Source organism: uncultured Clostridium sp., assembly GCF_963527835.1.
Classification (GTDB): Bacteria; Bacillota; Clostridia; order Clostridiales; family Clostridiaceae; genus Clostridium.
In genome coordinates, this window is record NZ_CAURTC010000002.1 from 173,015 (window position 1) to 230,685 (window position 57,671).

63 protein-coding genes and 1 other annotated feature (2 of these 64 running past the window's edge) are annotated in these 57,671 nt (G+C 28.0%); of the genes, 7 read left to right on the forward strand and 56 right to left on the reverse strand.

Going from position 1 to position 57,671, the window contains the following annotated elements; all coding sequences use genetic code 11:
* The 29 genes from alaS to RYM86_RS02245 form a co-directional block, all read right to left on the reverse strand.
* Positions 1 to 1,217, reverse strand: the 5' portion of a protein-coding gene (alaS, locus tag RYM86_RS02105; RefSeq protein WP_315077277.1) for an alanine--tRNA ligase. Its footprint begins 1,423 nt before the window's first position; 1,217 of the gene's 2,640 nt are visible here — the first part of the coding sequence; its start codon is at positions 1,215 to 1,217; its stop codon lies beyond the left edge, outside the window.
* A 105-nt stretch (positions 1,218 to 1,322) separates the two neighbouring features.
* Positions 1,323 to 1,504, reverse strand: a binding site (T-box leader).
* An 84-nt stretch (positions 1,505 to 1,588) separates the two neighbouring features.
* Positions 1,589 to 2,620, reverse strand: coding sequence for an AI-2E family transporter (locus RYM86_RS02110; RefSeq protein WP_315077279.1), 1,032 nt, complete (start codon positions 2,618 to 2,620; stop codon positions 1,589 to 1,591).
* On the reverse strand, positions 2,598 to 3,098 hold the full coding sequence (locus RYM86_RS02115) for a PRC-barrel domain-containing protein (RefSeq protein ID WP_315077281.1): 501 nt from the start codon (positions 3,096 to 3,098) through the stop codon (positions 2,598 to 2,600). The genes RYM86_RS02110 and RYM86_RS02115 overlap by 23 nt, the downstream gene beginning before the upstream one ends.
* 442 nt (positions 3,099 to 3,540) lie before the next feature.
* Positions 3,541 to 4,626 carry a tRNA 2-thiouridine(34) synthase MnmA gene (mnmA, locus tag RYM86_RS02120; protein ID WP_315077283.1) on the reverse strand — a complete coding sequence of 362 codons (1,086 nt, stop codon included), beginning with the start codon at positions 4,624 to 4,626 and terminating at the stop codon, positions 3,541 to 3,543.
* Positions 4,627 to 5,064, reverse strand: a complete 438-nt coding sequence (gene nifU, locus RYM86_RS02125) for a Fe-S cluster assembly scaffold protein NifU (protein WP_315077286.1) — start codon at positions 5,062 to 5,064, stop codon at positions 4,627 to 4,629.
* Between the two features lies 1 nt (position 5,065).
* A complete protein-coding gene (gene nifS / locus RYM86_RS02130; RefSeq protein ID WP_315077289.1) occupies positions 5,066 to 6,247 on the reverse strand; it encodes a cysteine desulfurase NifS in 1,182 nt (393 codons plus the stop codon).
* Between the two features lie 3 nt (positions 6,248 to 6,250).
* On the reverse strand, positions 6,251 to 6,694 hold the full coding sequence (locus RYM86_RS02135) for an Rrf2 family transcriptional regulator (protein ID WP_315077292.1): 444 nt from the start codon (positions 6,692 to 6,694) through the stop codon (positions 6,251 to 6,253).
* Between the two features lie 36 nt (positions 6,695 to 6,730).
* Positions 6,731 to 8,017: a replication-associated recombination protein A gene (locus RYM86_RS02140; RefSeq protein WP_315077295.1), complete on the reverse strand. Its 1,287-nt coding sequence runs from the start codon at positions 8,015 to 8,017 to the stop codon at positions 6,731 to 6,733.
* 341 nt (positions 8,018 to 8,358) lie between these two features.
* A complete protein-coding gene (locus RYM86_RS02145; protein ID WP_315077299.1) occupies positions 8,359 to 8,808 on the reverse strand; it encodes an MOSC domain-containing protein in 450 nt (149 codons plus the stop codon).
* Positions 8,809 to 8,810: 2 nt separating this feature from the next.
* Positions 8,811 to 9,791, reverse strand: coding sequence for a GTP 3',8-cyclase MoaA (gene moaA, locus RYM86_RS02150; protein ID WP_315077301.1), 981 nt, complete (start codon positions 9,789 to 9,791; stop codon positions 8,811 to 8,813).
* 60 nt (positions 9,792 to 9,851) lie between these two features.
* Positions 9,852 to 10,331 (reverse strand): cyclic pyranopterin monophosphate synthase MoaC, encoded by a 480-nt coding sequence (gene moaC / locus RYM86_RS02155; RefSeq protein ID WP_315077303.1) that lies wholly within the window; start codon positions 10,329 to 10,331, stop codon positions 9,852 to 9,854.
* A gap of 13 nt (positions 10,332 to 10,344) precedes the next feature.
* Positions 10,345 to 11,367, reverse strand: coding sequence for a molybdopterin-binding protein (locus RYM86_RS02160; RefSeq protein ID WP_315077306.1), 1,023 nt, complete (start codon positions 11,365 to 11,367; stop codon positions 10,345 to 10,347).
* Positions 11,368 to 11,399: 32 nt separating this feature from the next.
* The gene (locus RYM86_RS02165; protein ID WP_315077309.1) at positions 11,400 to 11,933 is read right to left on the reverse strand and encodes an NTP transferase domain-containing protein; all 534 of its coding nucleotides are present in this window, start codon (positions 11,931 to 11,933) and stop codon (positions 11,400 to 11,402) included.
* Positions 11,934 to 11,972: 39 nt separating this feature from the next.
* The gene (xdh, locus tag RYM86_RS02170; RefSeq protein ID WP_315077311.1) at positions 11,973 to 14,528 is read right to left on the reverse strand and encodes a selenium-dependent xanthine dehydrogenase; all 2,556 of its coding nucleotides are present in this window, start codon (positions 14,526 to 14,528) and stop codon (positions 11,973 to 11,975) included.
* 413 nt (positions 14,529 to 14,941) lie between these two features.
* A complete protein-coding gene (locus RYM86_RS02175) occupies positions 14,942 to 15,742 on the reverse strand; it encodes an SDR family oxidoreductase (protein ID WP_315077314.1) in 801 nt (266 codons plus the stop codon).
* A gap of 428 nt (positions 15,743 to 16,170) precedes the next feature.
* Complete coding sequence (locus RYM86_RS02180) at positions 16,171 to 16,584, reverse strand: HutP family protein (protein WP_315077317.1); 414 nt, start codon at positions 16,582 to 16,584, stop codon at positions 16,171 to 16,173.
* A 33-nt stretch (positions 16,585 to 16,617) separates the two neighbouring features.
* Complete coding sequence (locus RYM86_RS02185) at positions 16,618 to 17,559, reverse strand: DUF4003 family protein (RefSeq protein WP_315077320.1); 942 nt, start codon at positions 17,557 to 17,559, stop codon at positions 16,618 to 16,620.
* A gap of 181 nt (positions 17,560 to 17,740) precedes the next feature.
* A complete protein-coding gene (locus RYM86_RS02190) occupies positions 17,741 to 18,565 on the reverse strand; it encodes an acetyl-CoA carboxylase carboxyltransferase subunit alpha (protein WP_315077323.1) in 825 nt (274 codons plus the stop codon).
* Complete coding sequence (gene accD / locus RYM86_RS02195; protein ID WP_315077324.1) at positions 18,558 to 19,433, reverse strand: acetyl-CoA carboxylase, carboxyltransferase subunit beta; 876 nt, start codon at positions 19,431 to 19,433, stop codon at positions 18,558 to 18,560. Before accD ends, RYM86_RS02190 begins: the two co-directional genes overlap by 8 nt.
* Positions 19,426 to 20,778 carry an acetyl-CoA carboxylase biotin carboxylase subunit gene (locus tag RYM86_RS02200; protein ID WP_315077326.1) on the reverse strand — a complete coding sequence of 451 codons (1,353 nt, stop codon included), beginning with the start codon at positions 20,776 to 20,778 and terminating at the stop codon, positions 19,426 to 19,428. The genes accD and RYM86_RS02200 overlap by 8 nt, the downstream gene beginning before the upstream one ends.
* 9 nt (positions 20,779 to 20,787) lie before the next feature.
* Positions 20,788 to 21,216, reverse strand: coding sequence for a 3-hydroxyacyl-ACP dehydratase FabZ (gene fabZ / locus RYM86_RS02205; RefSeq protein ID WP_315077328.1), 429 nt, complete (start codon positions 21,214 to 21,216; stop codon positions 20,788 to 20,790).
* Between the two features lie 5 nt (positions 21,217 to 21,221).
* Complete coding sequence (gene accB / locus RYM86_RS02210; RefSeq protein WP_315077331.1) at positions 21,222 to 21,716, reverse strand: acetyl-CoA carboxylase biotin carboxyl carrier protein; 495 nt, start codon at positions 21,714 to 21,716, stop codon at positions 21,222 to 21,224.
* Positions 21,717 to 21,727: 11 nt separating this feature from the next.
* On the reverse strand, positions 21,728 to 22,969 hold the full coding sequence (gene fabF, locus RYM86_RS02215; RefSeq protein ID WP_315077334.1) for a beta-ketoacyl-ACP synthase II: 1,242 nt from the start codon (positions 22,967 to 22,969) through the stop codon (positions 21,728 to 21,730).
* 17 nt (positions 22,970 to 22,986) lie between these two features.
* Entirely contained in the window at positions 22,987 to 23,727 is a 741-nt protein-coding gene (gene fabG / locus RYM86_RS02220) for a 3-oxoacyl-[acyl-carrier-protein] reductase (protein WP_012425010.1), read from the reverse strand.
* Between the two features lie 20 nt (positions 23,728 to 23,747).
* Positions 23,748 to 24,689 carry an ACP S-malonyltransferase gene (gene fabD / locus RYM86_RS02225; RefSeq protein ID WP_315077340.1) on the reverse strand — a complete coding sequence of 314 codons (942 nt, stop codon included), beginning with the start codon at positions 24,687 to 24,689 and terminating at the stop codon, positions 23,748 to 23,750.
* Positions 24,682 to 25,623, reverse strand: coding sequence for an enoyl-[acyl-carrier-protein] reductase FabK (gene fabK, locus RYM86_RS02230; protein WP_315077342.1), 942 nt, complete (start codon positions 25,621 to 25,623; stop codon positions 24,682 to 24,684). Before fabK ends, fabD begins: the two co-directional genes overlap by 8 nt.
* Positions 25,624 to 25,732: 109 nt before the next feature.
* Complete coding sequence (locus RYM86_RS02235) at positions 25,733 to 25,957, reverse strand: acyl carrier protein (RefSeq protein WP_315077345.1); 225 nt, start codon at positions 25,955 to 25,957, stop codon at positions 25,733 to 25,735.
* A gap of 184 nt (positions 25,958 to 26,141) precedes the next feature.
* Entirely contained in the window at positions 26,142 to 27,110 is a 969-nt protein-coding gene (locus RYM86_RS02240) for a beta-ketoacyl-ACP synthase III (protein ID WP_315077348.1), read from the reverse strand.
* A gap of 14 nt (positions 27,111 to 27,124) precedes the next feature.
* Positions 27,125 to 27,574, reverse strand: coding sequence for a MarR family transcriptional regulator (locus RYM86_RS02245; protein WP_315077351.1), 450 nt, complete (start codon positions 27,572 to 27,574; stop codon positions 27,125 to 27,127).
* Between the two features lie 251 nt (positions 27,575 to 27,825).
* On the opposite strand from RYM86_RS02245, the gene RYM86_RS02250 reads away from it, so the two are divergent.
* Positions 27,826 to 28,470, forward strand: coding sequence for a hypothetical protein (locus RYM86_RS02250; protein WP_315077354.1), 645 nt, complete (start codon positions 27,826 to 27,828; stop codon positions 28,468 to 28,470).
* Between the two features lie 373 nt (positions 28,471 to 28,843).
* Here the strand turns inward: RYM86_RS02250 and RYM86_RS02255 are convergent, their stop codons facing one another.
* The 4 genes from RYM86_RS02255 to RYM86_RS02270 all read right to left on the reverse strand — a co-directional run bounded on the left by RYM86_RS02255 (position 28,844) and on the right by RYM86_RS02270 (position 31,465).
* Positions 28,844 to 29,347 carry a flavin reductase gene (locus RYM86_RS02255; RefSeq protein WP_315077357.1) on the reverse strand — a complete coding sequence of 168 codons (504 nt, stop codon included), beginning with the start codon at positions 29,345 to 29,347 and terminating at the stop codon, positions 28,844 to 28,846.
* A 104-nt stretch (positions 29,348 to 29,451) separates the two neighbouring features.
* The gene (locus RYM86_RS02260) at positions 29,452 to 30,375 is read right to left on the reverse strand and encodes a tetratricopeptide repeat protein (protein ID WP_315077360.1); all 924 of its coding nucleotides are present in this window, start codon (positions 30,373 to 30,375) and stop codon (positions 29,452 to 29,454) included.
* A gap of 200 nt (positions 30,376 to 30,575) precedes the next feature.
* The gene (locus RYM86_RS02265; RefSeq protein ID WP_315077362.1) at positions 30,576 to 31,142 is read right to left on the reverse strand and encodes a VTT domain-containing protein; all 567 of its coding nucleotides are present in this window, start codon (positions 31,140 to 31,142) and stop codon (positions 30,576 to 30,578) included.
* Between the two features lie 152 nt (positions 31,143 to 31,294).
* Positions 31,295 to 31,465, reverse strand: coding sequence for a hypothetical protein (locus RYM86_RS02270; protein WP_315077365.1), 171 nt, complete (start codon positions 31,463 to 31,465; stop codon positions 31,295 to 31,297).
* A gap of 136 nt (positions 31,466 to 31,601) precedes the next feature.
* Between RYM86_RS02270 and RYM86_RS02275 the strand changes: the two genes are divergently transcribed.
* Both RYM86_RS02275 and RYM86_RS02280 read left to right on the forward strand, forming a co-directional pair.
* The gene (locus tag RYM86_RS02275) at positions 31,602 to 32,060 is read left to right on the forward strand and encodes a transcriptional regulator (protein WP_315077367.1); all 459 of its coding nucleotides are present in this window, start codon (positions 31,602 to 31,604) and stop codon (positions 32,058 to 32,060) included.
* Positions 32,041 to 34,293, forward strand: coding sequence for an excinuclease ABC subunit UvrA (locus tag RYM86_RS02280; RefSeq protein ID WP_315077370.1), 2,253 nt, complete (start codon positions 32,041 to 32,043; stop codon positions 34,291 to 34,293). The genes RYM86_RS02275 and RYM86_RS02280 overlap by 20 nt, the downstream gene beginning before the upstream one ends.
* A 255-nt stretch (positions 34,294 to 34,548) precedes the next feature.
* On the opposite strand, the gene RYM86_RS02285 is transcribed toward RYM86_RS02280, so the two are convergent.
* Positions 34,549 to 35,238, reverse strand: coding sequence for a cyclic nucleotide-binding domain-containing protein (locus RYM86_RS02285; protein WP_315077372.1), 690 nt, complete (start codon positions 35,236 to 35,238; stop codon positions 34,549 to 34,551).
* Between the two features lie 216 nt (positions 35,239 to 35,454).
* Between RYM86_RS02285 and RYM86_RS02290 the strand changes: the two genes are divergently transcribed.
* The gene (locus RYM86_RS02290; protein WP_315077374.1) at positions 35,455 to 36,165 is read left to right on the forward strand and encodes a YjjG family noncanonical pyrimidine nucleotidase; all 711 of its coding nucleotides are present in this window, start codon (positions 35,455 to 35,457) and stop codon (positions 36,163 to 36,165) included.
* A 173-nt stretch (positions 36,166 to 36,338) separates the two neighbouring features.
* Here RYM86_RS02290 and RYM86_RS02295 read toward each other — a convergent pair whose 3' ends face one another.
* From RYM86_RS02295 to RYM86_RS02315, 5 genes are all read right to left on the reverse strand, one after another.
* The gene (locus RYM86_RS02295; RefSeq protein WP_315077377.1) at positions 36,339 to 36,485 is read right to left on the reverse strand and encodes a hypothetical protein; all 147 of its coding nucleotides are present in this window, start codon (positions 36,483 to 36,485) and stop codon (positions 36,339 to 36,341) included.
* Between the two features lie 2 nt (positions 36,486 to 36,487).
* Complete coding sequence (locus RYM86_RS02300) at positions 36,488 to 36,805, reverse strand: heavy metal-binding domain-containing protein (RefSeq protein ID WP_315077379.1); 318 nt, start codon at positions 36,803 to 36,805, stop codon at positions 36,488 to 36,490.
* A 321-nt stretch (positions 36,806 to 37,126) separates the two neighbouring features.
* Entirely contained in the window at positions 37,127 to 37,549 is a 423-nt protein-coding gene (locus RYM86_RS02305) for a MarR family transcriptional regulator (RefSeq protein ID WP_315077381.1), read from the reverse strand.
* Between the two features lie 215 nt (positions 37,550 to 37,764).
* Positions 37,765 to 38,694 carry a 2-dehydropantoate 2-reductase gene (locus tag RYM86_RS02310; protein ID WP_315077384.1) on the reverse strand — a complete coding sequence of 310 codons (930 nt, stop codon included), beginning with the start codon at positions 38,692 to 38,694 and terminating at the stop codon, positions 37,765 to 37,767.
* A gap of 35 nt (positions 38,695 to 38,729) precedes the next feature.
* Positions 38,730 to 39,779, reverse strand: coding sequence for a PTS sugar transporter subunit IIC (locus RYM86_RS02315; RefSeq protein WP_315077387.1), 1,050 nt, complete (start codon positions 39,777 to 39,779; stop codon positions 38,730 to 38,732).
* Between the two features lie 545 nt (positions 39,780 to 40,324).
* Here RYM86_RS02315 and RYM86_RS02320 point away from each other — a divergent pair.
* Positions 40,325 to 40,483: a hypothetical protein gene (locus RYM86_RS02320; protein WP_315077389.1), complete on the forward strand. Its 159-nt coding sequence runs from the start codon at positions 40,325 to 40,327 to the stop codon at positions 40,481 to 40,483.
* Between the two features lie 257 nt (positions 40,484 to 40,740).
* Here the strand turns inward: RYM86_RS02320 and uhpT are convergent, their stop codons facing one another.
* The 5 genes from uhpT to RYM86_RS02345 all read right to left on the reverse strand — a co-directional run bounded on the left by uhpT (position 40,741) and on the right by RYM86_RS02345 (position 46,543).
* Positions 40,741 to 42,159: a hexose-6-phosphate:phosphate antiporter gene (gene uhpT / locus RYM86_RS02325; protein ID WP_315077391.1), complete on the reverse strand. Its 1,419-nt coding sequence runs from the start codon at positions 42,157 to 42,159 to the stop codon at positions 40,741 to 40,743.
* Between the two features lie 228 nt (positions 42,160 to 42,387).
* Positions 42,388 to 43,437, reverse strand: a complete 1,050-nt coding sequence (locus RYM86_RS02330; protein ID WP_315077393.1) for an ABC transporter substrate-binding protein — start codon at positions 43,435 to 43,437, stop codon at positions 42,388 to 42,390.
* Between the two features lie 15 nt (positions 43,438 to 43,452).
* On the reverse strand, positions 43,453 to 44,304 hold the full coding sequence (locus tag RYM86_RS02335) for a DUF3919 family protein (protein ID WP_315077396.1): 852 nt from the start codon (positions 44,302 to 44,304) through the stop codon (positions 43,453 to 43,455).
* A gap of 91 nt (positions 44,305 to 44,395) precedes the next feature.
* Positions 44,396 to 45,817, reverse strand: coding sequence for a HAMP domain-containing sensor histidine kinase (locus tag RYM86_RS02340; RefSeq protein ID WP_315077400.1), 1,422 nt, complete (start codon positions 45,815 to 45,817; stop codon positions 44,396 to 44,398).
* A gap of 45 nt (positions 45,818 to 45,862) precedes the next feature.
* Positions 45,863 to 46,543 carry a response regulator transcription factor gene (locus RYM86_RS02345; RefSeq protein ID WP_315077403.1) on the reverse strand — a complete coding sequence of 227 codons (681 nt, stop codon included), beginning with the start codon at positions 46,541 to 46,543 and terminating at the stop codon, positions 45,863 to 45,865.
* Between the two features lie 340 nt (positions 46,544 to 46,883).
* Between RYM86_RS02345 and RYM86_RS02350 the strand changes: the two genes are divergently transcribed.
* A complete protein-coding gene (locus RYM86_RS02350; protein WP_315077404.1) occupies positions 46,884 to 48,233 on the forward strand; it encodes a DUF4317 domain-containing protein in 1,350 nt (449 codons plus the stop codon).
* 450 nt (positions 48,234 to 48,683) lie between these two features.
* Here RYM86_RS02350 and RYM86_RS02355 read toward each other — a convergent pair whose 3' ends face one another.
* From RYM86_RS02355 to RYM86_RS02365, 3 genes are all read right to left on the reverse strand, one after another.
* Positions 48,684 to 49,226 (reverse strand): hypothetical protein, encoded by a 543-nt coding sequence (locus RYM86_RS02355; RefSeq protein ID WP_315077407.1) that lies wholly within the window; start codon positions 49,224 to 49,226, stop codon positions 48,684 to 48,686.
* 75 nt (positions 49,227 to 49,301) lie between these two features.
* The gene (locus tag RYM86_RS02360; RefSeq protein WP_315077409.1) at positions 49,302 to 49,598 is read right to left on the reverse strand and encodes an AEC family transporter; all 297 of its coding nucleotides are present in this window, start codon (positions 49,596 to 49,598) and stop codon (positions 49,302 to 49,304) included.
* Positions 49,599 to 50,078: 480 nt separating this feature from the next.
* Positions 50,079 to 50,654 carry a TetR/AcrR family transcriptional regulator gene (locus tag RYM86_RS02365; protein ID WP_315077412.1) on the reverse strand — a complete coding sequence of 192 codons (576 nt, stop codon included), beginning with the start codon at positions 50,652 to 50,654 and terminating at the stop codon, positions 50,079 to 50,081.
* A 135-nt stretch (positions 50,655 to 50,789) separates the two neighbouring features.
* On the opposite strand from RYM86_RS02365, the gene RYM86_RS02370 reads away from it, so the two are divergent.
* Positions 50,790 to 51,632 carry a DegV family protein gene (locus RYM86_RS02370; protein ID WP_315077415.1) on the forward strand — a complete coding sequence of 281 codons (843 nt, stop codon included), beginning with the start codon at positions 50,790 to 50,792 and terminating at the stop codon, positions 51,630 to 51,632.
* A gap of 104 nt (positions 51,633 to 51,736) precedes the next feature.
* Here RYM86_RS02370 and RYM86_RS02375 read toward each other — a convergent pair whose 3' ends face one another.
* From RYM86_RS02375 to RYM86_RS02415, 9 genes are all read right to left on the reverse strand, one after another.
* Complete coding sequence (locus tag RYM86_RS02375) at positions 51,737 to 52,435, reverse strand: LiaF transmembrane domain-containing protein (protein ID WP_315077418.1); 699 nt, start codon at positions 52,433 to 52,435, stop codon at positions 51,737 to 51,739.
* 1 nt (position 52,436) lies between these two features.
* Positions 52,437 to 52,892, reverse strand: a complete 456-nt coding sequence (locus RYM86_RS02380; RefSeq protein ID WP_315077420.1) for a LytTR family DNA-binding domain-containing protein — start codon at positions 52,890 to 52,892, stop codon at positions 52,437 to 52,439.
* Between the two features lie 530 nt (positions 52,893 to 53,422).
* Positions 53,423 to 53,968, reverse strand: a complete 546-nt coding sequence (locus RYM86_RS02385) for a cyclase family protein (protein ID WP_315077422.1) — start codon at positions 53,966 to 53,968, stop codon at positions 53,423 to 53,425.
* A 1-nt stretch (position 53,969) separates the two neighbouring features.
* Positions 53,970 to 54,440, reverse strand: coding sequence for a MarR family transcriptional regulator (locus tag RYM86_RS02390; protein WP_315077425.1), 471 nt, complete (start codon positions 54,438 to 54,440; stop codon positions 53,970 to 53,972).
* 137 nt (positions 54,441 to 54,577) lie between these two features.
* A complete protein-coding gene (locus RYM86_RS02395; RefSeq protein ID WP_315077428.1) occupies positions 54,578 to 54,706 on the reverse strand; it encodes a hypothetical protein in 129 nt (42 codons plus the stop codon).
* A gap of 422 nt (positions 54,707 to 55,128) precedes the next feature.
* On the reverse strand, positions 55,129 to 55,905 hold the full coding sequence (gene ygiD, locus RYM86_RS02400; protein ID WP_315077430.1) for a 4,5-DOPA dioxygenase extradiol: 777 nt from the start codon (positions 55,903 to 55,905) through the stop codon (positions 55,129 to 55,131).
* Between the two features lie 360 nt (positions 55,906 to 56,265).
* Positions 56,266 to 56,703, reverse strand: a complete 438-nt coding sequence (locus RYM86_RS02405) for a Csac_0668 family 2Fe-2S cluster-binding (seleno)protein (protein WP_315077434.1) — start codon at positions 56,701 to 56,703, stop codon at positions 56,266 to 56,268.
* Positions 56,704 to 56,939: 236 nt separating this feature from the next.
* Entirely contained in the window at positions 56,940 to 57,083 is a 144-nt protein-coding gene (locus RYM86_RS02410; protein ID WP_315077437.1) for a hypothetical protein, read from the reverse strand.
* A gap of 65 nt (positions 57,084 to 57,148) precedes the next feature.
* Positions 57,149 to 57,671: part of an FAD-dependent oxidoreductase coding region (locus tag RYM86_RS02415; protein ID WP_315077438.1), annotated on the reverse strand (this coding region is incomplete at its 5' end). The annotated region continues 273 nt past the right edge of the window; the window shows 523 of its 796 annotated nt.

The following is a 57,671-nucleotide window of genomic DNA, read 5'->3' on the forward strand; positions in this document are numbered from 1 at the left end:
TCTTTAGTAAGTTCCATTGGGAATCCAAATGTATCATATAATTTAAATCCATCTGCACCTTTTAAAACTTTTTCATTATTTTCTTTTAATTCATTTATAAGATTATTTAGTATTTCCATACCTAAATCTAAAGTTTCTCTAAATTTATCTTCTTCTATTTTTATAACCTTTTTGATATACTCTTTTTTTGCTTCTAAATCTGAATATGCACTGCCACAATCTCTAATAACTACATCACATAAATTACAAAGGAATGCATCTTTAATACCAAGAGTTTTTCCATGTCTTGCAGCTCTTCTAAGTAATCTTCTTAAAACATATCCTCTTCCTTCATTTGATGGCATAATGTCATCTGAAATCATGAAAGTGATTGATCTAATATGATCAGTTATAATTCTTAAAGACACATCAATTTTATTGTCTTCTCCATATTTAACACTTGCAAGATTTCCAACTTCCTTTAATATATTTTCTAATGTATCAATTTCAAATATACTATTTTTATTTTGCATTACAACTGCAAGTCTTTCAAGACCCATTCCAGTATCTATATTAGTACTAGATAATTTTTCATAGTTACCTTTTCCATCACCATCAAATTGAGTAAATACAAGATTCCAGACTTCTATAATCTTATCTGCATCACTAAGCTCTACAAACTCTTCTGAATTTGTTGGTACTTCATCAGTTCTGCTAAAATGAATTTCTGTACAAGGACCACAAGGACCTGCACCATGTTCCCAGAAATTATCCTCTTTACCTAATCTAAATATATGAGATTTGTCTACATCAGTAAGAGTAGTCCAATATTCATATGCTTCATCATCATCTAAATATATAGTTACATATAATTTTTCTTTAGGTAATTCTAAAACACCAGTTAAGAATTCCCAAGCCCATGGAATAATTTCTTTCTTAAAGTAATCTCCAAACGAAAAATTTCCAAGCATTTCAAAGAATGTACCATGTCTGCTTGTTATACCTACATTATCAATATCACCAGTTCTAACACATTTTTGACAAGTAGTAATTCTTTTCTTAGGTGGTTCTTGTAAACCAGTAAAATACGGCTTTAACGGAGCCATACCAGCATTTATTAACAATAAGCTTTTATCATTTTGTGGAACTAAAGAAAAACTTTCTAATTTTAAATGATCCTTACTTTCAAAGAATTTTAAATAAGCATCTCGTAAATCATTTGTTTTTGTAAATTTCATAACTATTCCTCCATAAATATGTATTTGTTTTTTTGATTTTATTAGACTTTCAAACTTAAAACACATGTATAATTTCATATACAAAAAAAGCCCTCTCCCTTATAAAAAAGGGACGAAAGCTATTATTTCCGCGGTACCACCCTAATTATGCATTAATAAATATCAATACATCACTTAGTAATTTATAGCTCCTAGGCAGCTTCGAAGTATATAATAAGAAGTTTGCACCATCCACTTCCTCTCTTAATATCTATATAAAATCTACTAATCCTAATCATCGCTTAATATTTTATTATTTCATCAAAAATTATATTTCATATATATAATTATGTCAATATATAACTAAACTTCATTACTTAATGTGATAAAAATTAAAATAAATAATAATTTATATCATCATATAAAACTTTTATTATTACTCCTATTGGCACGGCTAAAAGCATTCCTACAAAACCACCAAACTTATCTCCTATTAATAACAATATAATAATTATTACAGGATGCATATCAGTACTGTCAGCAGTTATCTTAGGCGATAATATATTTCCTTCTATTTGTTGAATAACAAATACACCAATAGCTACCCATAAAGCCTTAATAGGTGAATCCAAGAGCGCCACTAATACAGCAGGCACGCCACCAAAAATAGGACCAAAATAAGGTATTATATTTAATATTGCATTTAATATTGAAATCCATATAGGAAATTTAACTTTAAATACCATAAGTAATATAAATGTTAAAAAGCCAATTATAAGAGAAAGAAAAACTTGCCCTGTAATATACCTTCCTAAAACTTTGTCTATATCATTTAAAATTTTTTTAGTTACTTCCCTTTTTTCTGTTGGTAATATAAATAATAATTTATTGTATATTTTATCTCCATCACATAAAAAATAATATACTACCACAGGTATAACTGCACACGAAACCATATTCTCTACAATTAACACAATATTATTAAATAAAGATTTAGACAAATTTAAAAACAAGGCATTTCCTTTTTCAATTAATTCATTGTAAATAGATTTTAATATAGGAAAACTATCTACTCTAAACTTAACATATATATCTTCTAAAAAATTTGCAATATTATCAAATATAACTCCTACATTAGATATCTCTTTAAAAAGTTCAGGTATTATAAGTGTAATACAAGTAATAAACATTCCAAGTATAATCAATATAATTAATATTGATGCAACTTTCTTTTTCATCTTAAATTTATTTTGAAATAAGTCTCTAATAGGAGCTATAATGTATGCTAATACAAAAGAAATCATAAGTATATTTACGATGCTCTTTATAGAATTGTTGAATACGTAGCTTAATATAAAAATTATTAATAATACGGTAAGTAATAGAACTACTAACTTACTTTTATACTTTTTTATCAAATTCATATTTAGTCATATTGTGTGGAATGGATTTAAATGAAATATTCTCTTTTCCTGTATACAGTATATAATCATCTCCTAGTATACATTGATTTAATAAAAGTACTTCTTTACCCTTTAAAACTTTATCAATAAATCCAGAAGTTATTATCATAGCTTTAATCATATAATTATTCCTATCTATTAATAAATCTTCAACAGCACCCTTTAATTTGCTATGTGTATCCATAACATCTAAGTCTTTTATATCTTTAAATTTCAATCCATTTCCACTCTTCAAATCTTTAGCTACTATATCATCACCAACGTCTATAACATCATCAATAGATATATAATTTTTTTTAGAAAAAAATGTTGTATTAGAAACCTCAAATCCTTCTAATTTTTTTTCATAAAAATTTATATAGATATCCTTTACAATTCCTATTTTTTTACCATCTAAATTATATATTTTCTTTAAATAAAAATCTTTAGTTCTAATCATTTTTCACTTTTACTACTCCTTAAATATGTTAGGTTCTGTTTTAGCAGAGTGTTGATATATGCATAAGCAAAATGAACAAGTAATTAAACTTTATCTATTGCATATATCAACACACATTTAAGACAAATCCATATATTAAAATTTCTGCATCATAATTCCTATTATATCCATAAGCAATAATTTAATTCTTCCATTTGTTTCATATAAGAACAAAATCGCTAAGGCAACTTTAGAGCCGTCGATTTTTTTAGCCATGCACCCTTTCCAAACGCAGTGCAGGAATAATGGTGCGGCATATGATTATTTTTTAGTTGAATTTCATATATTTATACGTAAATCTTAATTAAGTAATTTCGTATATCATCACACATTTAAATCATAGTAAATAAAAAAGCAATGATACTACAAAAAATTCTAGTATCATTGCTTAAAAATCATATTTTTAAATAATCGCTTCTATTATTCCACCACCAACAACTATATTTCCGTTATAGAAAACAACTGATTGGCCCTTTGTTATAGCTCTTTGTTTTTCTTTAAATACAACTTTAACTCTACCATCTTTCAATGGTACTATAGTAGCTTTAGCTGGTCTTGCAGAATATCTTATCTTAGCTTCAACTTCTATTTCTTTTTCTATTTTATCAAAAGTAATAAAATTCAAATCTCCAGCTATTAATTCTGTTTTAAAGATATCTTCTTCGGCTCCTATTACTACTTCATTTGTTCTAGGATTTATATCAGTAACAAATACAGGTCTACCCACTGAAAGACCTAGACCTTTTCTCTGACCAATTGTATAGTATACAATACCTTTGTGCTTTCCAAGTACATTTCCACTTTTATCAACAAAGTTTCCAATTTTTACAGCACCAGGTTTAGCATTTAATATATATTTACCATGATCATTATCTGAAATAAAGCATATTTCTTCACTGTCTTTTTTATTATGAACAGCCAATCCTATTTCTTTTGCTATTTCTCTTATTCTATCTTTAGTATACTCACCACAAGGCATAAGTGTATGTGCTAGCTGATCTTGAGTAAAGTTATATAAAGCATATGTTTGATCTTTTCTATCATCATCAGATCTTATCAACATATATCTATCATCTTTTTTCTCAATTTTAGCATAATGACCTGTTGCTATATAGTCTACCCCTATTCCTTGCGCTTTTCTTAAAAGTTCATCAAACTTTAAATGCTTATTACATTCAATGCATGGATTAGGAGTTCTTCCATCTATGTATTCTTGAATAAATGGTTCAATAACCTTCTTTTTGAAAGAATCTCTAAAGTTTAAAACATAAAAAGGTATGTCTAATTTATCACATACTCTTCTTGCATCTTCAACAGCTGAAAGTGAGCAGCAACCGCCTTCTCTCTCTTCAACCTCTTTATCTTCTTGCCAAATTTGCATTGTAGCGCCAATTACCTCATAGCCTTGTTCTTTTAATAAATATGCAGCGACGGAGCTATCCACTCCGCCACTCATACCTACTAAGACTTTTTTCTTAGTTAAACTCATTTATTCTTCTCCATGAACCATATTATGTAATTCATCATGGTTATGTTCTTTCATCGGTATTACATCTAATCCATGAGAAGCTCTGTAATCATTTATAGCTTTATGAATAGCTTCTTCTGCTAATACTGAACAATGCATTTTTACTGGTGGAAGACCATCTAATGCTTCCGCTACTGCTTTATTGCTTAATTCCCATGCTTCATCTAAAGTCTTACCTTTTATCATTTCAGTTGCCATTGATGATGATGCTATTGCTGATCCACATCCAAAAGTTTTGAATTTTACATCCTTTATGATGTCATCCTCAACTTTTAAATATATTTTCATTATATCTCCACACTTAGCATTTCCAACTTCACCTACACCATTTGCATCTTCAATTTCCCCAACGTTTCTTGGATTTCTAAAGTGATCCATTACTTTATCTGTATATATCATATTAATTTTCTCCCTTCTTTAAAAAGTCTTCCCATAATGGTGACATATTTCTTAATCTTTGAATAATAGGTGGTAATGTTTCTACAACATAGTCTACATCCTCTATGTTAGATCCATCCCCTAATGTTAATCTTAATGATCCATGTGCTTCTTCATGAGGTAACCCAATTGCTAATAATACATGTGATGGGTCCAACGATCCTGATGTACAAGCACTTCCGCTTGATGCACATATTCCTTCAAAATCTAAAGATAGAAGAATTGATTCACCTTCTATAAATCTAAATCTTACATTTACATTACCAGGTAATCTCTTGTCTCCTCTTGGACCATTTAGATGTGAATATGGTATTTCAAGTAGTCCATCTATTAATCTATCTCTTAATTCACTCATTGTCTTAATATGTTCTTCTAAATTTGCTGTAGCCAATTCAATAGCCTTACCAAGACCTACTATAGAAGCTATATTTTCTGTTCCAGCTCTTCTTGTTCTTTCTTGACCACCACCATGAATCAAGTTTTCAATTCTTATTCCTTTTTTAATATATAAAACACCGATACCTTTAGGTCCATAAATTTTATGGCCTGCTAATGATAACATATCTATATTCATTTCTTTTACATCAATCGGAGCATTTCCAATTGCTTGAACAGCATCAGTATGGAAATAAACATTTCTTTCTTTACATATCTCTCCAATTTCTTTAATTGGTTGAATTGTTCCAATTTCATTATTTGCAAACATTATTGAAACTAATATAGTTTTATCTGTTATAGCATTCTTTAAATCTTCTAAATTAATAAAACCTTCTTTATCAACTTTTAAGTAAGTAACATTAAACCCATTTTTTTCTAAATACTGACATGTATGAAGAACTGCATGATGTTCTGCATTTGTTGTTATTATATGATTGCCTTTATTTTTATGAGCAGAAGCAATACCTTTTATTGCCCAATTGTCAGCTTCTGATCCACCACCTGTGAAATATACTTCACTAGTTTCACAATTTAATGCTTTTGCAACCTTTGTTCTTGCTTCATCTATAGCCATCTTAGTTGTTCTTGATATTTCATAAAAAGAAGATGGATTACCAAAGTTTTTTGTAAAATATGGTAACATTTCTTCTAGTACTTCAGGCTTTACATAAGTTGTAGCCGCATAATCCATATATACGTTTCTCATTATTTATTCACTCCTATCGACAATTTCAATTGAAGCCCTCTTTGCTTCATAATCATCTATTATATCTTTTAAAGTAATTGAATTCATAACATCATCTATACTATCTTTTATCTTTTGCCATAATAACTTTGTTGCACAACTATCAACATTAGAGCACTCTACGCCATCAATACAATCAGCTATCTCAACAGGTCCTTCTAGAACATGCATAATATCACCTACTGTTATTTCTGAAGGTGGCTTGCATAAAACATATCCGCCTTGAGCACCTCTTATACTTCTAATTATATTAGCTTTTCTAAGTGGACTAAATAGTTGTTCTAAATAATACTCTGAAAGATTTTGTCTTTTAGATATAGTCTTTATTGATGTCGGGGGACCTCCATAGTTAAAAGCCAAGTCAACCATAGCTCTAACTCCATATCTTCCTTTTGTAGAAAGTTTCATATATTCACCCTCTCTAATTACTTATCAATAATTCATTTATATCTTATCAAAATACTCGGCTTTTGTCAATTCATTAGAATTATTTTTTATAGATGACCAATATTTCCTTGCATTTTCTTCATATTTGTTATTTTGTTCAATATAATATCGCTTTTTCTTTAATTCTGCTGGTAAATATTCTTGTTTTATATAATGATTTGGATAATCATGAGGATACTTATATCCTCCAACACCAAGATTTTCAGCTCCAGCATAATGACCATCTTTTAAATGTTTAGGAACATCTCCAAAATTTATATTTTCCAGATCATTCATTGCAGAATTTATTGCTAAATAAGCACTATTAGATTTAGGTAACGTTGCTAAGTATATTACTAGCTCAGCTAAAACTATTCTAGCTTCTGGGAAGCCTACTTTCATAGCTAAATCTAATCCTGAATTAACAACAGTAAGTGCATTCGGATGTGCAAGACCGATATCTTCAGCTACTATAACAGAAATTCGCCTTATAATAGCTGCTATATTTCCACCTTTTATAAGTCTAGCTAAATAATGAATTGCTGCATCTGAGTCGCTCCCTCTTATACTTTTTTGGAGTGCACTTAACAAATTGTAGAATTCATCTCCACTATTATCAGCTCTCATATTAGATTGACCAAGTTTTTCAATATAATCCACAGAAATTTCCTTATGTAAAGTCATTTGTGAATTTATTGATAATTCTAATATATTATAAGCTTTTCTATAGTCTCCTTGAGATATCTCCGCTATATACTTTAAAGCTTCATTTGAATATTTCACTTCTATACCTTCATTTATTAGTTTATCTAAAGATTTCTCTAATCCTACTATTATATCTAGTATTTTTAATGGTTCAAAAGCAAAAATATTGCACCTACTTATTATTGCTTTATGTATTACAAAATAAGGATTTTCAGTTGTGCTTGCTATTAATGTTATTCTTCCATCTTCTATAAATTCTAATAATGATTGTTGCTGTTTTTTATTAAAATGTTGTAATTCATCTATATAAAGAACTACACCTGCATAATTTAACAAATTATCTAACTCACTAGTTATATTTTGTATATCCTTTACTGATGCTGTTGTTGCGTTTAATTTATAAAACTTCTTATCAACATATTTAGCCATTATATTTGCTAAAGTAGTCTTTCCTGTTCCTGGTGGTCCATAAAATATGCAGTTACATATTTTTTTACTCTTTATCAAATTATATAATGGAGTATTTTCACCTAATATATGTCTCTGCCCAACAAAATCTTCAATTTTACTCGGTCGCATTAAATCAGCTAATGGCTTCATAAATTCACCTCTTTGATATAATTTAAAATTATGGCTATGTTTTAGTAAAGTGTTGATATATGCATAAGCAAAGTGGACGGAATGTAAAAAGGAAACTCGACTCCTGTATAGTCGCTGAGTAAGTTCGAAAAATTCAATTACAATGCCACTTCACCTACTGCATATATCAACACACATTTGAAACAGAGCCTAAATTATTAATATATCTTTTTATTCTAATTTTCTATTACTAATATTTATTAACTAATATTATATCAAAAAAGAAAAATAAAAAAGCACTAATTAAACAAAATATTTAAAATTAAATGTTTATTTAATGCTTTTTTATTCAATATTTATTGTCATACATTTTGTACTATACCAAATACAATCTCAATTTCATCTCCAATTTTCATTTGTCCACCTTCTATTACTTTTGCAAACACTCCATTAGTAGGCATAATGCATTCACCCATTTTTTTATAAATTTCACAGTGATCATGACACTCTTTTCCTATTTGAGTTATTTCTAATATAATGTTTCCACAAGTTAATACGCTTCCTATGGGTAAAGCTTTCAAATTGAATCCTTGTACTATAACATTTTCACCAAATGCACCATCATTTACTTCTGCACCTTTAGCTTTAAAATCTTCTATTTTTTCATATGATAATAAACTCACTTGTCTATGCCATTTTCCAGCATGAGCATCATTTTCTATTCCAAAATCCTGAATAAAATTTGCCTTCTCTATTCTTTTTTTCTGTGTACCTCTTTTTTCACTAATACAAATTGCCATTATTTTGCCCATAATTATCCTCCTATTTGTACCATTTTTCTTTTTTCTAAATTATCTTCTCTTTGAAATTCTGAAAAGTTATGATGTTTAGGTTTATTATAAATAGCTTTTTTAACCATAGAAATAAATTCTTCTTCATTGATCCCACTTCTTAAAGCTTTCTTTAAGTCCAGACTATAATTATATTGTAAACATAATTTTAATATCCCATCTGATGTCATTCTAATTCTATTGCAATTTTTACAAAATCTATGACTTACTGCACTAATAAACCCAATCTTTCCTTTAAAATTATCTAATGTGTAATATTTAGCTGGGCCATTTCCAATCTTTCCAAAATTATTCTTCATAGTTCCATACTTTTCTTCTATAATATTCTTAATTTTCTCTTGAAAAACAACTTCATTCATATCACCTAATCCAATTGGCATCATTTCTATAAATCTAACATCAATTCTTTCGTCTTTTGCAAATCTAGCAATAGATAAAATTTCATTTTCATTAAAGTCTTTCATAATCAAACAATTTATTTTAATTGAAGGAATATTACTATTAACGGCTTTTTCTATTGATTTTAAAACATTATTTATGCCATCTTTTCTAGTAATATCTTCATATTTTTTTCTATCCAAAGTATCTAAACTAATATTAATTCCATCTAGTCCTGCTTCCTCTAAAGCATCTAAGTAATCATATAGCAGTATTCCATTACTTGTAAGAGTAACCTTTTCAATTCCTTTTATACTCTTTATATCTTTTATAAGACTAACTATATCTTTTCTTACAAGAGGTTCTCCCCCTGTAATTTTTATATTATGGATACCTAATTTAACCATACTTTTACATGTAGTAATTATCTCATCAAAAGTTAATATTTCATCATGATGTAAATATTCCACCCCATCTTTAGGCATACAATATTTACAACGCAAATTACATCTGTCTGTAACAGAAATTCTAAGATAATCAATTGTTCTATTATACTGATCTTTCATTAAGCTTCTCCTCTCTATTAGAGCTTTTGGAATAAAATCTAAAAATCAATATTTATATAGTTATTCATTAATAAAATCTCCACTTTTACCACCTGTTTTTCTTCTTAAATGAATATTACCTATTTCCATAGCCTTATCTATCGCCTTACACATATCATATATAGTTAAAAGTGTTGTTGACACAGCTGTTAACGCTTCCATTTCAACACCAGTATTTCCTGTTACTTTTACTTTAGAAGTAACTTCAACTTCTAAAGTTTTAGGTAAAAGCTCAAAATCAATAGTGCAATTTGTTATCATTAAAGGATGACATAAAGGTATTAACTCTGATGTTTTTTTTGCAGCCATAATTCCAGCTACTCTTGCCACACCCAAAACATCACCTTTTTTTGCTGTTCCTTGTTCAATAGCTAAAAATGTCTCTCTATTTACTCTTATTTTTCCTGATGCAATCGCAATACGTTCAGTTGCATTTTTATTACCCACATCTACCATAATTGCATTGCCTTCATTGTCAAAATGATTAAATTTATTTTCCATAACCAACATCCCCCTATATCTTTCCAAATCCACAATTAGGATATGTACACTTTTCACATGAAAGGCATAGTCCACCATGACCCAATGATGCTAAATCATCCTTAGATATTTTTTCATCAGCCATAATCCTTGGTAAAACTAAATCAAAAATAGTTTGTTTTGCATACATAACACAACCTGGTAATCCTAAAATAGGAATATTTTCATTATAATAAGAAAGCAAAAACATTGCTCCTGGTAAAACTGGTGCACCATAAGATATTATTTTAGCTCCTGTTGATTTAATTGCACTTGGTGTTAAATCATCTGGGTCTACACTCATTCCTCCAGTACAAATAACCATATCTGCACCCTTATCAATATACGCTCTAATTGCATTAGTTATATTGTCTGTATCATCATTCACAATAGTTTGTCCTATTATTTCAACATCAAACTTTGATAATTTATCTTTTATTACAGAAGAAAATGTATCTTTAATTCTTCCATAATAAACTTCATTTCCAGTGGTTACAATTCCCACTTTTTTCTTTACAAATTTCTTAAGTTCTATAATAGGCACGCTCTCTCCTATTTTCTTTGCACTTTCTAATTTCTTTCCATCAATAATTAAGGGAATTACTCTCATTCCTGCTAATTTATCGCCTTCTTTTACTATAGTATTGTTATGTCTAGTTGCAATTATAATTTCATCAAGCATATTTATTTTTTTTAGCTTATCAATATCTATTTTTAATAACCCTTCACAGCTAGCAATCAATTCTATTTTTCCTTCTTTAACTTCGCTGTTAGTCATATTGTCATTTTTACATATTTCAAGTAATACTTCTGCAGCTTCATTCTCGTGAAAAAAGCCTTCTTTCTTTTCCCATACATATAAGTGATCTTTTCCTAAAGATAATAATACTGGTATATCTTCTTCTGTAACTATATGACCTTTTCTAAACGCAGTTCCTTTTTTTACATCTTTTATGATTTGAGTAATGTCATGACAAAGAACATGACCTACTGAATTTCTTGTATCAATAAGTTTCATCAGGCTTTCGCTCCTTTTATTGTAGTATTTTATTAAATTTTGTATTCATCTTTCGTATCAGCATCTAATGTATAATCATAATCATCTGTTGGCATATACAAAATATCATATGGTATATTTTCTAATACTTTTCTTAAACCACTATCTCCTTGATAATTACATATGAAAGGAATACATTTCTTATCAAGTAATACAGGATGCTTAGCTCTCCCTAAAAAAGTAGGAAAAATTATTTTTGAATCAGTTTCCTGTTTTTTAATTGATAATTCTTTAAATGTGTTACTTGAAATTGCTGGCATATCACCTGGTAATATAAATATTATATCGCAATCTTCAAGTTCCTTTATCCCTATTTTTATAGATTCTAACATGTCAGTTTTAAAATATTGATTATTATATACTAATTTTAAAGTTCGATTTTTTAAGTTATAAGAATTATATCCATTTTTTACTACATTTTCAATATCTTTTCTTCTAAATCCTAAAACAATGCTAACCTCGTCAATATTAGCTTCAAACATACTATTTATTGCTGACTGAATAATTGTTATACTTAAATGGGACATATCCTCTTAAATTCAAGATAGTACATCCCTTTTATAGCATTATTTTTTATAGAATGTATTCTTTAATGGCAATTCAGTTCTAAGTTTTCCATCAAGTTTATAATAAGCATGTGCACAAGCAGGAGCTGTTGGAATTAAACATAATTCGCCAACGCCCTTTGCTCCATAAGCATGAGGTATTTCTCCTGGTCCCTTTACAAGTTTTACTTTTACATTTGGCGCTTCTGTTGATCTTATTAAACCTAATGTTCCTAATTTAACTTGTGGATATCCATCTTTCACAGCAAAATCCTCTGTTAGTGCATATCCAAGTCCCATAATAACTCCACCTTCAATTTGACCTTCAACAGATTGTGGATTTACAACTGTTCCAACATCATATGCAGCTATAACTTCTTTTATTTTTCCATCTTCATCTGGCAAAACAACTTGTGCTGCATAACTATAACTAACATGACTTACAGGGTTTTCTTTTAGAGATCCCATAGGATCAGTAATTGCTGAGAATTCTCCAAAGTATTCTTTTCCTTCTAGATCCTTTAAAGATTCAACTTTATCTAAAGCTTCCTTTAAATTTAATGCTGCTCTTCTAGTTGCTTCCCCTGTTAATACTGTTTGTCTTGATGCTGTACTTGTTCCTGAGTTTGGAGTACGAACAGTATCAGGTCTTTCATGATAAGTTAAATTTGGATCAATTCCTAATGTCTCACAAACCATATGAGTACACATAGTTGCTATTCCTTGTCCCATACATGAAGCTGAAGTACGAATGTGTATAATTCCATCTTCAATTGATAATATACATCTGCCAATATCCTTTAATCCTACACCTGTACCACTATTCTTAAGCCCTATTGCAAGTCCAGCATTGGGATTATTTTTATAATCATCTTTTATTGCCTCTAAACATTCAACCATAGCTGCGCTCTCATCTGCAACTTGTCCATTTGGTAATACTTCTCCTGGTCTAACAGCATTAATATATCTAAAGTCCCACGGATCCATACCAATCATTTCTGCTAGTAAATTGATATTATTTTCTGTTGCAAAACAACTTTGAGTTACTCCAAAGCCTCTATAAGCTCCTCCAACTACATTATTTGTATATATTGACATACCTAATATATCAATATTTTGATAATTATAAGGACCGGCAGCATGTGTGCAAGCCCTTTGAAGCACTGGTCCACCTAAAGATGCATATGCACCTGTATCTGCAATTAAAATCGCTTTCATTGCAGTAAGCTTACCATTTTCATCACAAGCTGTTGTAAATTCTAATTCCATAGCATGACGTTTTGTATGATAATTTAAACTTTCTTGTCTTGAAAATTTAACTTTTACTGGCTTTTTAGTGTACCATGCCATTAATGCAGCATGGTGTTGTACACTCATATCTTCTTTTCCGCCAAATCCTCCACCGACTAATTTAGATTGACAATGTACTTTTTCTTCTGGTATTTGTAACATATTAGAAATTTCACGTCTTTCATCATATACGGACTGAGAGCCTGTATATAATAACAATCCATCATCACCTTCCGGCATAGCTATAGCACATTCTGGTTCCATGAATCCGTGTTCTTGGAAAGGTGTCTTATATTTTCTTGTTACAACATATTTAGAATTTTTAATGGCCTCATCTGCATTTCCTCGTTTTAAATATTCTTTTCTTAGAATATTTCCTGTTGAATGAACAAGTGGTGCATCACCCTTTAATGCATCTGTTGGAGAAGTTACAGCTGGTAATTCAGTATAATCTACTTCTATTAAATTAATTACTTCGTCTAAAGTCTCTTTATGATTAGTGGCAATTAATGCTAATGCATCCCCAATATATCTAGTTATGTCGCCTTCAGCAATCATAACATCCCAATCTTGAACTAAATGGCCTATTTTATTATTTGGAACATCCTTTGCTATCAGAATTTTAACAACATCTTCATGTTGTAATGCTTTTGTCAAATCAATTTTATTTACACGTGCACGTGGATATTTAGAACGTAACGCTTTTGCATAAATCATTCCTGGTAATTGAATATCATCTACAAAGATACCCGTTCCTAATATTTTTTCTTCAGCATCTACTCTTTTGAATCGTTCCGATATATGAGCTGATTTTTCCTTTTCAGGTATTTCCATATTATCTCTAAAATAATCAGCAGCCATTAAAATAGCTTGTTCAATTTTAACGTATCCTGTACAACGACATATATTCCCACGTATTGCTTTTTTCACATCGGCTCTTGTTGGATTTAAATTATTATCTAATAAACCTTTCGCAGCTAATACCATTCCTGGAATACAAAAACCACATTGAACAGCTCCTGCTTCTGCAAAACAATGTGTATACACATCTTGTTCTCTTTTGCTTAGCCCTTCAACTGTAACTACTTTTTTTCCTTCAAATTTAGATACCTTTTGAATACATGCCTTCATTGCCCTTCCATCTACTAATATAGTACATGTTCCACAAGCCCCTTCACTGCAACCATCTTTTACTGATGTAATTCTTAAATCATCTCTTAAAAAAGACAATAATTTCTTATCTTCTTCTAACGTGAACTCTTTTCCATTTACATTTATTTTATACATTATATCCTCCCATTACCTCCAAATATTGATCCCTTTACACCCATTAATATCTACATTACTTTATTTCTATATATAAAATTACTTAATTTTACTTAATAATTTTATAAGCAAATTTTATACCACTTTTTTATATAAAAATTTAACTTATTTGTTTTTTATCTACTTATATTTCTGAATATTCTATCATTTTTTAATATATTCTCTTAATTATTTATCTGTAAAAATAATTGTTTATCAAAGTGATAATGCATTATCATTTTGATAAGTCTCTATTCTACAATATTCTTAATTTACTACGCATAAAAAACAGCAATAATTATCAAATTGATAATTATTGCTGTTTTTTGCAATTTATATCTTAATAAATTAAGTTATCTTTCTAATTATTAAGCAAATAAACTTCTATCACTTAATTAATTTAATTCAGGGTCAATCATACTTAATATTAATCTATCCATTCCACTTTCAATAATATACCCACCATCAACTCTCATTGTGTCTCCTGTTATAAAACTTGCTCTTGGACTACAATAAAACGCTGTAGCATAAGCAATATCTTCTGGTTCTCCTATTCTAGCAACTGGTGTTTCACTTACTATCTTATCTTTAGCCACTTGCAATAATTGAGAGCTCATAGAAGTATTAATAGATCCTGGTTGAATTGAGTTAACCGTTATTCCATAACGCCCAAATTCTTTAGCTAAGCTTTGTGCCATAGCAACTAGTCCTTCTTTAGCTAAACAATAATGTGCATTTCCTGTAACTCCATGATAAGCTCCAAGTGATGACATTATTACAATTCTTCCATATTTTCTTTCTTTCATTTTTTCTCCACACGCTTTTACACAATAGATAGCTCCATAAACATGAGTATTTATAATAACTTCTATATCTTCCATTGGCATTTTAGTAAGATAATTTAATGGTGTTGAATTTCCTGCATTACACACTAATATATCTATTTCACCATATTTCTCATAAATACTGTTGATTGCATCATCCACAGACTTTTTATTAGATACATCTACTTTATATGATTCCGCATGTCCACCTTTTGCCACAATAGCTTCCTTTGTTTCTTCATTTTTTTCTTCGTTTCTAGCTAAAATCATAACTTTAGCGCCTCTTCCAGCTAGTTCTTCACTAATAGCTCTACCTATCCCAGTATTTCCCCCTGTAACAATAGCAACTTGATTAATTAATTCTTTGTTCATAATCCCCATCTTCCTTTTCTATAATTTATATTATTATAAAAATTTATAGTTATTATTAACTTAACTATTATTTTCCACATTCATTAATATAACAAAAAAGTAATGATTATACAAATTTTCGATAATATTTTTTAATTTGAATTATAAAAAATCACACTAAGAATTAGAAACATTATATCAATTATTATGCACTGGTTTTTTAAGTTTAAATTATTTTTAAGAATTTACTTTTTTAATCTTTATAATAAAAAGATAGATATTAAAATAATTCTTGTTATCTTAATATCTATCCTAATATTATAATTAAATATTTCTTTACTATTTACCCCTATTTAACTATATTTATTTTTAGTATTCCTAAGTTCAATTGCTCCATCCACTTTGCTTATACATATATCAAAACTTTACTAAAATATATCCTAATATTTTTATTCTGGTATAGCTCTGTGTCCTATTCCTATAACAACTTCATCTAAATGAAGTAAACCAATACTTAAAAATATACATACAGAAATATGTTCTCCACCTCTAGCTATTCCAATTTTCCCACCTACATTTTGTGCATTGGCTCTATTAGAAACTTGTATTATAGCATCTCTAGTAGCTCCTATTACTGCACCTTCATGTAAATGTTCTTCTCTTATAAGCCCATTTCTTTTTGATGCAACTAGTGCACTTTCTAATATCTTCGATATTGATGAATTAATATTTCCACCTATATTTACTGCTGTAACTTTTATACCTTGCTTGTTATATATCTTTTTTAAATCTTCTTCCTCAAATCTATCACATATAGCCATTTTAGTTGCTATTTTAGCAACCTTTGTGCTATTACTCTCCATAAGATTATTCTCCTTTAATATTAATTTGTATTGTTATATTAACAATACAGTTAAGTATTCTATTAACTTCTTAACTATGTTTATTTCATTTTCAGTAAATAAATCTTCATCATCTTCTGAAATTATTTCAATATATTCATATAATACTAGTGTAATAGATACTAGTACAAGCTGGTTCTTTTTTATAAATCTTTTTTCACATAGATCATCATATACTTCACTAATATTATCAATGAATTCATTATTATTTTTAATTATTAATGAAGATAAACCTAATAATAAATAATGTTCTTTTTTTATTTCCATTTTAGTATTATTTAAATGTGCTTTTATTTCTATAACATTATTTATATAACTAGTATAATCTATCTCATCTAAATTCATCATTGCAAGTGCAATAAAAAAAGTTTCTTTTTTATCAAAGTTTTTTCTAAGTAATTTAAAATATATCTTTAAATACTTTCTAACTAATTGATCATATTCTCTAGAAAACATTGATAAATTTATAAAGCATATATTCATTAATTTAAATTCATCTATACCTTGTATTTTACTCTTTATTTCAGTTTTTGCCTTTAACATATTATTTAATATATTATCATATTCTTTTTTATGAAATCTTAAAGTAATAATAAACGATAAAAGTTCTAAGTACTTGTCCTTTTTAAAACCTTTATTAACTAAATTATCATATATTATAATTGTGTCTTTAACTATATTTTCATATTGAAAATTTGAACACAAAAAAGCAGACATTGCTTTTTTAACGTTTCCATTAAATACATTATTTAGTTCACTTTTACTTATGTATTTTCTAATACTCTTTAATTCACTTTTATCTACTTCATTTTTATTTATTATATAAAGCAAACTTTCTAATATTTTAACTTTATTATTGTCAAATATTAATGTTCTGCTTATATCTTTATAATAATCTTTAAATATATCTACCTTACTTTTCAGATCAACATCCATAATCATCATCCTCTTAAAAAAAATTAACTTTAATATTATATTATTTCTAAATAGTATATATTGTCAATGACTCATATTTAACTTTCTCAGCTTAAAAAATATATTAAAATATCTATAATCAAAAAAGCTCAAAAGATTGCAATCTTTTGAGCTTATATTAAAAATCACTATATATTATAAATTACTCTAAAGTTCCTATTTTTCTAAATTTATCATAACGTTCATTTATCATTTGATTTGTTTCAATGTTTTTCATTTCATTTATTGCATTCATAAGTTCTTTTTTTATGAGCGTTACTTGTTTTTGTGGATTTTTATGTGCTCCACCTCTTGGTTCTTTTATTACCCTATCTATAATACCAAACTCATTTAAATCTTGTGCTGTTATTTTCATAACATTTGCTGCTTCTTTTACTCTTTTGCTATCTTTCCATAATATAGATGCAAACCCTTCTGGTGAAAGTATTGAATAAACTGCATTTTCTAACATAAGTATTTTATCTGCTACTGTTAATGCTAATGCTCCTCCACTTCCCCCTTCTCCAATAACTATAGAAATTATAGGAGTTTTCAATCTACTAAGTTCGAATAAATTATTTGCAATAGCACTACCTTGTCCTCTTTCTTCTGCCCCAACTCCACAAAATGCTCCTGGAGTATCTATGAAACAAATAACAGGTCTATTAAATTTTTCTGCTTGTTTCATAAGTCTTAATGCTTTTCTATACCCCTCTGGATTTGGCATTCCAAAATTTCTTTCTATATTTTCATTTGTATTAGCTCCCTTTGTTATTGCTATTACTGTAACGCTAATATCTTCAAATGATGCTATCCCACCAATTACAGCTTTATCATCACCAAATAATCTATCTCCATGAAATTCTATAAAATCTTTAAAAATATTATCTATATAATATTTTCCTGTAGGTCTATCTTTATGCCTAGCTATTTCAACTTTTTCCCAAGGGCTTGATACTACTATTGATTTTATAAACTCTTTATTCATACTTATTCACTCCATGTAAAACAAGAATCTTATATAAATAAGCTCTCATATTTTTTCTTTCTACAATGCTATCTATGAATCCTTTTTCAAGAAGAAATTCTGATTTTTGAAATGACTCTGGAAGAGTTTCATTTATTGTATTTTCTATAACTCTTCTACCTGCAAATCCAACTAAAGTATTTGGCTCACTTAATATAATATCGCCTTCCATAGCAAAACTTGCTGTTACTCCTCCAGTAGTTGGATCTGTTAATATTGTTATATATAATAGCCCCTTTTCATCATGCCTTGCAAGAGCAGCACTTATTTTTGCCATTTGCATAAGCGAAAATATGCCTTCTTGCATTCTTGCTCCACCTGAAGCTGTAAAAATCAAAATAGGAAGATTATTTTCTGTAGCATATTCTACTATCCTAGTAATCTTTTCTCCAACAACAGTCCCCATGCTTCCCATCATAAAGAAGCTATCCATTATTGCACAAGCTACTTCCAAATCGTTTATTCTACCCACGCCAGTAACTACTGCCTCTTTACTTCCAGTATTACTTTGAGATTGATTTATTTTCTCTTCATAATCTTCAAAGTCTATAGGATTATTTGTTTTTAATGATTTCCACATTTCTTTAAAGATATCTTTATCAAATATCTGTTTTATTCTTTCCTTAGGTGATATCCTAAAGTGCTGATTACATTTAGTACATACATATTTATTAGTTTGTAAATCTTCATAATAAATCATACTATTACAATTAGTACATTTAGTCCACATTCCTGATGGAATATTAGGTTTTTCTTCTACTACTTTGCTTTTATATACTGACGGATTAACCGTTGCATATTTATTTTTTTTAAACAAATCCTTAAGCATTATTCTTCACCATCTTTTCTGCTAAAAATGACGTATCATAATTTCCATCTAAAAATTCTTGCATTTCAAGTATAGAAAATTGAAAATCTATATTAGTTTTTACTCCACCTACTGCAAATTCACCTAAAGCCCTTTTCATTTTTACAATAGCTTCTTCTCTGGTTTTTCCAAAAGTTATAAGTTTTGCAATCATGGAATCATAAAAATAAGGTATATTGTATCCACAATATATAGCAGAATCTATTCTAATGCCCATTCCTCCTGGAACACATAACTCTGATATTTCTCCTGGACATGGTCTAAAATCATTTTCTGGGTCTTCAGCATTAATTCTACATTCTATTGCATGACCAGATATCTTTATATCTTCTTGCTTTAATAATAACTTTTCGCCTGAGGCTATCTTTAATTGTTCTTTAACTAAATCAACACCTGTAATCATTTCTGTGATTGGATGCTCTACTTGTATTCTTGTGTTCATTTCCATAAAATAAAAGTTATTGTCTTTATCAAATAAAAATTCTATAGTTCCTGCATTTTTATAATTAACAGCTTTAGCTGCTTTCTTAGCTATTTCTCCCATAGTACTTCTTATTTCTTCATTTAATATATTAGATGGAGCCTCTTCTAAAACTTTTTGATTTTTTCTTTGAAGAGAGCATTCTCTTTCTCCTAAATGAATAACATTTCCATACTCATCAGCTAAAATTTGAAATTCAATGTGTCTAGGTCTTTCAATGAATTTTTCTATATATAATCTGTCATCACCAAAGCAAGCTTTAGATTCAGATTTAGCAGTTTTATATCCCTTTAAGAATTCTTCATCACTTCTGGCAATTCTTATTCCTTTTCCACCACCACCAGCTGCTGCCTTTATCATTATTGGATAACCTATTTTTTTAGCAATACCTAAAGCATGCGTTTCATCCTCTATTTCACCTTCATATCCAGGTACAACAGGAACATTTGCCTTTTTCATTATTTCTCTAGCTCTTGCTTTATCACCCATAAGCTCAATAGATTGATAGTCTGGTCCTATAAATTTTATATTACATTCTTTACACATCTTTGCGAACTTAGCATTTTCAGATAAAAATCCAAATCCAGGATGTATTGCATCAGCCCCACTAAGTACACATGCACTTAAAATATTAGCAATATTTAAATAACTATCTTTAGCTATTGCTGGACCTATACAAATTGCTTCATCAGCTAATTGAGTATGAAGTGCTTCTTTATCAATTTCTGAGTAGACAGCAACTGTAAGTATTCCCATTTCTCTACAAGCTCTAATTATTCTAACTGCGATTTCTCCTCTATTTGCAATAAGCACCTTTTTAAACATATCCTTCACCTATCCTATAGCAAAAAGTATTTCAGCTTCACAAACTGTTTTACCATCAACTGAAGCTATTCCTTTGCCTATTCCTATTGGCCCCTTAAGTTTTACTATTTCACAATATAAATCTAATCTATCTCCTGGTACAACCTTTGCCTTAAATCTAACCTTATTAGTTCCAGCAAATAATGGTGTTTTTCCTTTAAACTTTTCCATTGATAAAATAGCCACAGCTCCTGCTTGTGCCAAAGCTTCTATTTGTAAAACCCCTGGCATAATTGGTTCTTCTGGATAATGACCTTGAAAAAACTGTTCATTTGAAGAAACATTCTTATATCCCTTAACAAATAATTTTTCTTCTATATCCATTTCAGTTACTCTATCTATAAGTAAAAATGGGTATCTATGAGGTAAAATTTCTTTTATTTCTTCTATCTTTAACATAAATATTAGTCCTCCTTAATTTCAAAGAGTTTTTGTCCAAACTCAACCATATCTCCATCTTTTGCAAAACACTTTACTATTTTTCCATCATAACTGCTTTCAATTTCATTCATTAACTTCATTGCTTCAATTATGCAAATTACTTTTCCCTTTTTCACATAATCTCCTTCTTTAGCAAATGACTCGCTATCAGGAGATGGTGATGAATAAAACGTTCCAACCATTGGTGATGTAATTATTACTGTGTCTTCTTCTACAGCTTCTTCTGACATGTTATTTGATTTATTTTCTGGGAAATTATTCTTTTCTTGTATAGGTTCCTCTTTTGTATGAATGTTGCTTTCCTTTTTTGTAGTTTCTTCTTCTTCTACATTTCTATTTAAGCTTCTAGTTAAAGACTTATCCATTTTTATATAGCTATCATTTGATTTTAATTCAAAGTACGCTAAATCCGAAGAATTTATAATATTTATAAGTTCTTTAATATTTTGAAAATCCATAAAATTGCCTCCTATTTTTCTTCCCATCTCTTAAATAATAAAGTTGCATTATGTCCACCAAATCCTAAAGAATTTGTTAAAGCATACTTAAGTTCTTTTTTTCTTCCCTTATTAGGAACATAATCTAAATCTAATTCTCCATCTTTAGTTTCATACCCTATTGTAGGAGGTACAAAGCCTTCTTCTAGTGCTTTTAAACACACTATAGACTCAATAGCTCCTGCTGCACCTAATAAATGTCCTGTCATTGATTTTGTAGAAGATATTGGAATGTTATACGCACCTTCTCCAAAAACTTTTTTAATTGCTGCTGTTTCAAATTTATCATTTAATTGAGTTGAAGTTCCATGAGCATTTATATACGAAACTTCAGTTTTATCTATCTTAGCTTCATTAATTGCTTGACTCATAGCTTCTGCTGCTCCAAAACCTTCTGGATGTGGAGAGGTAATGTGGTATGCATCACAAGTTGAACCATATCCTACAATTTCACCTAATATATTTGCTCCTCTTTCTAAAGCTGAATCTAAAGATTCAAGTAATAATATTCCTGCACCTTCACCCATTACAAATCCACTTCTATCTTTATCAAAAGGAGTTGAAGCTTTAATAGGATCATTTGAAGAATTAAGTGCTTTCATACTATGGAACCCTTCAACACCGATTCTTGTTATTGGAGCTTCTGCACCACCTGCTAACATAAAATCAGCATATCCATGTTTTATATATCTAAATGCATCTCCAATATTATTTGTACCAGTTGCACATGCTGTCACTACTGATGTACAAGAACCTTCAAGTCCATATTGAATAGATATATTTCCAGCAGCTAAATTGATAATTGCCATTGGAACAAAGAATGGTGACATTCTCTTTGATTTACCTGTAACTAATTTAGTACATTCACTTTCTATAGTTGCAAATCCACCTATTCCTGAACCTACCATAACACCAAATCTTTTTTTATCTACTTTCTCTAAATCTATTTTAGAACTTTTAATTGCCTCATCAGCTGCAATTAATGCCATTTGAGAAAATCTATCTAGTCTTTTACATTCTTTTTTACCTAAAACTTCTTCTGGATTAAAATCCTTAAGTTCTCCAGCAATCTTAACATTAATTAATTCATTATCTATTAATTTAATAAAATCTATTCCTAATTTACCTTCTTTATTGTTTTTCCAAAATGTATCTACATCATTTCCTATTGGAGTTAATGCTCCCATTCCCGTAACAACAACTCTTCTTTCCATAACTCTATACTCCTCCATTACATTACCATTCCGCCATCAATATTTATAACTTGACCTGTAACATAGTTTGAATTTTCACTTGCAAGAAAAGCTACAACACCTGCTACATCTTCTGGAGTTCCAAATCTCTTTAATGGTATATTCTTTTGAGCTTCTTCTTTAACTTTTTCACCTAAAACGCTTGTCATATCTGTTTCAATAAATCCTGGTGCAACTGCATTTACATTAATTCCTCTTGCTCCAAGCTCTTTTGCTAAAGATTTAGTCATACCTATAACCCCTGCTTTAGAAGCAGCATAGTTTACTTGCCCTGCATTACCTGCAACACCAACTACTGATGAAATGTTTATTATCTTTCCATGTCTTTGCTTAACCATGACAGGAGTAATTGATTTTAAACAATTAAAAACCCCTTTTAAATTTACATCTATAACATCATCAAAGTCTTTTTCTTTCATTCTAAGAATAAGGGTATCCTTTGTTATTCCAGCGTTATTTACAATAATATCTATAATTCCGAATTTGTTTTTTGCTTCACTTATAATATTCTCTACGTCTTCTAATTTGCTTATATCACCTTTAACAGTTAAAACTTCTACACCCATTTTTTCTATTTCAGAAGCTACTATTTTTGCTTCTTCTTCACTACTTCTATAATTTAATACTATGTTTGCACCAAGAGAAGCTAATTTTAAAGCAATTGCTTTACCTATTCCTCTTGCGGCTCCTGTAATAATTGCACATTTTCCTTTTAGCATTAATTAAAATCCTCCCTAAGCTAAATTTCTTCTAATGTTAATAATAATTTATTTAATGATTCCATATCCTCTATATTTAATACTTTAACACTTCTATTAATCTTCTTTACAAATCCACTAAGAACCTTACCTGGTCCAACTTCAATAAATGTATTAACTCCATTTTTTATCATATCTTCAATAGTCTTATCAAAAAGCACAGATGATCTTATATGTCTTTTTAATAACTCTTTAATATCATCTCTCTCATCATAAGGTAATCCTTTCACATTAGAATACGTAACTTTATTTAATGAATTTATATTCGTATTCTTTAATGTGTTATAAAATTCTTCACTTGCATTCTTTAATAATGAACTATGGAAAGGTCCACTTACTTTTAAAGGTATTCCTAATCCACCAAGTTCTCTTGCAATTCTAACAGCTTCATCAATAGCCTTATTTTCACCAGCTATTGCAACTTGCTTTGGACAATTGTAATTTGCTGCTTCTACAACACCAAATTCACTTGCTCTATTTAATAACTCTTCTAATTTTTCATTATCAAGTTTTAAAATAGCTGCCATCTTTCCAAGGCCTTTTGGAAGAGAGCTTCCCATTATTCTGCCTCTCTCTTTTACAAGGAGTAATCCTTCTTCTAAAGAAAGTGCTCCTGAGAAAATCAGTGAAGCATATTCACCAAGACTTAATCCTGCAGTATACTTTGCTTCAATATTATTTACTTCCAAGGCTTTTAATGCTACTAAAGAAGCCACTACTATTGTAGGTTGAGCATTTTCTGTTTGCATTAAAACTTCTTCTGGACCATTGAATAGCATATCTTTTATTGGCATATTTAATATTTTCTCTGCTTTATCAACTATTTCTTTACATTCTGGTATTTTGTCATAGAATTCCTTTGCCATTCCAACATATTGAGCACCTTGACCTGGAAAAAGAAATGCAATATTTTCACTATTCATGATTTCCTCCAAATAACATAAACCTTTGCTTTGCTTCTCCAAACATCTCTTCAATAATTTCTTTTGATGTTTGTTCTTTATTAATTAAGCCTGCAATTTGTCCAGACATTATAGAACCATTGTCGACATCACCATCTATGGCTGCTTTCTTTAAAGTACCTGCTCCTAATTCTTCTAATTTTTCTGGACTTATACCTTCTTTTTCTAACTTGTTATACATTCTTGATAGCTTATTTTTAAGCACTCTTACTGGATGACCTGTAGATCTACCTGTAACTTCTGTATCTATATCTTTAGCTTTTAATATCTTATCTTTATAATTTTGATTTACTGTACATTCTCTTGCAACTAAAAATCTAGTTCCAACTTGAACGCCTTCTGCTCCTAACATAAAAGAAGCTGCAATTCCTCTTCCATCACCTATTCCACCTGCTGCTATAACTGGTATGCTTACTGCATCTACAACTTGTGGAATTAACGCCATTGTAGTAAGCTGACCTACATGACCACCTGATTCTGTACCTTCTGCTATAATTGCATCTGCTCCTGCTTTTTGCATTCTCTTAGCAAGGGCTACTGATGCAACAACTGGTATCACCTTTATATTGTTTGCTTTCCATCTTTCCATGTACTTACCTGGACTTCCTGCTCCAGTAGTAACAATAGCTACATTTTCTTCACATACTAGTTCTGCTATTTCTTCTGCATTTTCAGACATTAGCATTATATTTACACCAAAAGGTTTATCTGTTAATTTTTTAGCTTCTCTGATTTGATTTCTTACCCATTCTGTTGGTGCTGCTCCTGTTATTATTCCAATTCCACCAGCTTCACTTACCGCTGCTGCTAAAGATGCATCTGCTATCCAAGCCATACCTCCTTGAAATATCGGATACTTTATACCAAGTAGATCACATACTCTATTATTTGCCACAAATAATTCCTCCTAATAGTGTTTTTATAAAAATACTTACATTATATAAATTAAATCGGGAATACTTATTTGCATACCCGACTTAACTTGGATGTTAATATTTAAAATTTTAATTATCAGTCTTATTCTTTACGTATTCAACTGCATCTTTTAAACTCTTTAACTTTTCAACTTCTTCTATTTGAATATTGAATTTTTCTTCTAATTCAATTACAACTTGGAATAAGTCTAAAGAATCTGCTCCTAAATCTTCAAATGTAGTTTCTAAAGTTATTCCATCCTTTTCTACCCCTAATTGTTCACATATTATATCTCTGATTTCTTCAAATAACATAATTTTTTCCTCCTTGTTTTCTCTTTTTATTTATTTTTAATTAATGTGTTTATATAATGGATAAACTGACATTGTAATTAGACTTTGAGAATCCTTAATGAATATTTCTAAGTTCAATTGCTCAGTCAATTTTGTTTATACATATATAAACGCTTTTCTAAAACATATCCTAATGATTTAATTTTTACCATTCTAATAATGTAGCTCCATAACTTAATCCACCACCAAAAGCTACTAAAAGTATTTTATCTCCTTTTTGTAGAAGATTTTTTTCATATAACTCATTTAGCGCTAATGGTACTGAAGCTGACGATGTATTTCCTGTCTTATCTAAATTTATATAAAACTTATTTATATCTATCTTTAATTTTTTAGCAACATAATCTAATATTCTTATATTAGCTTGATGAGGCACTATGTACTTTATATCATTTAAGCAAACATCTGTACCTTCTAATGCACCATCAATTCCTTTAATAATGGCTGAAGTTGCAAATTTAAAAACTTCCCTACCATTCATCTCTACATATTGGTTGCTAATAAAATTTTCTTTAGTAAAAGGAGTGTTAAAATCAAGTGCACCTATAGTCAATGAATCTCCCTTTTTCCCATCTGTTTTCAAATACGAATTAATTATTCCATTCTTTTCATCTCTTACAAGTACTGCTGCTCCACCACCATCACCAAATAATATACAAGTTCCTCTGTCATTCCAATTAATAACTTTAGAAAGTGTTTCTGCACCTATAACAAGTGCATTTTTATAATTTAATGATTTCATTAATGAATTTGCAGTTTCTAATGCAAATACAAATCCTGAGCAAGCAACATTTATATCAAATGCTGTAGCATTATTAGCATTTAATTCTTTTTGAACTAAACATGCTACAGATGGCATAAACATATCTGGAGTAATAGTTGCTACTATTATTAAATCTAAATCTTCAGAATCAATCTTTGCTCTTTCAAGAGCAACTTTAGCGGCTTTCACAGCAATTTCCGAAGTATTTTCACCTTCTGAAATTCTACGTTCTTTTATGCCTGTTCTTTCAACTATCCATTCATCATTGGTGTCTACAAATTCACTAATCTTATCATTTGTAACAGCAAGTGATGGTAAATATCCTCCTACTCCCCCTATTTTAATGTTCATACTTTTCTCCTTAATTATTTCAATTTATATTTTTGTTTTAAAAACTCATTTATCTTATTTAATGCTGAAATTAGCATTGCTTCTTCTTGTTGTGTTAAGCTTTCTATCGAGTTGCTAACCATATCATTATGAAATTTTTCATGTAATCTATAAGCTAGTTTTCCTTTTTTAGTTAAAGCAATTAAAACAACTCTTCTATCTTCTTCTATTCTGCTTCTTTCCACATAACCTTTTTTAATAAGTTTATTTATTGCAGTTGTTAAAGTCCCAACTGTTATTTTTAAATCTTGAGCTACTTCAGACATAGTTCTTTTTTTGTACATTCCAATTGCTTCAATAGTATGAATTTCAGTAATTGAAAGGTCTGAAATTATGCCTTCTTTTATTGTTTGTTCTTCTATTTGTAAAATATCGTTAAATAATTCTACTAATATCTCATTGACTATCTTTTTTGATTGACCCATTTATTTATTTTCCTCCAGATAAAACATTAAATATTTGATCTAGCAATTAAAATTTAATTTCCGCAATCAAACATTTTGATAATCAAAATATACTACATTCAAAATAAGTTGTCAATTATTTTGAAAATATATTTTTATTATTTACCATTATTTTCACTATATACCCAAACTTTTAATTCCTAAGTACATATGCTATAATTATTATAATATTTTTAAATATTACTTATTTTTTTACACGAGGAGGAAAAATAATGGTAAAAAAATTGATTTTAGCTACAGTTTTAATGTTAAGCATAGCTTTAGTAGGTTGTTCTTCAAATTCAGCTACTAATACAAAGCAAGAAGATAATACTGTAGTAGAGAATTCTAAGACGGATAATAACGAAAATGATATTAAAAAGGACAACCCTGCTGAAAGTTCTAAGGATGATAAAAACGATAAGAAAGAAACTGAGGCATTCTTTATATATACTGAAGATGCAGATAATATGGAAATTAAAGAAATTTCAACTATTGAACTAAACAAAGATTTAAGTTTAGAAGATAAATTAAAGCAATTATCAAAGTCTCTTTCTGAAAAAGTATTTGATAACTTACCAATAGAAGTAAAATCTATTGATACTGTAGATGGCAAAAAAATTGCTACTATAAACTTAGATGAAAGTGCAGCTAACAAAGGTGTAACTAGCAATGCTGATTTAAAGAAACCTAATTGGGCAGCTAATAAATTACAAGGTTCTACTGGTGGAGAGATATCTGAAAATAGTTTATTAGAAACTTTTCTTCAAGTAAAATATAAAGGTGAATGGATTGACGGGGTGAAATTCTTATACAAGAATGAACCAATCGAATTTGAACATACACCTAAATTATCTGAAATTCAATATAGAAAATAATTATTTAAACAACAATAAAGCTACTACTTAAATGAATAATTCATTCAAGTAGTAGCTTTTTATTGTGAAAATAAAAGACTCTGTTTTAAGATTGTTGATATATTTAATAGGTAAAGTGGCATTGTAATTGGGCTTTTAGAACCCTTAATGAGTATTGTCACATTTACTGCTTGTCTCCAATTTTATATTGGGAGCAAGCTAAAATGGGACTATACTCATTTTAGCGTTGTTAAGTGAGAGTCGGAATTTTATATTTCGCTCCTCGAACTTACTCAGCGACTATCAGAAGTCGAGTTTCCTTTTTACATTCCGTCCACCTTTACTTATGCATATATCAACCCACTACTTAAACAGAGCTAAATAATTATATTTATTATTTAGTATAGCATTCTAAAATTTCACCAAAATATAATACATGCTTTGATTCACCTTCGCCATAAAATTTATCTTTGATTTCAGGATCAATATTATCTAAATTCATTTCTTGTTTAAACATTATTTTGCACTCGTAATATTTATCACATCCATGAACTATAGGACTACTTACGCTTTTGCTAGGTATAAATTTTATATTAGCTTCTTTTTCTTTGTCTATATCTCTTCCTGACTTTGTTCCACATATAGTTAAAGCTGACTTCATATTTTCATCAAATGGTATACTAATTGTATAATTATCACCAGAATCTAAAAATTCTTTAGTATATCTTGTTTCTCTAACTAGTGCCATAAATATAGGTCTTCTCCAAATGTAACCTACACTTCCCCAGCTAATTGTCATCGTATTAGCCTTATTTTCATCTCCACATGTTAAAAATGCTCCTGATTTATAAAGATTATCCATTGAAATCTCTAAACCTTCTGTAAAAGTTTCCTTCATAAACTTTCTCCCCCACTTCTTTAATATTTAGCTCTATTTTAAAGTAGTATTGATATAGAACTTAATTTTTACATCACTATATAAAATAATACCATATTATTCTATTAAATGTTGTTTATAAATTCTTTATATTCTTTTAAATCTCTTATAGGATCAAGTTCTTTATCTTTTTTCATATAATCTAAAAATAAATCATTTAGCTTTATACTCTTTTCTACATCTTTTAAACCCTTTAGTAGTTCCCCTATATTAACATAGAAACAAGCCCTATTATAATATAAGAATCCTTCTTCTGGATTTATTTCTATCCCTTTATTTATTATATTTATTGCAGTTGTAAAATCATCTTCTTCTCTATATATCACAGCTAAATTTAAGAAACTATATGTATATGTAGGATTTGCTAATATAGATTTTTTATAACATCCTATGGCACCTTGCTTTTTATTTAATTTATTTAATATAACAGCTTTATTAAATAATATTTTATAATGCTTAGGGTTAATTTCTAGAGCTCTATTTATATATTCTAACGCTTCATCATTTTTATCCATTTCTTCAAAAATGCAAGCTAAGTTTGCATATCCCCATAAATCATTATTATTTAATTCAATAGTTTTTTTATAATTTAAAATTGCCTTTTCTTTCTCATCTAATTCATCATATATATTAGCCAAAAAGAAATACGCTTTATCATAGTTAGGATCTTTCTCTATTGATATTTTATAATACTCTTTTGCCTTTGATAAGTCACCTAATTCATCATAGATTGTGCCTAAACCATAATAAGCTCTTGGTTCATCTTTATCTAAATTTATTATTTCTAAATATTTTTCTTCTGCTTCTTTTCTTAAACCAATTTCATCATATAATAATGCCATATCAAGTAAAAATTCTATATCATTTTTACCTAAATTTAATGCATATGCTTTTTTATAAAATTTTAAAGCTTTTAATAAGTTTCTCTCACTTTTTAGATTTCTAGCCATATTTAAATAATTATCGTACAAATAATTTTTATTTTCCATTTAACACTTCATCCTTGCTAATTCTTTGTAATAACTAATTTAGTATATCATTAAAAAATTCAAAAATAAAATGCTTTTATAACAACTTATCATGTTATTATAAAAATATTTATTATCGTATATTTTAAACTTTAACATTATGTTAAAATCAATAAAAAATACTATCCTTAGGACGTAAGAATATTTTGATATGGTTTAAACTATGCCTTATTAGGCTTATAATTTTTATTCACAAAAATTATGATTAGTATTAATGATAATAGTGTAATTATTAATCTAATCCAATTATCTTGTATATTAATAAAGTCGTAGCTAATCAAGGCTTCCAGCATAATAGAAGGTATTTTTCCTAAAAAAGTTGCTATTGTAAAAGGTATAATATTCATATTACTTACTGAAGCCCCTAATGTTACAAATCCAGAAGGTACAAACGGTAGTAACCTTACTAAAAATACTAAGTATGTACTTTCTTTTCCTTCACTTTTTACTAACCTTTCTAGGTATTTATTATTCTGCGAAAAATTTTGTGCCTTCTTTTTAAAACCCTTTCTATAAAGCCAAAACGATATAACTGCACCAATGGTTTCTCCAATTAATGATATAAAAAAACCTTTTATAGGACCAAAAAAAATAATATTCGCTCCAGTAACAAATATAGAAGGTAAAATCCCTAATATAGCTATAATCACACTGGCAAAAATGCTTATTAATAAAGCTATATTGCTATAATTACTCATTATATTAATAAACGTATCAACATTCATCATATGTTAATCTCCTATCTAAAATTCTACATTAATAAATTTTAATAATTATAGCATAGTATTTTATTCTCTGAATAGATAAATTGATTTTTACCACTTAGTAATTACATAATAAATTTTACAGCTATAAAAATATCTTATTTTAGTTAGTATATTTAGTTACCTTTCACTCTTCTAAGCATATTGACTTCTTTACCTGTAAACTTAGTTATTGCATAATTTTCTAATCCCCTCTCTATTGCTTTTATTGCTGTATCTGTTGCTTGCTCTTCTTTTCCTTTTTTGATTCCATTTGAGTAAATAACATATGTTACTATATCTTTCATTATAAAATATTTTCAAATATAGCATTATTTAATAACATTTGATATATAATTTCTTTCTTGCAATCATTTTATTAAAGTGTTAAAATGATTTCTAAAAAGAAACTATATTTTATTAATATTAATGAGGTGCTTATTTATGAATAAAAATTTATATAATTCTAAATTAGAAGAAGGATTATCACGACTTCAATGTGAACTTGTTGCTGAGAGAAATAGGATAAACATAGACAATATTTCTTGGTTTCAGTATGACTTATTGGAGTGTTTATACCAAACAAATGGAAGTCTCCCTGCAGAATTAAGTAGTAGATTGGGTGTTTCACGTTCTAAAATATCTAAAGGGTTAAAGATTCTTAAAGATATAGGCTATATAAAACAGGCAAAAAGTAATTATGATGCAAGAGAACTTTGGACAGAATTAACAGATAAAGGTTTCAAATTTTTAAAGGATAACGAGAAAGGACATGAGTATTTAGCTGAAATTGCAGCATCTGCTTTAACTGAAAATGAACAAGTATTTTTTGCTGAACTATGTCTTAAAGTAAGCAAAATTTTTGGAGAAAGAAGGGGATACTATGACAAAAGAAATGATTGAGATATTTCATGCAAATGAAAATAATCTTAAGGATATATCAGTAAATATTCCAAAGAAAAAAATTACCATAATCACAGGGTTGTCTGGTTCTGGAAAATCTTCACTAATTTTTGACACACTAGCTGCTGAATCTCAGCGAATGCTGAATGATACCTATTCTTCCTATATTCAACGGTTATTGCCACATTATAGCAGACCTAATGTTGAAAAAATTAATAATCTTCCTGTATCTATTATTATAGATCAAAAGAAAATAGGTGGAAATGCACGTTCAACAGTCGGAACAGTTACTGACATTTACACCTTATTACGTCTTCTCTTTTCTAGAATAGGAAAACCTTTTGTTGGTTATTCAATGAACTTTTCTTTTAACAATACAAACGGTATGTGCTCTTACTGTCAAGGATTAGGAATAGTTAAAGAGATTGATATTCATAAGTTAATCAATTTTGATAAAAGCTTAAATGAAGGTGCTATTCAATTTCCTACATTTCAACCAGGTGGATGGAGATTAAGTCGTTATACTGAATCTGGTTATTTTGACATTCAAAAACCTATTAAAGACTACTCTAATTTAGAGCTTAATACATTGCTTTATGAAGAAGAAAAAATACCTGATAACGCTACAAGTAACTGGCATAAAACAGCCAAGTATATTGGACTTATTCCCAGAATCAGAAGTTCCTTTTTAGAAAAAGAGCAAAAACAATACAAAAAAGAAATTGAACAACTTGTTAATGAACAGCTTTGCCCTCATTGTGATGGAAAACGTCTTAATACTACGATTCTATCTTGCAAAATCAAAGGGAAATCAATTGGTGATTGTGTGGATATGCCAATAAATGAATTAAAATCTTTTATTCAAACAATCCACGAATCAAAAGTTCAGGTCGTCATTGATGATATTCTCAAGCACTTAAGTACATTAGAAGAAGTTGGATTGGATTATCTTACGCTAAACCGCACAACTAATACATTATCTGGCGGAGAGTCTCAACGTATTAAAATGTCAAAACATTTAAATAGTAGTCTTAATGATATTATATATATATTTGATGAACCTAGTATTGGATTACACCCTCATGATATTACTGGTATAAATAAGATATTTAAAGGACTTAAAGAAAAGGGAAATACAGTTATAATTGTGGAACATGATCCTGATGTAATAAAGATAGCAGATCATATTATTGATATGGGACCTAAATCAGGAGTTCATGGTGGAAAAATCACTTTTCAAGGAACATATTCAGAATTATTAAGCAGTCATACCACTACTGGTATTGCTTTATCTAAAAAACATAATATAAAAGCGATAAATAGAAATTTTACCTATTTTTATAAACTTAATAATGCAAAAATGTTTAACTTAAAAGATATATCTGTAAAAATACCTAAAAATGCCTTAACAGTTGTAACAGGAGTAGCAGGTTCAGGTAAAAGTACGTTAATTACACGTATTTTCCATAATAAGTACCCCGATAGTATCCTTTTAGACCAAAGAAGAGTTTATACATCTTCTCGTTCAATATTAGCTACCTACATGGGTTTTTTTGATAAAATACGAACTATATTTGGAAGGATAAGTGGTCAATCTCATTCATTATTTAGCTCTAATGGAGAAGGTGCGTGTCCTTTATGTAAAGGAAAAGGGATAATTAAAACAGACCTTGCCTTTCTAGATGATGTGGAACAAACTTGTGAGTTATGTGATGGAAAGCGTTACAAGAAAGAAGCTTTGGATTACAAGTACAATGGATATACAATAAGTGACATTCTTAATCTCACAGTTGAGGAGGCTTTAACAGTTTTTATTGACAAAGATATAAAAAAAATATTACGCACTATCCAAGAAGTAAATCTAAGTTATATTAAACTTGGACAGTCGCTTGATACACTATCAGGAGGGGAACTTCAGCGATTGAAAATCGCTTCAACATTTTTAGATGATACTAGTGAAATTTATATATTGGATGAACCAAGCACTGGCTTACACGAATCAGATATCCAAAAATTGATAGAATTATTAATCAAGTTAATTAAGAGAGGGAAAACAATTATCACACTAGAACATAATTTAAGTGTAATGTGCCATGCTGACTGGATTATCGATTTAGGGCCTTTTGGAGGCTTTAACGGCGGAGAATTGGTGTATATGGGATATCCACAAAATATTATACAATGTTTTTCATCTCTGACTGGGAAAAGGTTGTTAGAATATACACGAAGATAATATATTAATAAAATATACGTTATCTCTGTAAAATGGCTACTGAAAGATAGAGTTTAATATATTGGCACTAAGTTATTCTAGATACACACTCAAATACTATTTGGTATCTTTTCTGAAATAATAAAAACCGCACCTATTTATGGTACGGTTCTCCATTACCCACTCAAAGGAGCACATTTTACTCTATTATCAAGTTAATCTTTATCTAATATTCAATCTTCAAATAACCCTATTCTCTTATTCTTTGTTATAATTTTAAAGCGGTTTTATATAAATATTTTTAGATAATTCTCGAAGTCTCTTAGCATCTAATATATATACTTTTTTATCCTCACATTTTATGATTGATTTCGCTTCCATTTCTTTAAATGTTCTATTTAAGTGTCTATATGTTGTTCCTAAGAATTGGGCGATTTCTAAGTATGATGAATTTAAAATTATATAATTTTTATCTGTTACATTCTCCACTAAATAACTAGACAATCTATTAATAAGTGGATATACAAAATTATATGAGCTATTATTAATAGTTGCATAAAGTTTTTCGCTTAAAGAATCTACTAAATGGTGTAAAAGCTTTGTATTATCAAAATACTTTTTTCTAATTATATCTGAAGGTATTGCTATCAAATAAGTATCTTCCACTGCATCAATATTACAAAGTATAGGAATATCTTGTAAAAGTTCTACATCTCCTATCGTATTAAAATCTCTATAGAATTTTAAAATCATAGATTTCCCATTTTCAAAAGGATAAAAAATTTTAATTTTTCCATCTACAAGTAAATAATAATATTCAAGTTTATCCTCTGATTCTAATATATATTCCTCTTTTTCATAAAAATGAAGTTGTGCATATTCTAATATGTCCTTATCAAGTATATTTTCTATATTATGCTTTTTAATATAATAATTTAAAAGATTACTATCCGAAATTTTTCTCATAAATACTCCTAACATGACCTATGTCATATTTTAATTCTTATAAATATATTATCTTATTTATAAATAACCGTAAAGTGTAGGAGGAATTTAAATATATATATAAATTTAGCTCTTTTAAATGATGCTTCTCTTACCATCATGATTTTTTAACATGATATTAAAGGTAAAATTAGCTCAACGAGAGGGTAGTATAAAACTATATGAAGGAGATAAATTATGAAATATGAAGTTATAATATTCGATGCAGATGAAACTTTATTTGACTTTAAGAAATCTGAAAGAGAAGCTTTTAAAAACACTATGCTTGAATTTGGTATACAATATAATGAAAATTATCACTTAAAGATATATCAGAGTATAAACACAGCTATATGGAAAGAATTTGAAGAGGGTATTATTACTCAAGAGAAATTAAAGGTAGAAAGATTTAAAAGATTATCAAGTAAATTAAAAATTGAGTTTAATGAATCTCAATTCGCCAAGTCATATATGAAATATTTAGCTGAGGCATCCTTTTTATTTGAGGATAGTATAGAACTTGTAGAAAATCTAAATAACTATTATACACTTTCTATAGTCACTAATGGTCTTACATCTGTACAAGAAAAAAGAATTAGAAAATCTATTATATCAAAATACTTTAAAGATATAGTAATTTCTGAAGAGATATCAGTATCAAAACCAAATCCTGAAATATTTGAACACGCTTTAAAAAATATAAATCATATTGACAAAAGCAAGGTATTGATGGTAGGAGATAGCTTAACTTCTGATATACAAGGCGGAATAAATTTTGAGATAGATACATGTTGGTATAACCCTAACAAGCTTGTAAATAAAACAGAAGTAAAACCAACTTACGAGATTTCTAACTTTAAGGAACTTAAAGATTTACTAGTTAATCCACAAAAATATTTCTATAGATAATATTCTAATAGGCATAGAATTTAATTAAAATTCTATGCCTTTGCCTCTGTAGATTTTTTAAACCCGTATCCCTTACTTGTGATACGGTTAGCCACACCTTATTCTAAATACAAAAATAAATGCTTTTTAACAACTTATCTCGTCATTAAAAAAGCATTCATTATAATATATTTTTAATAGTCTTTATAATCTTTATGTTTTTCTTTTTCTTTCTTTTTTTCACCTATGCGCTTAGCAATAGTATAAATAAGTAGTCCGACACTTCCTATTATAAATAATCCATAGATTGATAATATAACTATTGCTGATAAATTAATCATAACTATTCCTCTATAACTACTGCTGTACCATATGCAACCATTTCTGCTGCTCCTTGAGCTATTGATGAAGACATAAGTCTCATTCCAATTATAGCATTTGCACCTTTTTCAGTAGCTTCATCTACCATTCTTCCAATAGCTATTTGTCTTGCTTCTGTAAGCATTTCATTATAACCATTCATTTCTCCACCAACAATATTTTTAAATCCAGCCATTAAATCTTTTCCGATATTTTTACATCTAACAGTACTACCTTTTACAAGACCCTTTATCTCGCATATATTTTTTTCTGGTACATTATCTGTTGTTAATATTAACATTTGGTATTCCCCCTAACATACATTTAAAATTCGTATGTGTTTATTATAACAAATTTTTACACAGCTAATTACTTAAGATTTCTTTAATTTTCTTATTCCAATTCAAATGTTCCAGTATAAAGTTGATAAAGCTATTATTATCTATTGTATCCACAGAGCCTGTTAAAGTTTATTAATCTTCTAACACAAAAAATAGAGAGCACATTTGGCTCTCTATTATTATTATATGCATTCATTTTATTCCATACGCATCATAACCAAATTTAACTATAGCCCATATTATTGATACCTTGTCCATATTTGAGTTACTTGTGTAAGACTCTACTTAGATTCTAATATTTTTGCAGAATCATTTGTTATCTTGGTTAATAAATTATACTCTTCTCCTAATATCTCTCTATAACGATTATGTAACTTTAACCTGTACTTTTGTATATCCTCTTGAATTTTTTCTCCATTATTAGTTAAGTATATATGAGATAATTTTCCTTCAGCTCTCCTCTCAACTAAGCCATTTATAACTAATTTATCTATAAGTCTAGTTATTGTAGATGGCTTTAAGTGAAGTTCTTTGCTTAATTCCTTTTGTGTTATTCCAGGTTTAAACTTTACGCCAAGAAGCATATATACATATGTAGGGGATAATCCTAGTGGCTTCAACTCGTCTTCAGCTATTTTAGCTGCTACCTTTTTTAATCTAGTTGCAGTGAAAAATAAACACTCGCAAAAATTTTGTTCAAGCATTATGTCCTCCCTTCTAACTTTTTATAATTTTATCTATATAACTAATATATTAAAGATAATTTTTTAAATTTGCAACTAATTAATACCACTATTTTATATAAAAGTATTTCTTTACCCTATATTTTATTATTTTAATAATCATTTGATTATATAAATAATATAAAAAAAGTTGATTACTATTAAAATAGTAATCAACTTTTTTAAAAGAACTATATTTATTTAACAAGTAATTGTTCTTTTGCATGGACCATAGTTGTTAATAAATCATTACATTGTGTATTTATATTAAATTCTTTACCTTTTCTAGATACATATCCATTTATATAATCAATTTCTGTAAGACGATGATTTTGAATTAAATCTTGATGCATTGATGGATAGTGTTCTCCAGCTTGGCTTGGATCATATATTTGTTCTATTCCTTTTGCAACTTCTTCAACATTTAATTCTACTCCATATTTGGTAGCAACATCAGCAAATTCTTTTATAATATTACGAATAAGTTGAGGTGCTTCTTTTAGTTCTCCAAACTCTTTAATATTACAATCTAAAATTGTGCAACAACTATTTAAAGTTGCATTTACACAAGCCTTACGCCATATTGAGAATATAACATCTTCACTATAATGAGCTTTTAATCCTGATTGATTTAATACATTACAAATCTCTCTTGCTTCTACTTCCATATTCGGATCAATGTTTTGTACTTCTAAACTTCCATCTCCAGTTAATACAACATGTCCTGGACCTGCCAATCCAGCTGTCCATAAAGTTACTCCCATAAGTATATTTTTGCTATCAACATATTTTCCAATAGTTTCATTATGACCTAATCCATTTAATAGGCATAATACTTTTGTATGCTTTCCTAAAATATTCTTTACAGATTTTAGCATAGATTCTAATCCCATTGATTTAGTAAATAAAATTATTAAGTCTGGAACTTCTATAGCATCTTCAGGTAACATTGCTGGTATTTTTACCTTCTTAAATTCTCCATTTTCTTCAACTGTCAATCCTTCTTTATTTATAGTATCTACATGATCTTTCCAAGCATCTATTAAGAAAACTTCATTTCCAGATTCATGTAACATATATCCATAACGTGAACCCATAGCTCCCGCTCCAACAATTGCAATTTTCATTTCAATTCACTCTCCTCTTTTGTATCAATTACAAACTAAATATATTTAAAAATATTTTCATCATATAAATGTATAACTTTTCTACAGAACCAATCAATAACAAATGCACCTACAAAAGGTATAACCACAAATGCCATTAATACTCCAATAATTGATCCTGTTGAGGCATTTATAGCCGCTAAAGGACCAACTAATCCAACTAATCCAAATCCAGCGCTATTAGGTGTACCTAAGATATTAAACAGATAAGCACCTATTCCACTTAAGATACCATTTGCAATAATAGGTACTGCTATCATAGGGTAAGTAACTAAATTTGGCATCATCATCTTCATAGCCCCTAATAGGATAGATAAAGTAACTCCACTTTCATTTACTTTTCTTGATCCAATTACTAAAACAGCTGTACAAGCAGTAACACCAATGGCAGCTGCTCCAGCACCTAATCCTGTTATTCCTATAGCAATTCCTATTGCTACAGTTGAAATTGGTGAAATAATTAATATTGAAAATGAAATACTAATTAAAATACACATTAAAAATGGTTGTAACACTGCAAAATTATTGATTAAATTTCCTATTGTTATAGTAATTTGTCTTACATAAGGAAGCATAAGTATTCCAATAACACCGACACCCGCTCCAACAATTGGTAATAACAATATTGTTAACGATCCTAGTTTATTTCCTATTAATCTAACAACATATACGGCTATACATGCAACTAACATTATGTTTATTAAATCACCTATACCAACCATTTGTACGCCATGTTCAGTAACCTTATAAGCACCTGAACCTAAAAATACCGCTGATCCAACAATAACTGATTGCATAGGATTAAGATTAAATTGTAATCCTACTAATACTCCTACAATAACTGGCACTATGAATTGCATAATATTTACGGCATTGTAAAGAGTAGCAAATATAGGTGAAACATCTATTAATCCTTTAAATATTGAACCTAAAATTGCATTTGGAATTAATCCAACAACAATTCCTGTTGCAGTTCCAGCCAAAACTTTATTTAAATAATCTTTAGGGGTTAATTTGTCTTTTTCTACTTTATTATTTTGTATCATATTTCTCTTCTTCCTATTTGTAATTTTTTTTAAATAATTGTTTATTTTTTATCATTCCCATTTTATTTTTTATCATTCCCATTTTATTTTTTATTGTTTATTTTTTATCAGTCAAATTTTTAATTTTTAAAGTTATCTCTTAGATAAATTACTAGTAATTCATTCAAAGTTAGTTATTTTAATTTAAATTTTGTATATAAGTGCGTCATTTGTATGTACAACTAACTTTTCGAGAGTAAATATATCATGTTTAAATATAAATTGCAATACATTTAAGTCATAAAAGTTAAAAATATAACAATTTATCGTATAAAGCAACAATATATGAACTTTTTTAGACGTATATATAATATATACTAATTTGAATTTTAATTTTTAAGTATAAAAATAATATATTCATTTTTTGTTATTTTTAATTTTATGTGAAGTAGATTGCAAATCATTAGATACATTTATTAGACAATTAATAACTATAAAAAGTTGCAAAAATAAAATGCTTTTCTAATAACTTATTTCGTCATTAGGAAGCTTTACAACCACAAGGTATGAACAAAAATGAAAAAACTGATAAAGTTAGAAATTCTGAAGACCGTGAAAACCGTACAAATATGTTAAAGACTAAACTAGATGCCTTAGTTACAGCAGGAACATTAACTGCTGATGAAGAAACAGCAGTAGTAGACTCACTTACTTTTTCTAAATAAAATTAGTACTTAAATTAAGGCTATGTTTTAAATATATTTATTAAAAAAGATTATTCAAAATTAAAGTTAGTAATCTTTTTTTGTAACAGTATTTTTATATTCACAGGATTTATCATTAACCTTCTTTTTGAAACAACAAAAGAAGGAGCACCTCCTCTATCTAGACTTGGTTCTCCTCCATTACTTAAATACATTATTAGTTTATCATTGATATTAAGTTCTATAAAGTTTAAACTTTTTCAGTATCCATATTTATATTATGCTACTAATTCCTCAGCTTCATTTTCAACTTTATTTAAACTTCTTATCTTCTTTTCTTCACCATAAGCAACAACTAATAAAAGACAAATTCCAATTATAAGTGCACCATAAAATATTACAAATACATCATTCCATCCATGAAGGCACATGCCACCAATGTTTACACCTGATGATTTAGGATCAGCTATTTTAGCTAACATAACTTTAGCTGTAGAATCTCCAAATAAATATCCAAAAGTACCACTTAAACCATTTGCAACAGCAATTGCTTTTTTAGGGGCAAATCCCACAAGAGATACACCTATTAATAATTGTGGTCCAAATATTAATGCACCAAGAGCGCATAGTGAAACATTTACCATTGCAACACTCGTAGCATATCTATATCCCAAAACTGCAAATCCAGTAAGTACTAAACAGAATACTGCAACTATTGCTCTTCTTCCTTTTAGTAAATCAGATATAAATCCCCAACTAAGACTACCAATAAGTGCACCTGTTTCAAAATAGAATATTGTATTAACTGCATCCCCCATTGCAAAATGTAATTGTTCAGTAACATATAAAGGAGCCCAGTTATCTATTCCTATACGAACTATATAAACGAAAACATTTGCTACACACAAGACCCAAATCCATGGATTTTTTAAAACATACTTTTTAAACACTTCAAATTTGCTCATGTTATCTAATTCAACACTATTTTCAGCTTTAACTTCACCAAATATTTCTTCTGCACAGTTCCAGCCTAGCTCTTCTGGTTCATCTTTTCCTACAAATAACATTGCAAAACCAATAACAGCTGCTATTATTGATGGAACTATAAACATACCTGCTACATTACCATGAAAAAATTTATTTGCTCCCCATAATGCTAACATTCCAGCTAATGCTCCACCTATATTGTGAGACATATTCCAAAATCCTAAATATCTACCTCTTTTATTAGTAGGAGTCCATCTAGTAATTGTTGAATAAGCACTTGGTCCACCTGGAGCTTGAAAAAATCCACTTAATCCCCATAGTAATAAAACGGCTCCAGTACATTTATTTCCTGATATTAATATAAGACCGATTACAAAAACCATTGTCGCAGACATCATAAGTAAAAATGATACTATACGCTTTGCATTTTTACCATCAATAAAATATCCTAATAATGTCTTACCAAGTGCATAAGTTATAGAAAATCCAAAACCTATATATCCAAGTTCAGATGTTGTAAAGCCTAGTTGCTCTTTTAACAGTGGTTGTCCAGCTTTAAGATTATTTCTAATTAAATACATAGAAGCATATACAGAAAATACAACTAAAAATGCTTTTAAGAATTCCTTTAACCACATTTTTCTTTGATTTTCAATTGATACTGTAGCTTCTTTTTTGTTAATACTAAAAAAACTTGTCAATTTATTCATATCTATCCTCCAAAATTACCTTAATATGATAAATACCTTATTAAAAATATTTATCTTTTATCTTTATTTGCATTAAAATTTATCTCCCAAATAATAAATTTTAATGTTTTAAGCTCTAAATACTAGAAATTGAACGTTCTTAAGTTATTAATTTAAAAAGTTAAAGTATCAATTATCATTACGTTATTTCAAAAAAGTCTAAATTTAAATATTCCATTATTTATAAATTTACGCTTTAAAACTATTCCACATCTTAATTAACCATTCTCTGTCTTCACTAGCTTTTTTGAAATCATAATTATCATATATATTTATTTCACAATTTTGTTCATAATCATCATCTTTTACATCTTTTCTTGTAGATTTACCTTGAGAGATATTTATTATCATTTCTTCACTCTCTTTGGTTGTACAAAAGTCTATAAAGTATTTGCCCACGTCTTCATTTGGACCATTTTTTATTTTTGAAATTGCATCTATATTCCAACCAGTTTTTTTAGGAATATTAGTTACTACATTAAATCCAGAATTTTTAACTAATAGCTGATCCGCTATAAAATTTATACCTATTAAATATTCTCCTGTCGCAACTTTCTGCGCTGGAATATATCCATTAGATGTAAATTGTCCTACATTTGATTTCAATTCTTTTAAAAATTCTATAGCTTTTTCTTTACCCATATTTTGTACGATAGATGCTATAATAGTATACCCTGTTCCTGATATGTTAGGATCTGGTATTACAATCTCACCTTTATACATTGGATTAAGTAAATCCTCATACTTTTCTGGCATTTCTAATCCCTTATCTACAAATTCTTTATCCCATCTATCCTTGTTCACAATAATAGATAAAAGATTTACTTCTAAACCTGTCCAATATCCACCTTTATCTTTATATACATTTTGTATGCTATCGTAATTTTTGCATATATATTTTTCTGAAAGTTGCTCCTTTTTCATTAGATTATGAGCATCACAAGTTCCACCTATAAATATATCTGCTTTAGGATATTTTTTTTCACATCTAATTCTTTCTAATGCCTCTTGCGTAGACATTCTTATATATTCGTATGTACATCCTGTTTTTTCCTTAAACATTTCTAAAAGTGTTCTACCAACTTCATCTCTAGATGCTACATAAACAACTATATGCTTTCCTTTCAGATTTAAATATCCATCTTTATAAATTACTTTTGAGCTTTTTTTGTTACAAGCAATAAGATTAAAAGACATGATTATGATTAAAATAAAACATATAATTTTTTTAATATTCATTACTAACTTCCCTCTCTAATGATGATGATTTTTAATATTTTTCTCTAATATATCTTCGCATATCCCTTTAAGGTCCCCCTTAAAATACGTGTGTTGTCCATTTTCATCTCCCATATATTGAACAACAAATATTCCATCCATATATACATCCATATTTACAACATTGCAACTTTTAACTTTTATAGAAGTATCCTCTTTATCATAAATATAAATTTTTATATGCGATAAAGCTTCATTTTTTTCTTTTGCTAAAGCTTTAATTCCATCATCGCTATCAAGTTTAGTTGAATTGCTTATTAAATTTTTTAACTTTTCTTTATCTAAATCATTCAATTCTTTTACTTCATTATTAGAATCACTAATAACTATTCTATTTCTAGTATTTATGAGATTAGCTATATTAGAAGTTGAATATAAGTAACCTAGCAAATCATTTTTTAATCTATTTATTAATGGTAATTTATTGTTATCATGATACATATGATTGTTTAAAATAAGCACATCACTTATTTTAAATTTATCTTTCATACCATTTAAATAGTAAACATTTGCATCAATGCTTATACTAGTCCCTTCTGTAATATAGTTTTTCTCTTCCGAAAAATCATTCATAATCTCACTTATGGAATTCCATATCATTTGTATAGAATTCTCATCTTCAAAAACATAATCCCCCCATTTATCATTAAAAATTTCAATTTTTATGGGTATAGACATATTTATCTTATTTACAACATCATCTTTATCGCTTATTATTTTGACTCTGTTGTATAAAAGTCTATAATTTAAACTTGTCATTATAATACAAATTATAATTATAGTAGTATATATGCCTATAATCTTAGCCTTTAAGCTAATTTTCTTCACTTATATTTCCTCCTATATAATAAAAATTTAACATCTCATAAACATTTCACTCATGTTTCGTAAATGTAACATTTATTATTTTTTTATAATACTAATTACTTTTAAATATAATTTCTACAGATGTACCTTCTTCTAGATTACTTTTAATTTTTATATCACCATTTTGCTTCTTCATTATTTCTTTGCATATACAAAGTCCTAATCCATTTCCATTATTATTAATAGAATTTAAATCATTTACCCTATAAGTAGGCTCAAAAAGTTTAGGTATATTCTCTTTAGCTATACCTATACCATTATCTATAATATTTAAAATTATTTTTTTATTCTCAACTTGGAATTTTATCTTTATCCTTCTACATTCACTGTATTTTATAGCGTTGTCTAATACATTTAAAATAACTTGCTTGGTCTTGTCCCTATCTATTAAAGCTTCAATATCAAATGTATTTTTAATTATTTCTATTTCATATTTTTTTATTCTTGGATTAATAATCAGTAAAACTTCTTCTATAATTTCTTTTAAATTATTTTTCTCTTTATCTATCTTAAACTCACTTTTTCCTAGTTTTGATAAGTCAAGAAGTTCTTCTACTAGCTTTAAAAGTCTTATTCCTTCTTCTTTTACATAAATTAAGCTTTCATCTATATCATTTTGATTTTTTAATTTGGGTATAATCTCAGAATATCCTATTATTGCTGTTAAAGGAGTCTTAAATTCATGTGTCACATTATCTAAAAAACTTTTTTGTTTTTGTTTTTCCTCTTTTAAACTTTCAACATAATTTTTTATACTCTCAGACATTATATTAAAAGTTTCAGCTAAATCTTCAATTTCATCTCCACTTCTAATTTTTATCCTATTATCATATTCTCCTTGGGTAACTTTTTGAGAAACTGTCTTTAATTTTTTTATAGGTCCAACTATTTTTTCTGAAAGAAGCTTACTTAAAAGCCATGATATAAGAATTGATGTACATGCTAATATGCCCATAATTATAAACATATTATTTATAAGTTCTTCACCACCATCTAAAGGATATATATATCTTACACATCCTAATGTTGTATCTTTTAAATATATAGGACTTGAAAATAATACATAAATGTTTCCATCAATTTTTTTAACCATATAAGCCTTATTTCCCTTTATAGCATTAGTTATATCCTCATCGAAAAAAGCAACACTATTAGAAACAGAGTCAGTCATTATGTCACCATTCTTATTATAAATTTGAATCCTATAATTTAATTTTTTAGATAGATATGTATTAATTAATGGAGCTTTATGTTCAAAATTTGTTTCAATATCATCCAACTTATCTTTTTCAATATAATTTGATATGTATACTTGAGTGTTGTAGCTCTCCTTTGTCAATAAATCAATATTACTTTTTATTACGTTATTATATAAATTGTTTATTATTGTTATATATATAAAAATTATAATTGGAATTAATATCCCCATATTCATGAGAATAATTTTTGTTTTTATGTTAAAATTCAGTCGCATTAAAAATGCATCCTCCTAATATTTTTATTTATAAAATTAAATAGTCTATTTTTTTAATTCTAATTTATATCCTACTCCATAAACAGTTTTCAATTTATTTGAATACTTGCCCATCTTTTTTCTAACTCTTTGTATTAAAATATCAACTGCTCTAGTATTAACATCGTACTCATCACCCCATACTCTCTCTAAAAGGTTTTCTCTAGTAAAGACTTTATTGTGATTTTCCATCATAAGTAGCAGTGTATCAAATTCTTTATAAGTCATAAAAATTTCTTCTTCTTCTATGAAAACTTTTCTTTCATCTTTTAGAATCTTTAATTTTTCAATTTTTATTTCATTATTGTTTTTTGAACTTGGCTTTTTTGCAATCCTCTTTGTTACTGCTTTTATTCTTAAAATAAGTTCTGTACTATTAAATGGTTTTATTATATAATCATCTGCACCTAACTGAAGACCTAAAAGCTTATCATTTATTTGACTTTTTGCAGTAAGCATTATAACAGGAACTTCACTATCTATTTCTTGAAATTTCTTTATAACATCATGTCCACTCATATCAGGTAACATTAAATCTAATATAACAAGTTCTGGTTTTTCAGTTTCAAATTTTGAAATTGCATCTGCTCCAGTCATACTTATAATAGGTTCATATCCTTCAACCTCTAAGTTTAACCTAATTAAATTAACTATACTTTTTTCATCATCTACTACTAATATTCTCATAAAATAACCGCCTTTAATAATTGTTTAAATAATATTTTATTGATAATTATTCATTAATATCTATTTAATTCCATACCAGATTAAAATATTATCACTTTATTTAGCATATTTCAACTTTATTAAGTTTTAACATTACTTATACGGACACATCTATAATTTCTTTCTCACTTTTCTATAAAAAATAAAAAACAAAGAACTATAATTTAAAAATATAGTAGCACCACTACCAAATCTACTCAGTTATTGAAACAGCGAAAATTTAAAATCTTTAATTAATCTAAAAAAAATACTATACTTAATAATGATAATATATTAAAAGACTAGATTGAGGGGTTTATATATGAGAAAAAAAGATATACTTGAGTTAAAAAGACGTTTTAAAAAAGATCATTGCACCTTCACTAAAATGTGTGGTTGCTATGTTAATGGAGAAAAGCATATTATTTTAAAATTTAGAGAGACCTTTCTAAATTTAGATGAGGATGAATACTTTAAATACTTAGAAATTGCTAAAAAAGTACTCTCTGGAACTATTGGGAATAATATTTTAGAATTAAACTTTCCAATTAATGAAAATTTTATAAATGAAAGACAAATTTCTCTTATGCAGCTTAAAAACAGTCAATTAAAGGATGATTCTCTTCTTGATGCTTTTTATGAATCTATTATAAATAGTTATGATTATACTGGCAACTTTTTAATACTTGTTTTTCACGATGCTTATGATGTTATTACTAAAACCACTGATAACGCAAAGCTAGATGAATCCGAAGAAGTGTATGAATATGTGCTATGTGCAATATGTCCTGTTTCACTTTCAGAGCCAGGTCTTAGATACTTTGAAGAAGAAAACAAAATAAAAGCACGTATAAGAGATTGGGTGGTTGATGCTCCAACTAATGGCTTTGTATTTCCTGCTTTTATTGATCGTAGTTCAGATGTTAACGCTATTATGTATTACACAAAAAATGCAAAGGATACACATCCTGAATTAATGGAAAATGCTTTAGGTTGTTCTTCAAAACAAACTGCTACTATACAAAAAGAAACTTTCCAAACAATTATTAAAGATTCTATGAGTGCTGATGAAAAAAAAGCTGACAAAATTTTTATGGAAATACAAGAAAACCTAAATGCTATGGTAGATGAACATAATTCCATATATGATGATACCAATTGTGAGCCTATAACCTTAACAAAAAAGGATATACAAAACCTTTTAATAGAAAGTGGCGTGCCTGAAGAAACTACTAATAAAATTGAAAAATCATATATAGAAAATTTTGGTGATGACTTTCCTATAGCAGAAAATTTAATTGATGCAAAAGTACTTAAGGTAAATGCTCAAAGAAAGAAGGAAGAGAACCTTAAGAAACAAGTAGAAATTCTACAAAACAGACTTGAACAAGCTAAACAAGAGACTGCTATAGATAATGAAACCTATGCTTCTAAAGATATTAATGATGACAATGTGGTTTTAGAAGAAACATTAGAAACTAATTTAGAAGAAGCTCAGGATACAAATTCAGAAGATAATAAAGCTACGACTAACTATGACGTTATACTTCATGTAAAACCTGAAAAAGTACCTCAAATAAAATCACAAATAATCGATGGTCAAAAATGCATAGTTATTCCAATTAATGAGAATGAACAAACTACAGTTAATGGCTTAGATGATTTGATTTAAGTTATATAAATTATTTCCGCACAATATCCAATATATTTTTTATATAACAAAAGCCATGTAGGCATATATCCCACATAGCTCTAAATAAATTATGATTTCACTTAACTTATCACTACCTAGAGATACAAGCCTAATGCTAATAGACTTGTATCTGCTTTTTACAGATCAATTCTCTAGTAATGATGGTATATTCTGTTTTATTTACTAACATTAATTGCTATCATGACTTTCCTTCTGAAATAATATCGCTAATATTATACATTAAATTCTCTCTTGTTTTACTTTTATTGAATTCAACCATAAAAAGATCTTCCCTTAATTAATTGTTTAGTCAAAGTTATTATATATTATACTTAGTATCTTATATATTACTGCTTACTATCACTAGTTGTAATGATAGTATTTCAAACTTTAGCCTTAGATGAATGTCAATAAAATTTGGAGTTTTATTTAAATATTCAAAACTAAAAGCATAGTGGTCATGACTATGATACTTAAAATAATAGAACATGAATTCATAGCACTAGCAAGTCCAATATCACCTTTACATTTCTCAGTGAATGCAATTGAAATTGCTGAAATAGGTGCAAATACTATAAGTGCTAATACTTGGCGTACCTCTAGAGAAAATGGTAGAAAATTTAGAAATACAAATGCCATTATTCCTGATATTCCAAACCTAATAATAAGATTTCTAAAAATTTTCCCAAGCTGAATTTTATTAAGATTTAATTCTAATCCAACCCCAATCATAAGCATTGCTAAAAATCCATTTGCTACACCTACTGTATCGCTAAACATTATAATTGGACTTGGAAGTGATATATTAAATGATGCTATTATAAGCATAATAATATATGTATTTAAAGCTATTGAAGAAAATATATTTTTTATAAATTTCTTCACAGTAGTTTTTCCATCAGTTTTCACAACTGCTGATGCCATACTATATGTTCCACCAGTACAAAGAAGTGAGTTACCTGCATCAAACAAACATGTGGCTACTACCCCAATAGGTACTAAAAAATTCTGTGCATATGGCGTTGCAAAACATCCTATATTGTATCCTTAAAAATTTATCATATTAAATGCTTTTTCACTATTATTATTTTTCCAAGCAACCAGATAGCCTGCCCCTATCATAACAAAATTACACACTATTCCAATTACAACTAAAAATAAAAGTGTCATGTCCATTTCAAGTTTGTTGAAATTACTTATAACTGCACAAGGCAGTGTAATATTAAGTACTATTTTTGATACAACTTTAAAATCACTTTGTTTAAAAAATCCTATTCTTTTTAATGAATATCCTAGAATTATAATTAATATGAATACTCCTGTTTTTGTTAATACCTCATTCACGCTATTACTTCTCTCCTTATATACAACTACTCTAAATCTTTATACAGTTCGTTCCTATAATATCCTTCTTGTAATTTTGAACTTAAAATATTCCATAAATATTTTTATAATGCATATAATTCCTTACCTTACACTTAATATATTTTTACTTTTAATATTATTTCACTTAAAACTATGACATACTTTTTAATAATTAATTATTTACTTTATTGTTTTAATTTTACTATATAAATATATAACTTTTAAGTTTCAATTCAATTTGTGCATAAAAAAATAAGTAGTAAATTACACTTATTTTCACTACTTATCTTTCAAAACATTATCTAGCCAATTAGGTATTTTTTTATCTTCCATATATAGTACCTCCTAAAAGAAAGTTATTTATGCATTATTATATAATAATACTTAATAATTTTAATTCTTTAATATATTCTTTTGACCTAATATCTGCATTATGAATTAACTTTAAATAAGAAATACCTATTCTTCCATACTTTCTGTATTTAAGCCTTTAATATGATAAAAATTCAAAATAATATTTGTCATTTCTTTAGGAGTTTTTTCTGCATCATCCTCAATCCATCTTTTTAGTACAAACCATAACCCCCCTGCCGTAAAATGATTAAAATAACTGTTCTCCGATACAAAAGTTAATTTTTTTAATTCTTCATTTGTTGCCATTGAATTTAAGTATTTTAAATGTAAATCAAGCAATATTGAATATACATTATTATCTATGAGCTTTTTTAAAAACTCTTTACTTTTATACCAATATTCAAAATATGTAATAAGTAAATCATTCAATGTTACCTGCTTTTTAGCTGAAATTATTTTTATGAACTCATTATACAATCCATCAACGTGATATTCTAATATAGCTTCCTTTGTTGCAAAGTTCCTATAAATTGTTTGTCTAGCTAAATCAACATTTTCTGCAATTTCTTTTAAAGTAATCTGATTATAAGGTTTTTTGTCCATTAATTCGATTAATGAATTTACAATCCACTTTTTTGATCTTAAAGTTATAGGATTAACTTTTTCTTTAAATTGACTCATTTGTAACCTCCGCTCTTATTTGTACCATTTATTGCATATTATTGACTTAATACTTTACAATATTATATGATGAATATATAAGTGTTACAAGTGTACCTTTTGTAACATGAATAACATTTTTCGGAGGTGAACTCTATGCATAAAATAGCTGTTGTTGTAGATAGTACTGCTGTAATTGATAAAGAATTATTTGAAAGTAATAACAATTTATATTCACTACCACTACAACTAATAATTGATGATAACTCTTTTAAAGACGGAATGGATATAACTCCAAGCGAATTCTGTTCTAAAATGAATGAATGTATACATATTCCAACTACTTCACAGCCCTCTATTGGAGATGTTTTTAAACTTTTTGAAGAAATAGTAGATAAATATGATTACATCATATACATTACAATTAGCTCTAAATTGAGTGGTACATTTCAAACTGGAATAGTAGCTAAAAATCAAGTTTCAAATGATAAAATAATTGTTTTTGATTCTCTTTTTACATCAACTATCCAAAAACAGATGGCAAGCACAACTTTAGAATTAATTAAAAATGGAAGTTCTATTAATGATATTTTAAAAAACCTTGAATATATAAGAGCAAATTCAAAAATATATTTAGTGGTAGATGATTTATCTCATTTGCATAGAACTGGAAGAATATCTTTGTCTGCCGCATCTTTTGGGAAGTTACTAAATATAAAGCCAATTTTATCTTTTGAAGAAGGTAAAATAGTATTAAAAAACAAAGTCAGAACCATGAATAAAGTATATAATAATTTAATTGAACTAATAAAAAATGAAAATTTAACTTTGAATTCAAAAATTATTATTGCTCATGCAGATGGTTATGATTCTGCATTAAAATTAAAAGAAAAAGTATTGGAAATATATCCTGAACATACAATCTTAATTGAAGAACTATCACCTGTAATAAGTGTACATACGGGTGCTAGAAGTTTTGGAATATCGTGGATATACTAATATCATGTTAAATTTGATATTAGTAAAAGGTTGTCTTAAACTTTAATTTTGGACAACCTTTTTATTTATTGTTTAAAGTACTGTAAGTGTTTTTCTTATTTAATTTAGATATAAATTATTTCTACTCCTGAAAAGCTAATATCACCAACTAATGTTAAATTATTTGTTGTTATTTGATTATTTCTATTTTTTTCACTAACAGAACCCAAAAATACATTAGTTTTATCCTCAACACTCCAAGTTTTTGGTATATATAATTCTATTCCTGAAAAAGAAGCATGAATTCTAACTATAGCATTTTTATTACTCATAGCTGCATTATCAAAATACAACTTCATCGCTCCAAAAGAACAATCAAAATAACCTTGCTCGAACTTGTCAGTATTTATATATTTTATACTAGCACCAAATGAATTCTTAAATCTAACATTACTTTCATCTTCTACATTAATTTTCTCAAACTCATAGTCTTCACACTTATGATTGTGATTACCCCATTTAATATGTTTATGAAAAATCATAGAAAGACCAATGCTACCAAATAGTGCGGCCATCAATACAGTCCAAGGGGTAATCGCTGTAATTCCTAATTCTTTATCATATATTATGCAAATAAATGCAATAGGAAATAAAATACCCGAAAAATTTAAACTAAGTAAACTTTTCACAATAACTACTACTAAAAAAACTGTTAACAGTAAACTAAATACATTCACATCTGGGAAGTATCCAAGTTTACTTATAATCAAAAAAATGCCTACTAATATAAATAAAGCTCCCCAAAAAATTCTTTCTTTTTTCATATCATTTCCTCTTTTCTAATAATTTAATTTTTAAAGGTTTATAATAATATCTTGAAACATATATCTGTTTGTGAGTATTTTCAAATTCAATCTTACTTGATGATGATAGACTACGTGTTATGGAGTAAATATGATTTGTATTTAGAATTGTTGATTTTGAAACTCGCATAAAATATCCTGGCAATAACTCTTCAAGTTCATAAAGCTTATATTTTACATTATAAATATTGTCAATGGTATGTGCACAAATGCTATTTTCTTCAGTATCAAAAAATAAAATTTCTTCCAATGAAAGATAATACTCAGTGTTACCTTTGTAAAAAGTTATACACTTCTTATTCGATAACATATCGCCAAGCATAATTTGAATATTTTTAACATCTTCACTTAGTTCATTACATCTAATAATCACTTCATTTTCTCTAATTTTATTATCTACTTCAATCCGTATTTTCATATTTTCACTCCCCACATTTTTTATTATATTAATTACTTCTTTCCTTGTAAATATAACAACAGTAAGTGGTTAGTTATTGCTTGTAAGTGGTATGCTTTTTAATATCAATACATTGCTCACTTTATCCTTTATTTATGGTAAGGTTCTCCGTATCGGTAGCAAATGATATGATTTTTAGTTCACATTTATTATGATTATCAAAAAAATCGCATAATTCACACTCTCTTGAATTATGCGATTTTTAAATCTAAAACTATTGGTAATCTATAATTCTTTCTTCTTTGATTTTTTTCTATTGGTGCACTGATTTCAGCTCTATAATATAATACATTATCTGCTATTATTTAAATATTCTACATCAATTGCATATAATCCCCCCCTTATATCTTTACGTATAATTAAGTTTATATCGTTTTGTAAATAGCATCACATTTAACTCTAAATTTTACGCGTAAATAAAAACTGTATTTAGCAACGATATTGTTTCCTATATCTCTACTAAATACGGCCTTGTCTACCTTATAGTAAATTTATAAAGTTTCAATCTCAACTTTTATTGCTGTAGCGCCTTCCAATTGAATCCACTTCAAACTTGATTTAAATTCTGAGCCAACCTTATCTAAATTGCATATATTTTCTATAACATAGGCTTCTCTATTTTCAACATATTTATCTATTGCTAAGTGATGTTTTCCATGCTGTATTCCACTTAGATCAATGCCTATTAATTTTACATTAGAATCTAATAATTTATCTACAAGCTCATCAGTTAAATATGGATTTGATTCAGAATTAAAATATTCTCCACTTCCATATCCATAATTTTCTAAATATCCAGTTCTAAATATTACAAAAGAATCTTTTTTGATTGATACATTATCTAATATACCAATATCTATAATATCTATATTTCTAGCATCTATTACACTAACATCTATTTCTGATGGTAGCTCAATACTTGATAAATTATAACAATCTATATGAGTTCCTATATGTTGTCTTTGATGTGCTGGTTGAGAGTCTCCCCATTTTAATATTTTCTTCGGAATATTAAATTTCTTTAAATGTAAATTCATGTTATTTATCTCCTTCTGATTCTATTATTTTATCCAAGTAGTTATTAAACTTTTTTAGGAAATTAGCTACAATTTCTTGCTCTTCTTTATCTATATTTTTAAAAAATTTATTATTTCGCTCTTCCCACTGCTTATGTTTTATATCATGATGTTTGTATAATTCTTCTCCTAACTTTGTTAACTTAAAATATATTTCCTTGTCATTCTCAGGCTTTTTATATTTATCAATAAGTTTACTATTTGAAAGTTTTTTGCAAAGTTTACTTATAGCACCTCTTGTCATATTCATACTTTGAGATATTTTAGTAACATTAGGGTTCTCTATTTTGCCTATCAGATCTATACAATGTATTTCTGAAACCCCATACTGTTCATATTCACCTCTAAATGCTATTTTCCCTAAAATTTCTTCTTTTTCATATATCTCTTTAAAACTTCCCATAATACTATTAATGTTATCCACTTCAAACACCTCCCTATTAATTTTAATAAAATAATGATGTTGTTTTTGTTTCCTTGAATACAATATTATTATATTTTTGTTTCTCTGTCAACAATATTCAAAACTCAATTTCTATAATAATTCAAATTAGTCTATTTAAGCTAAGTTCATGTTTTATTAGGTTTCTTTTGACTATCTATACCTGTTATTCCATTGTACAAATATAATCGCCTTACAATCATATACTTGTTTAAATTGTCTACTACATTTCCTGTGTTTTCTTCTATATTTCTCATACTAAAAGATATACTTCCTTCACCCTCATCGTAAGTTCTATTTATAGTTATCTCTTGTGCTATATCTACATTACCTATATTTTGACCTATATATAACCTAACACCTGTACCTTCTACTAAATCTGACCACCACTTTATAAGCTTTCATAAGGACTATTTTTATTTTCTATAAACTCTTTCATTTGTTATTTTGGGTTATTTTATATTTTATTCTAATCAATACCATATACAGTTGCTATCCATACTCCCCTAAGTTCTACTTGTTTACAATCATTTCTCATATCCTCACACTCCTATAAAATAGTATGATGATTTATTGTAAAGTGATAATAATACTTAGAATTTTTATAATATATTAAAAACCGTATCACAAGTAAGTGATACGGTTCATTCCTTAGAATACACTCTATTTAATATCGAAACTAACCTATTTTTATAGACATCATAGAAAGAGAACCATGTTCTATTCCCGTGAATATAAACTCAACCTTATCTCCTTCTTCCATCAATGCAGCAATATATAATAAAGGTAAATAGTGTTCATCAGTTGGAGCAGAAAGGAAGGCTTCTCTCCCAATCGCTTTGTAATTAATTAACTTATCATAATCACCTTTAATAACAGCATTAGCTACAAATTCATCAAATTCAGCTGCCCAAGCATAAGGACTGGCATCTTTATCTGCTTTCATTTGTCTTAAATTGTGAACTATATTACCACTACCCAAAATTAATATACCTTCTTCTCTAAGGTTAGATAGTTTTTTACCTAGATTATAGTGATACTCTTCATTTTCTAATGCATTTAAACTTAATTGAAATACAGGTACATCTGCCTTGGGAAATATATGTTTTAATACACACCATGCACCATGATCTATTCCCCAAGTATCAATTAGTTTTACATTATAATCTTTTAATTCTTCAAATACCTTATTTATATAAGGCTTTGCTCCACTAGTTGAATATTTCACCTTATATAATTCTTCAGGGAATCCATAAAAATCGTATATTTCTTTAGGCGAATCTTGTTCAGTTATATAAGTTCCATTAGTTACCCAATGTGCCGATATAACCATTATAGCCTTAGGCTTATCTAATTCTTCACCTAATTTATTTAACATTTTAGTATATGAATTTTCCATTATCGCATTCATAGGGCTTCCATGTCCTATAAATAAGACTGGTTGCTTTTTAACCATATCTAACCACCACCACTTATTAATTTGATAAAATGGAACCTATATAGATTCCACTCTATCTTATTTTGTTTTATTCTTACCCAAATTCCATATAAAAAATCTTACTAAGTAAAAGTTTATATTTTCACACTATTAAATCATACTTAATTTAACTATCATCTTACAGTTACACCTTATAATTTTTTTTATATAAAATGAAACCGTATCATAAGTAAGTGATATAGTTTTTAGTACATCTCTTATTAGTATTGATCAATAAAAAATATTACACTTTCACTTCTGAATAATGTGATATTTAAATCTGCATTTTATTTTTGCTTGTACCTGTTAATAGAAAAATGTAGCATTATAAACTTCGGATTATTTCATTGATAGTCCTTTATCTATTGCATCCTGAATTATTTGATGACAACACTTTCCTAAAGGATTATTCTTTTGGCATTGTGGATTACTCATTGCTCCAGTAATCTTTAAAATATCTTTCATATTAGTAGCACCATCTTTTATTACTGCATTTATAACTTGTTCTTCTGTTACTTTGCTACAATAACATGCATATTTAGGATTGGCATCTTTCTTAAACCATATAGGAACTTTCAATTGTTGTTTATTAAATTTTATATTAGATTCTATATTATAGTAAGCAATATCACATTCCTCACTCATGCATAAAAAATAATCATTATCACCAATTTGTTTTGTTAACTCATCAATTACCATATGCTTTACTGTAATATTTTTTACAGGAGTACCTTGTTTTTTACATACAGGACACAAGTTGTTTTTTTCAATTATCATTTGAATCTACCCCCTTTCTACTTTCTATACGTCTTTCACAATATGTTACTATTATGAATTGATTATAACATATATTGTAAATATCAAATCATTCAATTTTCAAAGAACACTACATTTATTAATTACTTTACACTATCTAATATACATAGTCAGTATTATAATTTATCATTAACATTTTTCTTAAAACAAAAGAAGAAGGAGAACCTCCTCCATTATCTTGACTTGGTTCTCCTCTATTACTTAAATACATTATTAAGTTCTATTGATTCAATCTCTCTTGCTTTATTTATAGTAATTTTTGCTCTAATATTACCTTCATTTAAATTTATAATTTCATTTAATGTTCTTGGATAACCTCTATAAAGGAATAATCGTGTCACTGTTCCAAGTAAAGTTTTCTTATCATTTAATTTTATAATCCCAACTAACTTATGATTATGCTTATTTAATCATCTACAAGTCCTTTAGTTGCAGGACTTCCTATTAATCGTCCTTTATAATCAAATCTTGATCCATGACATGGACAATCCCATGTTAATTCATCTGCATTCCAATGAAGTTGGCATCCTAAGTGAGCACATTTTGTTGATACAACAAATTCTTTTCCCTCATTATTTTTGTAAACTCCGACCTTCTCTCCATTATATTCGACAATTCCAGCATGCCCATTTTCGATATGTTCTATATTGCTGCTTGGAATATATATTTTTTGTGCAATAAAGTTCTTAGCTGTTTCACTTATATCTTTAGCAATATTATTTATTGATAATGATAAATCAAATCTTTTGGGAGAAAATATTTCTGAAAAATCATTTTCTTTTCCTAATATCATATCTGATATTATCATAGCTGACACCATAGAACTTGTCATTCCCCATTTATTAAATCCTGTGGCAACATATATATTAGGGGTTTCATCAGAATATTTGCCTATGTAAGGTATTCCATCCATAGTCATACAATCTTGA

Coding starts and splice junctions, on each gene's coding strand:
- RYM86_RS02110 (WP_315077279.1), bottom strand. CDS start 2,620: ATGAATTTGATAAAAAAGTATAAAAGTAAGTTAGTAGTTCTATTACTT.
- RYM86_RS02115 (WP_315077281.1), bottom strand. CDS start 3,098: ATGATTAGAACTAAAGATTTTTATTTAAAGAAAATATATAATTTAGAT.
- mnmA (WP_315077283.1), bottom strand. CDS start 4,626: ATGAGTTTAACTAAGAAAAAAGTCTTAGTAGGTATGAGTGGCGGAGTG.
- nifU (WP_315077286.1), bottom strand. CDS start 5,064: ATGATATATACAGATAAAGTAATGGATCACTTTAGAAATCCAAGAAAC.
- nifS (WP_315077289.1), bottom strand. CDS start 6,247: ATGAGAAACGTATATATGGATTATGCGGCTACAACTTATGTAAAGCCT.
- RYM86_RS02135 (WP_315077292.1), bottom strand. CDS start 6,694: ATGAAACTTTCTACAAAAGGAAGATATGGAGTTAGAGCTATGGTTGAC.
- RYM86_RS02140 (WP_315077295.1), bottom strand. CDS start 8,017: ATGAAGCCATTAGCTGATTTAATGCGACCGAGTAAAATTGAAGATTTT.
- RYM86_RS02145 (WP_315077299.1), bottom strand. CDS start 8,808: ATGGGCAAAATAATGGCAATTTGTATTAGTGAAAAAAGAGGTACACAG.
- moaA (WP_315077301.1), bottom strand. CDS start 9,791: ATGAAAGATCAGTATAATAGAACAATTGATTATCTTAGAATTTCTGTT.
- moaC (WP_315077303.1), bottom strand. CDS start 10,331: ATGGAAAATAAATTTAATCATTTTGACAATGAAGGCAATGCAATTATG.
- RYM86_RS02160 (WP_315077306.1), bottom strand. CDS start 11,367: ATGAAACTTATTGATACAAGAAATTCAGTAGGTCATGTTCTTTGTCAT.
- RYM86_RS02165 (WP_315077309.1), bottom strand. CDS start 11,933: ATGTCCCATTTAAGTATAACAATTATTCAGTCAGCAATAAATAGTATG.
- xdh (WP_315077311.1), bottom strand. CDS start 14,528: ATGTATAAAATAAATGTAAATGGAAAAGAGTTCACGTTAGAAGAAGAT.
- RYM86_RS02175 (WP_315077314.1), bottom strand. CDS start 15,742: ATGAACAAAGAATTAATTAATCAAGTTGCTATTGTTACAGGGGGAAAT.
- RYM86_RS02180 (WP_315077317.1), bottom strand. CDS start 16,584: ATGGAGAGTAATAGCACAAAGGTTGCTAAAATAGCAACTAAAATGGCT.
- RYM86_RS02185 (WP_315077320.1), bottom strand. CDS start 17,559: ATGGATGTTGATCTGAAAAGTAAGGTAGATATATTTAAAGATTATTAT.
- RYM86_RS02190 (WP_315077323.1), bottom strand. CDS start 18,565: ATGAATAAAGAGTTTATAAAATCAATAGTAGTATCAAGCCCTTGGGAA.
- accD (WP_315077324.1), bottom strand. CDS start 19,433: ATGCTTAAGGATTTGTTTAAAAAAAATAAATATGCAACGGTTAATCCG.
- RYM86_RS02200 (WP_315077326.1), bottom strand. CDS start 20,778: ATGTTTAAAAAGGTGCTTATTGCAAATAGAGGAGAAATCGCAGTTAGA.
- fabZ (WP_315077328.1), bottom strand. CDS start 21,216: ATGTTAAAGATAGAAGAAATAAAAGAAATTTTACCTCATAGATACCCA.
- accB (WP_315077331.1), bottom strand. CDS start 21,716: ATGGATTTTCAAAATATTAAAGAACTTATAAATATTATAAATTCTTCG.
- fabF (WP_315077334.1), bottom strand. CDS start 22,969: ATGGAAAGAAGAGTTGTTGTTACGGGAATGGGAGCATTAACTCCAATA.
- fabG (WP_012425010.1), bottom strand. CDS start 23,727: ATGCTAAAAGGAAAATGTGCAATTATTACAGGAGCCGCAAGAGGAATA.
- fabD (WP_315077340.1), bottom strand. CDS start 24,689: ATGAATAGTGAAAATATTGCATTTCTTTTTCCAGGTCAAGGTGCTCAA.
- RYM86_RS02235 (WP_315077345.1), bottom strand. CDS start 25,957: ATGTTATTTGAAGAAATCAGAGATATAATATGTGAACAATTAGGGGTA.
- RYM86_RS02240 (WP_315077348.1), bottom strand. CDS start 27,110: ATGAACATTAAAATAGGGGGAGTAGGAGGATATTTACCATCACTTGCT.
- RYM86_RS02245 (WP_315077351.1), bottom strand. CDS start 27,574: ATGGGTCAATCAAAAAAGATAGTCAATGAGATATTAGTAGAATTATTT.
- RYM86_RS02250 (WP_315077354.1), top strand. CDS start 27,826: ATGGTAAAAAAATTGATTTTAGCTACAGTTTTAATGTTAAGCATAGCT.
- RYM86_RS02255 (WP_315077357.1), bottom strand. CDS start 29,347: ATGAAGGAAACTTTTACAGAAGGTTTAGAGATTTCAATGGATAATCTT.
- RYM86_RS02260 (WP_315077360.1), bottom strand. CDS start 30,375: ATGGAAAATAAAAATTATTTGTACGATAATTATTTAAATATGGCTAGA.
- RYM86_RS02265 (WP_315077362.1), bottom strand. CDS start 31,142: ATGATGAATGTTGATACGTTTATTAATATAATGAGTAATTATAGCAAT.
- RYM86_RS02270 (WP_315077365.1), bottom strand. CDS start 31,465: ATGAAAGATATAGTAACATATGTTATTTACTCAAATGGAATCAAAAAA.
- RYM86_RS02275 (WP_315077367.1), top strand. CDS start 31,602: ATGAATAAAAATTTATATAATTCTAAATTAGAAGAAGGATTATCACGA.
- RYM86_RS02280 (WP_315077370.1), top strand. CDS start 32,041: ATGACAAAAGAAATGATTGAGATATTTCATGCAAATGAAAATAATCTT.
- RYM86_RS02285 (WP_315077372.1), bottom strand. CDS start 35,238: ATGAGAAAAATTTCGGATAGTAATCTTTTAAATTATTATATTAAAAAG.
- RYM86_RS02290 (WP_315077374.1), top strand. CDS start 35,455: ATGAAATATGAAGTTATAATATTCGATGCAGATGAAACTTTATTTGAC.
- RYM86_RS02295 (WP_315077377.1), bottom strand. CDS start 36,485: ATGATTAATTTATCAGCAATAGTTATATTATCAATCTATGGATTATTT.
- RYM86_RS02300 (WP_315077379.1), bottom strand. CDS start 36,805: ATGTTAATATTAACAACAGATAATGTACCAGAAAAAAATATATGCGAG.
- RYM86_RS02305 (WP_315077381.1), bottom strand. CDS start 37,549: ATGCTTGAACAAAATTTTTGCGAGTGTTTATTTTTCACTGCAACTAGA.
- RYM86_RS02310 (WP_315077384.1), bottom strand. CDS start 38,694: ATGAAAATTGCAATTGTTGGAGCGGGAGCTATGGGTTCACGTTATGGA.
- RYM86_RS02315 (WP_315077387.1), bottom strand. CDS start 39,779: ATGATACAAAATAATAAAGTAGAAAAAGACAAATTAACCCCTAAAGAT.
- RYM86_RS02320 (WP_315077389.1), top strand. CDS start 40,325: ATGAACAAAAATGAAAAAACTGATAAAGTTAGAAATTCTGAAGACCGT.
- uhpT (WP_315077391.1), bottom strand. CDS start 42,159: ATGAATAAATTGACAAGTTTTTTTAGTATTAACAAAAAAGAAGCTACA.
- RYM86_RS02330 (WP_315077393.1), bottom strand. CDS start 43,437: ATGAATATTAAAAAAATTATATGTTTTATTTTAATCATAATCATGTCT.
- RYM86_RS02340 (WP_315077400.1), bottom strand. CDS start 45,817: ATGCGACTGAATTTTAACATAAAAACAAAAATTATTCTCATGAATATG.
- RYM86_RS02345 (WP_315077403.1), bottom strand. CDS start 46,543: ATGAGAATATTAGTAGTAGATGATGAAAAAAGTATAGTTAATTTAATT.
- RYM86_RS02350 (WP_315077404.1), top strand. CDS start 46,884: ATGAGAAAAAAAGATATACTTGAGTTAAAAAGACGTTTTAAAAAAGAT.
- RYM86_RS02365 (WP_315077412.1), bottom strand. CDS start 50,654: ATGAGTCAATTTAAAGAAAAAGTTAATCCTATAACTTTAAGATCAAAA.
- RYM86_RS02370 (WP_315077415.1), top strand. CDS start 50,790: ATGCATAAAATAGCTGTTGTTGTAGATAGTACTGCTGTAATTGATAAA.
- RYM86_RS02375 (WP_315077418.1), bottom strand. CDS start 52,435: ATGAAAAAAGAAAGAATTTTTTGGGGAGCTTTATTTATATTAGTAGGC.
- RYM86_RS02380 (WP_315077420.1), bottom strand. CDS start 52,892: ATGAAAATACGGATTGAAGTAGATAATAAAATTAGAGAAAATGAAGTG.
- RYM86_RS02385 (WP_315077422.1), bottom strand. CDS start 53,968: ATGAATTTACATTTAAAGAAATTTAATATTCCGAAGAAAATATTAAAA.
- RYM86_RS02395 (WP_315077428.1), bottom strand. CDS start 54,706: ATGAGAAATATAGAAGAAAACACAGGAAATGTAGTAGACAATTTAAAC.
- ygiD (WP_315077430.1), bottom strand. CDS start 55,905: ATGGTTAAAAAGCAACCAGTCTTATTTATAGGACATGGAAGCCCTATG.
- RYM86_RS02405 (WP_315077434.1), bottom strand. CDS start 56,703: ATGATAATTGAAAAAAACAACTTGTGTCCTGTATGTAAAAAACAAGGT.